The following is a 56,248-nucleotide window of genomic DNA, read 5'->3' as shown; positions in this document are numbered from 1 at the left end:
CGCGCAGCGAGTCGAGGTAGTCCTCGTACTCGGACTCGCTGACGACCTTCACGTTGAAGAGCATCATCGAGTGGTATTCACCGCACAGCTCAGCGCACTTGCCGGCGTACTCTCCCTCGCGGGTGGGCGTGAACGACCAGTAGTTGTCGCGGCCGATGTACAGGTCCTTCTTGTACAGGAAGTCGATGATCCAGAACGAGTGCGCGACATCGCGCGACTGCAGCTTGATCTTGACCTCTTTGTCGACCGGAAGGACGAGCGTGGGCAGCTCGCTGACGATGTCGCCCTTCTCGTCGGTCTGCGCCTGGACGCCCATCGTCCACACCGCGTCGGAGGTCTCCTCGCAGTCGTCGCCGTTGTACTGGAAGTCCCACGCCCACTGCTTGCCGATGGCGGTGATGCAGACGTCCGGGTCCTCGTACTGCGTCTCCAGGATGTTCTGATCGCGCGCGGTGAAAGCGAAGAAACCGACGATCAGGATGAGCGGGACGATCGTGTAGAAGATCTCGATCGGCATGTTGTAGCGCAGCTGAACCGGCAGGCCGGTCTGACCCCTGCGACGACGGTAGGCGATCGCAGCCCAGCCCAACAGGCCCCACGTGATCACGCCGACGCCGAGCAGCACGAGCCACGAGTTGACCCAGAGGCCCGAGACCATCGCGGTGTGGTTGGTGGCCTGGCTTCCGTCATCGAGGAATCCCGGCAGGTAGCCGTTCAACTCGGTCGGGGTGCATGCGGCCAGAGAGACAGCCGTGACGATCCCGAGCGGGATGACGGCCCAGCGGAGGCGGCGTTGGGAGCGCACGGTTCACCTTTCCGGGTCGCGACAAGATCTGCCGTCAGTCTAGGGCAATCCTCCCACCCGATTCAGGTCATCCCCCCAGGAAATTCTCACTGTCGTCGGAGACCCGTGCCCGCGGTCAGTGGAAACTGTCGCCGCAGGCGCAGCTGCCGGCGGCGTTCGGGTTGTCGATCGTGAACCCCTGCTCCGAGATCGTGTCCTTGAAGTCGATGGTCGCACCGTCGAGATAGGGCACCGACATGTCGTCGACGATGACCTCGACACCGTCGAAGTCGACCGTCTGGTCGCCGTCGAGGAGGCGCTCGTCGAAGTAGAGCTGGTAGATCAGGCCGCTGCATCCGCCCGGCTGCACCGCCACGCGCAGGCGCAGGTCGTCGCGGCCCTCCTGGTCGAGCAGGCTCCGCACCTTCGCGGCGGCAGCGGGAGTGAGCAGGACGCCGTGCGCGGATGTCTGCTCGGCGGCGAGGGCGGTGTCGGTCATGACTCTCCCGGGGTGTCGGGCCGTTATCAGACGGCGGGATGCCACGATTCTACGCCGTGCGAGCGCGAGGCGGCCGGAACGCCGACGTACGCCCGCCGTCGCGTGCACCGACGGGCAGCGAGCGATGAATCATGCATAACATGCATGATTCATATAGCCCCGCGCTGGTAGCGCGGGCCTGACCGAGGTATGACATGAGCCAGATCCCCGCCCTCACCGTCGCGGGCGCCATCAACATCGACCTCACCGCGCACACCGCGCGCGCTCCCGGACCCGGCGAGACCGTCGCCGACGGCATGCTCTCTCGCCACCCCGGCGGCAAGGGCGCCAATCAGGCGATCGCCGCCGCGCGCCTGGGCGCAGCCGTCCGCCTCATCGGCGCGGTCGGCGACGACGACGACGGGCGCGCGATGACCGCGAACCTCGCCGCGGCCGGCGTCGACGTCGGCGGGGTGCAGGTCACCGATCAGCCCACCGGCACGGCCCTCATCGTCGTCGACGACACCGGCGAGAACTCGATCGTGGTCTGCCCCGGGGCCAACAGTCGGATCGATGTCGAGCGGCTCCGCGTCGACCCGCACACCGCGGTGCTCGCTCAGCTGGAGATCCCGGTGGACGTCGTGGAGGCGGTCGTCGGCGCCACCGACGGGTTCGTCGCCGTCAACGCCTCGCCGGCGAGCAGGATGTCGCCGGCGCTGATCGCGCGCGGCGACCTGTTCATCGTCAACGAGCACGAGTTCGCGGCGCTCCCCGAGCTGCGCGATGCTCCGCTCACCGCCGTCACGCGCGGCGCGCGCGGCGCCGTGCTGCTGCGCCGGGGACGGACGATCGCCGAGGCGTCGGCCGTCGCGACGTCGATCGTCAGCACCGTCGGAGCCGGTGACGCGTTCGCGGCGGCGCTGACGATCGGACTGCTGCAGGGCGACGACGTGCAGGTCGCTCTGCAGCGCGCCTGCGCGGTCGGCGCCGCGGCCGTCGCGGATCCGCGTTCGCAGCCCGCCCTGTCTCGACTCGCCGACTACGCGGGTTCGCAGTGAACGTGGAGCCGCTGTCGATCGGTACCCTTCTGTGACCTCGGGGCCACGTGACAGAGCGTAGATTTTTGTTCGAATGTCGGAGGCCTCTGAGAGAATGAAGCATGTCATTCTTCACCGACCTGCAGGCACAGCTCGACGCGCTGCGTGCCCTGGTCGGCGATGACATCGAAGCCGTCGCCGTACCTGGCGCGGTCGCGCGGCTCGGTGACGACGAGGTCGTCGCCGTGATCGCGACGGCCTCCGCGCTCGCGCGCGGGTGCGAGTCGCTGCGGATCGCAGCATCCGGCGTCGCAGCCGCCCGCTCGACCCGCGAGGCGGGCCATAGCGGCCTCGCCCAGGTGCGCGGACACCGCTCCCCCGTCTCCCTGATCCAAGACCTCACGGGCTCCACACGCGCCGACGCGGCCAAGCACGTCCGGCTCGGAGAGTCGCTCGCCACCTCGCACGGCGACGACGAGAGCCGCCCGTGGCACGCACCGCTCAGCGACGCGCTGCTGGCCGGGTCGATCACGTCGGCTCAGCACGACGCGATCATCCGCGGGCTCGGTGAGCCGGCGCCGGACGACGCCGACGACCCGGCGTCCGTCGCGGAAGCCGCCCAGGTGTGGTCGCTCGCCGCGACCGAACTGATCGGGGAGGCGCCCGAGCGCACGGTGGAGGAGCTCGCGCGCACCGCACGGACGGTGCGCGACCACCTCGACCCCGAAGGCGCGCAACGCAGGTTCGACGAGCGGTTCGAGGGCAGGTCGTTCCGGATGTGGACCGATGCCGACGGCCGCAGGCGTGGCTCCATCAGCTTCGACGACGAGGCGTACGCGTGGCTCCAGTCAGCCATCGCCGCGGCGATGCGGCCCCGCCGCGGCGGCCCGCGCTTCGTCGACCCTCAGGAGAAGGCGGAGGCCGAGGAGCTCACGGCAGACCCCCGCCCGAACGACAGCTCACCTACGACCTCGTCATCGACATCCTCCGCGCCGGCATGCTCGCAGACGCCAAGACCGTCTTCGGCGCGAGACAGGCCGGGGTGCGCGTGCTCATCGCCGAATCCGCCCGTGCCGCACATGCGGCCGGAGCTCCTGCCGTCGGCGTCACCGAAGACGAACCGACCGCCCTGCCCGCGTGGCTCGTGGAGCAGCACGCCTGCGACACCGGGACGACGGAGCTCAGGATCGACCCGGACGGGAACCCGCTGTATCTGGGCCGGGAGGCACGCCTCTTCTCGCCGCGGCAGCGGATCGCGCTCGCGACCCGTGACGGCGGATGCCGGTTCAAAGGCTGCGACCGGCCCGCGTCGTACTGTGAGGCCCATCACATCGACCACCACGCCGAGGGTGGGAAACCCGATATCGACCGGGGCATTCTCCTCTGCCGCTTTCATCACATGGCGTTGCACCACGGAGGCTGGCGCATCACCCGCGACGGCCTCGGCGACTTCCTGCTGCATCCGCCCGACGGCAGCGCGGCGATCGTCCTGAAACCGAGACTCGCGTGCACGTACGCGTGGGCAGGCATCGATCCGCCGCCGAGACGATTCCGGTCCGTCGCGTGAGACCGCCGAGAATTGTGCCGAAGCTCCCCTGTGTTCAGACCGTGCGGGCGTCCAGGCTCTCCAGCAGCAGCGCCTCCGACACGAGAGCGTGCCGGAAGGTGTCCAGGTGCAGCGACTCGTTCGGGCTGTGCGCCATCGAATGCGGGTCCTCGACCCCGGTCACCAGGATCTGCGCGCCGGGGAACTCGCGGAGGAGATCGGCGATGAACGGGATCGAACCGCCGACCCCGATGTCCACCGGCGCGACGCCGTAGCCTGCCTCCAGCGCCGACCGGGCGCTCGCCACCGCCCACCCGTCGGCGTCCACGAGGAACGCATCGCCGCAGTCGACGTCGGAGAACTCCAGCTGCGCCCCGAACGGGGCGTGCGCGCGCAGGTGCGCCTCCACAGCGGCATAGGCCTCGCTCGCGGGCTGACCCGGTGCCACACGCACGCTCACGACGACCCGGACCTCGGGCGTGAGCGTGTTCGAGGCGTTCACGACGCTCGGCGCGTCGATGCCGGTCACCGTGATCGACGGCTTGTTCCAGATGCGGCTGAGGATCGTCCCCCGGCCGATCGGTCGTACGCCCTCCGGCAGCCCGGCCTCGTCGCGCAGCGTCTCCTCGGCGTAGTCCGGCGTGACGGCATCCCGCTCGGCGAGACCGTGCACGGCGACCGCCCCGTCGTCGTCCCACAGCGTCGCCAGAAGCCGCACCGTCGCCATCATCGCGTCGGGCACCGCGCCGCCGAACATGCCGGAGTGCGAGGCGTGGTCGAGCGTGCGCACCGTCATCGTGAACCGGGCGTTGCCGCGCAGCGACACCGTGAGGGCGGGCGTCGCGGCATCCCAGTTGCCCGAGTCCGCCACCACGATGACGTCCGCCCGGAGCGCATCGGCATTCTCGCTCAGGAAAGCGGCGAACGAGCGCGAACCGGCCTCCTCCTCGCCCTCGATGAACAGGTTCACCCCGAGGTCGAAATCGTGCCCGAGCACCTCGGTGAGCGCCCGCAGCGCCCCGACATGGGCCATGATGCCCGCCTTGTCGTCGGCCGCGCCGCGCCCGTACAGGCGCCCGCCACGCACCGTCGGCTCGAACGGCGGCGATTGCCACCGCGACTCGTCGCCCACCGGCTGCACGTCGTGGTGGGCGTACAGGAGGATCGTCGGCCTGCCGCGGCGGGCGGCGCGCGTGGCCAGCACCGCCGGCATCCCCCGCTCCCCCGTCCCGGGGACGACGGCGCTGCGCACCTCCACCCGGTCGAAGATCCCGAGCCCGTCCAGGAGCGACTTCACCGCGGCGGCGCTGCGCTCGACCGGCGCCCGGTCGAAACCCGCGAACGCGACCGAGGGGATGCGCACGAGCGCACCGAGATCGGCGAGCGCGGCGGGAACGGCGGCAAGCGCCGCCTCACGGACGGCGTCGGAACGGGACAGGTCGGAGGTCATGCGGGTAATCTTATGAGGCACCCCTCCCACCGAACCCGAGGACGATTCCGTGGCCAAGACGCCTTCCGCCTCCGCGCCTGACGCACCCGAGGCGCCCGCAGGACCCGGAAAGAACCGCCCGACGCCGTCGCGCGCCGAGCGCGAGGCCGCCCGCAAGCGCCCGCTCGTGGCCGACACGAAGGAGGCGCGCGCGCGCGCAAAGGCAGAGCTGGCCGCCAAGCGCGAACGGGCCCGTCAGGGGATGGCCGCCGGCGAGGAGCGCTATCTTCCGGCGCGCGACCGGGGTCCGCAGCGCCGCTTCGCGCGCGATTTCACGGATGCCGGGCTGCACCTCGGCGAGGCGATGATGCCCGCGATGGTCGTCGTGATCCTCCTGAGCCTCATCCCCATCACCGCGGTCTCCTACTGGGGCTTCGTCGCGCTCTGGGTCTACATCCTGTTCGTGGTCGGCGACATGGTCATCCTGAGCATCCGCGTGAAGCGGGCGGCCGCAGCCAAGTTCGGCAAGGAACGGATGGAGAAGGGCCTCGGCTGGTACGCGAGCATGCGCACGATCCAGATGCGCTTCATGCGGCTGCCCAAGCCCCAGGTCAAGCTCTTCCAGTACCCGTCCTGAGCGCGGACCGCGCGAGGGCGCGATTGATGCTGCGCGCCCAAAACGGGCCGCGGTAGAGGAACGCGGTGTACCCCTGCACGAGGTCCGCACCGGCGTCCAGCCGCTCCCGCACGTCGGCGGCGCTGTCGACGCCGCCGACCGAGACGACGCAGAACTCCGGCGGCACGACGGCGCGCACCAGGCGCAGCACCTCGAGCGAACGCGCCCGCAGCGGAGCCCCGGACAGGCCCCCGGCGCCGAGGGCCTCGACCGTCGCGGCATCCGTGACCAGCCCCGCGCGCGAGATCGTCGTGTTCGTCGCGATGAGGCCGGCCAGCCCCACATCCACGGCGAGGCGCGCGATGGCCTCCACCTCGTCGTCGGGGAGGTCGGGGGCGATCTTCACGAGCAGCGGTGTGGATGCCGCGGCCTCATGCACGGCGGCCAGCAGGGGCCTGAGCGTCTCCACGGCCTGCAGTCCGCGCAGGCCGGGAGTGTTCGGCGATGAGACGTTGACGACCAGGTAGTCTGCCACCGGCGCCACCAGTGCCGCGCTGGCGACATAGTCGGCCGTCGCCTGCTCGACGTCGACGACGCGGCTCTTGCCGATGTTCACGCCCAGCACGGGACGCGACCGACGTCGCCGCAGGGCGCGCAGCCGATCCGCGGCGGCTGCGGCGCCGTGGTTGTTGAAGCCCATGCGGTTCACGACCGCGCGGTCGGCGACGAGCCGGAACAGTCTCGGCCGGGGATTGCCCTCCTGCGGGATCGCGGTCACGGTTCCCACCTCGACGTGTCCGAACCCGAGCGCCCACAGTCCCGCGGCGCCCTGGGCGTCTTTGTCGAAGCCGGCGGCCACGCCGAACGGCGACGCGAAGCTCAGGCCCAGCGCCTCGGTGCGCAGCCGCGGCGAAGGCGCGGTGAGCCGGCGCACGAGCGGGCTCAGCGGTCGCGTGCCCAGCAGCCGGATGACCCGCATCGCGAAGTGATGCGCCGACTCCGGGTCCAGACGGGAGAGGACATGCCGGAACAGGAGCGCATACATCCCTCTCAGCGTATCGGCGCGCGTCACCGGTCGTGGTCGGAGCGCAGCTGCGCGATCGCGGCGTCGAAGTCCTCGAGCGAGTCGAACGCGCGATAGACGCTCGCGAACCGCAGGTAGGCGACCTCGTCGAGCTCGCGCAGCGGGCCGAGGATCGCCAGGCCGATCTCGTTCGTGTCCACCTGTGCCGCGCCGGTCTGGCGCACCGACTCCTCGACCGCCTGGGCGATGACGGCGAGGTCGCCCTCGGTGACCGGCCGGCCCTGGCATGCCTTGCGCACCCCGGACATGACCTTCTCACGGCTGAACGGCTCGATCACGCCCGACCGCTTGATGACGTTGAGGCTCGCCGTCTCGATCGTGGAGAACCGGCCGCCGCACTCGGGGCACTGTCGACGACGACGGATGCTGAGGCCGTCGTCGCTCGTGCGCGAGTCGATGACGCGGGAGTCGGGGTGACGGCAGAACGGGCAGTGCATGGCGGGGCCAGACTACCCCTCGAACCGCGCCGTCACGGCCTCGCCGTGCGCGGGGAGGGCCTCCGCCTCGGCGAGCGCGACGATCTCGTCGCGCACCGCGGCGAGCGCATCGCGGTCGTAGGAGATGACCTGCTGCGGGCGCAGGAACGTGGATGCCGACAACCCCGACGCGTAACGGGCCTGACCGCCGGTAGGGAGCACGTGGTTGCTGCCGGCGAGATAGTCGCCGAGGCTCACCGGCGAGCTCGCGCCGACGAAGACCGCGCCCGCGTTGACGAAGTCGTCCACGCGCGGGTCGTCGACGTGGAGCTCCAGGTGCTCGGGGGCGTAGGCGTTGCTGAACGCGGTCGCGGCGGCCAGGTCGTCCACCAGCACGACGGCGGACTGCGGACCGGTCAGCGCGGCACGGATGCGCTCGGCGTGACGGGTGCGCGCAGCGCGGGCGGCGACCTCGACGGCGACCGCCTCGGCGAGGGCGACAGACGGAGTGACCAGCACCGCGGCAGCCTGCTCGTCGTGCTCGGCCTGGCTGATCAGATCGGTGGCGACGAGGACCGGGTCGGCCGCGTCGTCGGCGACGACGAGGATCTCGGTGGCCCCCGCCTCCGAGTCGGTGCCGACCAGTCCGACCACGGCCCGCTTGGCGAGCGCGACGAAGTTGTTTCCGGGTCCGGACACCACGTCGACGGCGGCGAGCCCGAGGGACTCGACGCCGTGCGCGTAGGCGCCGATCGCACCGGCGCCGCCCATCGCGTAGACCTCGTCCACTCCCAGCAGCCGCGCGGCCGCGAGGATCACCGGGTGGACGCGCCCGCCGTGCTCCCGCTGCGGCGGAGAGGCGAGGGCGACCCGCTCGACGCCGGCGACCTGGGCCGGAACGACGTTCATGACCACGCTGGAGGGGTAGACGGCCTTGCCGCCGGGCACGTAGACGCCGGCACGGCGCACCGGACGCCAACGCTGCTCGACGCGCGCGCCGGGGGCGAGCTCGGTCACGCGAGGCGGCGGGATCTGGGCGGCCGAGGCGAGCCGGACGCGCCGGATCGCCTCTTCGAGCGCGGTGCGCACGACCGGGTCGAGCCGTGCCAGCGCCTCGTCGAGGTGCGCGGCCGGCACGCGGATGTCGTGCCCGGAGACGCCGTCGAAGCGCGCGGCCTGTTCGCGCAGCGCGTCCTCGCCGCGATCGCGGACGTCGGCGACGATCGCGGCCGCGGCCGCGTAGGCCTCCTCGCGTGCCGCCGAGGCGCGTGGCACGGCTGCGGCCAGCTCGGAGGAGGTGAGGGCGCGACCACGAAGATCGATCGTGCGAAGCATCCCTTCAGGATACCGTCGCGTCATCTCACGCAGTGAGGAACCGCAGCGTGGAGCCCCCGTCGGTCAGGTCGGCGAGCGCACCGTTGAGCACGCCGTTCTCGGGGTCGGCCAGGTGCGCGGCGAATGCCGTCTCGTCCCGGTACCGCTCGATCACGACGACGTGGTGCGGCAGGTCGCGATCGAGATAGACCTCGAAGCGCTCGGTGCCGTCCATCGCGAGGCAGTGGGCGGCGTAGGCGTCGAGCAGCTCGCGCACCCGAGCGACGGTGTGCTCGCGCGCGGGGATCGTCGCGATGAGGTCTACGGCCATGGGAGTCGTCCTTTCCGTCCCGGGCACTCAGCCGCGGGTCACACCCGACACGTCGTGGAGGTAGCCGACGCGTCCGTCCTCGTGGCGCACGACGAAGCTCGTGCCGCGGTCCTCGATCACGAGCGCCCAGGCGGTCGGGCCGATCCGGAACAGCGGCGCACCCGTCTCGTCGACGACGTCGCGCTCGACCGGGACGAGCGCCCAGAACGCCTGCACCGGCGACGGCGCGGGGGCGGCATCCGCCTCCGGCGCGGCGTCGGCGCTCTGCGCTGGGGCGGTCACGACGGGCGACGCCTCCGTTCGCGCCGCCGGAGGCCGCGACGACACCGGACGCGGTCGGCGGGCGCTGCGGTGGGCGACCGACTCCGGCCGGTGCTGGAAGTCCTCGCCGAGCACCGGGAGCGCCGGGGCGACGACGGTGAGGACGACGCCGCCGAGCATGAGCACGACCTCGGCCCACACGACCCACGTGGCGAAGAAGAGGCCGGAGTCGGCGAGCGAGACGAACGAGCTCCAGAGCATGCCGAGCCACGCCACGACAGCGACCGAGAAGGCCACCGAGGCGAACTGGTCCACGCCCAGCGACCCGACCCGGCGGATTCCCTCCGGCGACATGCGGCGCAGGGCCAGGAGGAACACCGCGACCGTCGGCACGCCGATCGTGAGCACCCAGTCGATGCCGTTGCCCCACACCGCAGGGCCCTGTCCGATGCCGCCGTAGACGGGGAGGAACGACACCGCGAACGCGAGCAGCCACACGCCCGCGAGCGCCACCTCACGGATCGAGAACGGCCCGATGCCGTACTGGGGCGGGATGCCGTCGACGGCATCCGCGGACTCCGTCGAGATCGCCGGCTCGTCCTCGGCCGGCTCGTGCTCGGCCGGCGGGGCAGCATCCGTCGGCGTGGTGCCGGCATCCGCCGGTTCCGTGCCGTCCTCGCTGGCGACGTCGACGCCGGGCTCGACCGTCGCGCTCTCTGACCGCTCCTCGGGGGTGATGTCGTCCTCGGTGCTCACGATGTCCTTTCCTCCGGCCGCGAAGCCGACTGCGATCCTAACCCGTCTAGCCGAGGCACTGGGGCCCCAGCAGCCCCTTGAGCTCGCCGTAGAGGTCGGCGGTCACGCTCACCGGCAGCGGCACCTCGAACACCTTGGCCGACGAGCCCTTGTGCAGCTTCAGCGTGACCTCGGTGTCGCCCCGATGACGGTTCAGGACCCGGGCGAGCTCGCCGATCGTCGACTCGGTGGCGCGATGGTCGGGCACGACGAGCACGAGGGGTCCCGACGCGTCCACGGCCCCGAGGTCGGGGACGAAGACGGTGTTCGCGTGCAGGTTCAGCCCGTCGTCGCGCCGCGACACCCGGCCGCGGATCACAAGGATCGCGTCCGGCTGGAGCAGCGACTGGAACTCGGTGTAGCTCTTGCCGAGGAACATGACGGTGACCTCGCCGTCGAAGTCCTCCACGGTGATCGAGCCGTACGGGTTGCCGCTGGCCTTGGCCACCCGGTGCTGCACGCTCGTGACGAGCCCGGCGACGGTCACCTGGTCGCCGTCCTGGACGTCGTCGGATGCCAGCAGGTCGTGGATCGAGGTGGAGGCGTGCTTCGCGAGCGCGATCTCCAGCCCCGCGAGAGGGTGATCGGACACGTAGAGACCGAGCATCTCGCGCTCGAAGGCCAGCTTGTCCTTCTTCGAGAACTCCGGGCGCTCGGGCACCTTCACGATCTGCTGCGGCTCGTCCCACAGGCTGTCGAAGTCGAAGCCGACCTCGCCGTTGGCCTCGCGGCGCTTGTCGAGCACGGCCTGCTCGGCGGCGTCCTCGTGGATCTCCATGAGCGCGCGGCGCGTCGAGCCGAGGGAGTCGAACGCGCCGGCCTTGATGAGCGACTCGATGGTGCGCTTGTTCGCCACGTGCACCGGAACCTTCGCGAGGAAGTCGTGGAACGACGTGAACGGCTCCGGCTCGCGCGCCGCGACGATCGCGTCGACGACGTTCGCGCCGACGTTGCGGACCGCGCCGAGCCCGAAGCGGATGTCCTCGCCCACGGCCGCGAAGAACCGGATCGACTCCCCCACGTCCGGCGGCAGCACCTTGATGCCCATGCGCCGGCACTCGTTGAGGTAGACCGCGAGCTTGTCCTTCGCGTCGCCGACGCTCGTCAGCAGCGCCGCCATGTACTCGGCCGGGTAGTGCGCCTTCAGGTACGCGGTCCAGTAGGAGATGAGCCCGTACGCCGCAGTGTGTGCCTTGTTGAACGCGTAGTCGGCGAACGACTCGAGCACCTTCCACAGGGCGTTCTGCGCGTCGGTGGAGTATCCGTTCGCCGTCATCCCCGCGAAGAAGTCGGCCTGCTGCTTGTCGAGCTCGGACTTCTTCTTCTTGCCCATCGCGCGCCGCAGGATGTCGGCCTGACCGAGCGAGAAGCCCGCGAGCTTCTGGGCGGCCTCCATCACCTGCTCCTGGTAGACGATGAGACCGTACGTGCCGCCGAGGATGTCGCGAAGGGGCTCTTCCAGCTCGGGGTGGATCGGGGTGATCGCCTGCTGGCCGTTCTTGCGGAGCGCATAGTTCGTGTGCGAGTCGACGCCCATGGGTCCCGGGCGGTACAGCGCCAGCACGGCCGAGATGTCCTCGAAGCCGTCCGGGCGCATCAGGCGCAGCAGCGACCGCATCGGGCCGCCGTCGAGCTGGAACACCCCGAGCGTGTCGCCGCGGGCGAGCAGCTCGTACGAGGCCGGGTCGTCGAGGCTCAGCTCCTCCAGCACGAGCTTCTCGCCGCGGTTGGCCTCGATATTGTCGAGCGCGTCGTCGATGATCGTGAGGTTGCGCAGCCCCAGGAAGTCCATCTTGATGAGCCCGAGCGCCTCGCACGCCGGATAGTCGAACTGCGTGACGATCTGACCGTCCTGCTCGCGGCGCATGATCGGGATGATGTCGATCAGCGGCTCCGACGACATGATGACGCCGGCGGCGTGCACGCCCCACTGGCGCTTCAGGTTCTCCAACCCCACCGCGGTGTCGAAGACGGTCTTGGCCTCGGCATCCGTCTCGATGAGCGTGCGGAACTCGCTCGCCTCCTTGTACCGCGAGTGCTCCGGGTCGAACATGCCGGTCAGCGGCATGTCCTTGCCCATCACCGCGGGCGGCATGGCCTTGGTGAGCCTCTCCCCCATGCTGAACGGGAAGCCGAGCACGCGCCCGGCGTCCTTGAGCGCCTGCTTCGCCTTGATCGTGCCGTACGTGACGATCTGGGCGACGCGCTCGTCGCCGTACTTCTCGGTGACGTACTGAATGACCTCGCCCCGGCGCCGGTCGTCGAAGTCGACGTCGAAGTCGGGCATGGACACCCGGTCGGGGTTGAGGAAGCGCTCGAAGATGAGACCGTGCTGAAGGGGGTCGAGGTCGGTGATCCTCATCGCGTAGGCGGCCATGGATCCGGCTCCCGACCCGCGTCCGGGTCCCACCCGGATGCCGTGGTCCTTGGCCCAGTTGATGAAGTCGGCGACGACCAGGAAGTAGCCCGGGAAGCCCATCTGCACGATGACGCCGGTCTCGTACTCGGCCTGCGCGCGTACCGCGTCGGGGATGCCGTGCGGGTAGCGCTCGTGGAGCCCGCGCTCGACCTCTTTGACGAACCAGGACTGCTCGGTCTCGCCGGCGGGCACGGGGTAGCGCGGCATGTAGTTGGCGCTCGTGTCGAACTCGACCCGGCAGCGCTCGGCGATCAGCAGCGTGGTGTCGCACGCCTCGGGGTGGTCGCGGAAGATCTGCCGCATCTCGGCGGGAGACTTGATGTAGTAGCCGTCGCCGTCGAACTTGAACCGCTTCGGGTCGTCGAGCGTCGAGCCGGACTGCACGCACAGCAGGGCCGCGTGGCTGGCCGCATCGTGCTGGTGCGTGTAGTGCGAGTCGTTGGTGGCGACCAGGGGGATGTCGAGGTCCCGGGCGATGGCCAGGAGGTCCGCCATGACCCGGCGCTCGATGCCGAGCCCGTGGTCCATGATCTCGGCGAAGTAGTTGTCCTTGCCGAAGATGTCCTGGAACTCGGCGGCCGCCGCGCGCGCCGCGTCGTACTGGCCCAGGCGCAGCCGGGTCTGAACCTCCCCGGACGGGCAGCCGGTCGTGGCGATGAGGCCGTTCGCGTAGCGCTGCAGCAGCTCGCGGTCCATGCGTGGCTTGAAGTAGTAGCCCTCCATGCTCGCCAGCGAGCTCAGCCGGAAGAGGTTGTGCATTCCGGCCGTCGACTCGCTCAGCAGCGTCATGTGCGTGTAGGCGCCCGAGCCCGAGACGTCGTCGTCGCTCTGCTCCGGGGTGCCCCAGCGCACGCGCGCCTTGTCGGAGCGGTGCGTGCCCGGGGTGACGTATGCCTCGATGCCGATGATCGGCGTGATCCCGGCATCCTTCGCGGTCTTGTAGAACTCGTACGCGGCGAACGTGTTGCCGTGATCGGTCACCGCGATCGCGGGCATGCCCAGGCGCACCGCCTCCTGGACCATCGGCCCGATGCGCGCCGCCCCGTCGAGCATCGAGTACTCGCTGTGCACGTGCAGGTGAACGAAGGAGTCGGATGCCACGGGTCGAGTCTACGAAGCGGCATCGACACCGCGATCCGCCGCGGCGGCCCTTCGCGCAGCCGTGTACCGAGATCACCTCACCTTCAGGTGGAAGGTGAGGTTTCGCTGCCGGCCCGACATGAGGAGAGTTCCTTCCGCGCAGGTAACGGACGTGTAACGCTCATGCGACGAGTGCGCGCGTCTTGCTTGCGACCACACCCGCGTATGCGCCAGTCTGGGGCCACTGCGGCCTTGGCCGCACTTCCGTCGAAAGGGATGCCATGGCAGGATCACCCGAGCTTCACAAAGGTCTCAGTCAACGACAGCTCTCCATGATCGCGATCGGCGGCGTCATCGGCGCCGGCCTGTTCGTCGGGTCCAGCAACGTCTTCCTCGACACCGGTCCGGGCGCCTTCATCACCTACGGCGTGACCGGCGTGCTCGTCATCCTGATCATGCGTATGCTCGGCGAGATGGCCACCGCCAACCCGTCGACGGGTTCGTTCGCCGACTACTCCCGCAAGGCGATCGGCGGTTGGGCGGGCTTCTCCGTCGCCTGGCTCTACTGGTACTTCTGGGTCATCGTGGTCGGCTTCGAGGCCGTCGCCGGCGGCGAGATCCTGCGGCACTGGTTCCCCGACGTGCCGCTGTGGGTGTTCTCACTGATCCTCATGGCGATGATGACGGCGACCAACCTGTTCTCGGTGGCCTCGTTCGGCGAGTTCGAGTTCTGGTTCGCCGGCATCAAGGTCGCCACGATCGTCGTCTTCCTGGCGCTGGGCACCCTGTTCGTGGTCGGCCTGTGGCCCGGCGCGCAGCTGGACTTCTCCAACCTCACCTCCCACGGCGGCTTCTTCCCGAACGGGGCCGGCGCGATCTTCAGCGGCGTCGTCGTGGTGGTGTTCTCGATGGTCGGCGCCGAGATCGCCACGATCGCCGCCGCCGAGTCGCCCGACCCGGCCAAGGCGATCAGCAAGGCGACCAACTCGGTGATCACGCGCATCGCGATCTTCTACGTCGGCTCGGCGCTGCTGCTGGCCCTCATCGTCCCGTGGGACGAGAACAAGGGCGGCTTCTCGCCCTTCGTGGCGGCGATGGAGCGGATGAACATCCCGTTCGCGGCCGACATCATGAATCTCGTGGTGCTCACCGCCGTGCTGTCCTGCCTCAATTCCGGGTTGTACACGGCCTCGCGCATGCTGTTCGTGCTCGCCGCCCGGCGCGAGGCGCCGGTCTCGCTGATCACGGTGAGCAAGGGCGGGGTTCCCCGCCGCGCGATCCTGGTCTCGTCGATCATCGGCTTCCTGTGCGTCATCGCGGCGGCGATCTCCCCCGACACGGTGTTCAGCTTCCTCCTGAACTCGTCGGGCGCCATCATCCTGTTCGTGTACCTGCTCATCGGCGTCTCGCAGATCGTGCTGCGCCGGCGCACCGACCCGTCGAAGTTCAAGATCAAGATGTGGGGCTTCCCGTTCCTGTCGATCCTCGCGACCGTCGGCATCCTCGCCGTGCTGGTCCAGATGGCGCTCAACCCCGACACGCTCATCCAGCTGCTGCTGAGCCTGGGCTCGTGGGCGATCGTGATCGTGGCCTTCTTCGTGACGAAGGCGCGCGGCGGCTCCATCGAGCCCGAGGCCCTGCAGCCGGAGGTCAACGAGAAGGCGAGCCGCGTGCTCGTCATGGCGAACGAGACCGTCGCCGCCGACGAGCTCATCGAGGAGCTTCGACGCATCGACCGCGCCGGCAAGGCCGAGTACTTCATCTGCGTGCCCGCCAACCCGGTCGACACCGGCCAGGCCGAGAAGAAGGGCGCTGTCTACATCTGGGAGGCGACGGTCAAAGCCGCCCAGGAGCGCCTGGACACGATGATGGGAACTCTCCGCTCCGAGAACCTCAAGGTCGAGGGCGCCCTGGGCGACTACCGGCCGTTGCGCGCGCTCGCCGACGCGGTCGAGTCGTTCCACCCCGACCAGCTCGTGATCTCCACGAAGCCGGAGAACGAGTCGGACTGGCTGCGCTATGACGTCGTGCAGCGGGCGCGCTCGACCTACGACATCCCGCTGACGCACGTCATCGCCGGCGAACCGGTCACCGCCGGCTGATCGACGGGAACCTGCTGTGACGATCCTCGTAGGATGCCGCGCCGACGAGAGCGGCATCGCCGCGCTCAGTCTCGCCGCGCTGCTGGCCCGCTCGGCCGACACCGATCTCGTGGTGTGCGCCGTCGTGTCCGATGCGTGGCCGGTCGATCCGACCAACCTCGACACCGAGTTCCTCGCCTACCTGGAGCGGGTCGCGCAACAGCACCTCGATCAGGCGAGGGCGCGACTCCCGGAGGACGTGCGGGCGACGTTCATCGCCCGCCACGCCAGGTCGGTTCCCAAAGGGCTCATGGATGCCGCCGACGAGTACGACGCCGACATGATCGTGGTCGGGTCATCGAGTTCGGCCGCGCACGGCCGGCTGTCGCTCGGCGCGACCGCGGAGCGCATCGCGCACGGCTCGGAGCGTCCCGTCGCCATGGCCCCGCGCGGCTTCCGGGCCGGTGCCCATGCGACCGTCCGCCGCGTGACGGTCGCCTACGGCGGCACGACCGGCGGCGACCAGCTCGTGCGCGCGGCGGCCCGTGTCGCAGGGCGCGTCGGGGCGGCGCTGCGATTGGCCGCCTTCGCCGTGCGACCGACCACGCTGTTCGCCGACGCCGTGGTCGCAGGCAAGGACGACCTCGTCGTGGAGCAGTGGGTACGGCGCACCACGGACGCGATCCAGACCGAGCTCGATGAGGTGCGGCACCTGCCGGAGGTGCCGAGCCGCATCGATGCCGTCCTCGGACAGGGCTATTCGTGGCCGGAGGCCATCGACGACGCGGGGTGGGCCGAAGGCGACGTGCTCGTCATCGGCTCGAGTCGCGGCGGCCCGGTCGCGCGGGTGTTCCTCGGCTCGCGGTCATCGAAGATCCTGCGCAACGCCCCGGTGCCCGTCGTCGTGGTGCCCGGCGCGGCGGCCGAGGCGCTCGCCGGCGACGACTGACCCGCGTTCTCGAGCGCGATGGCCTCATTCGCCGCGCAGCAGCTCCAGGGCGTGGGCGAGATCGGCCGGGTACTCCGACGCGAAGCTCGCCCACTCCCCCGTCGCGGGATGCGTGAACGACAGCTCGCGCGCGTGCAACCACTGGCGGGTCAGCCCGAGCCGGGCCGACAGCGTGGGATCCGCCCCGTAGAGCGGGTCGCCGACGCACGGATGCCGATGCGCAGCCAGGTGCACGCGGATCTGGTGGGTGCGCCCGGTCTCCAGGTGCACCTCCAGCAGCGAGGCGCCGCGGAACGCCTCCAGCGTCTCGTAGTGGGTGATCGCGTCCTTGCCGTCGGGGGTGACGGCGAACTTCCACGAGTGGGAGGGATGCCGTCCGATCGGCGCGTCGATCGTCCCCGTGAGCGGATCGGGGTGCCCCTGCACGACCGCGTGGTAGACCTTGTCGACCTCGCGCTCTTTGAACGCGCGCTTGAGCGCCGCGTAGGCGGTCTCGGTCTTGGCCACGACCATGAGCCCGCTGGTGCCGACGTCGAGCCGGTGGACGATGCCCTGCCGCTCGGGCGCGCCGCTCGTGGCGATGCGGTAGCCGCCCGCGGCGAGGGCCCCCACGACCGTGGGTCCCTCCCAGCCGAGGGACGGGTGCGCGGCGACGCCGGCCGGCTTGTCGACGACGACCAGCTCGTCGTCGTCGTGCACGATCCCGAGGTCGGGGACGGCGATCGGCACGACCCGCGGCTCCTCGCGGTCGTGCCACGAGACCTCCAGCCACGCCCCGGCGCGGAGCCGGTCGGACTTGCCGAGCGTCCTGCCGTCCTGCTGCACGCCGCCCGCGGCGGCCGCCTCGGCCGCGAGAGTGCGCGACAGTCCCAGGAGCTTGGCGAGCGCGGCATCCACCCGGACGCCGTCGAGACCGTCGGGGACCGGCAGGCTCCGGACCGGCACGTCAGGCCTCGGCCTTCGCCGTCCGACGCTCGCGCGTGCCGTCGAGCTGCAGTCCGCTCATGACGAGCAGCGCGACGGAGATCATCATCGTCACGATGAAGATGTCGGCGACGTTGTAGATGGCGGGCATCATCCAGGGCGTGTGGATGAAGTCCACGACATGCCCGACCGCGAAGCCCGGCTCGCGGAACAGCCGATCGGCGAGGTTTCCGAGCACGCCGCCCAGCAGCAGCCCCAGGACGACCGCCCACCAGCGCGAGCGCACGCGGCGGGCGGTGAGATATCCGATCGTGACGGCGACCACGCTGAGCACGATCGTGAAGATCCAGGTCACCCCCTCACCGAGCGAGAAGGCCGCTCCGGAGTTGCGGGTGAGGTAGAGCACGAGCACGTCGCCGAGCACCGGCACCGTCTCCTGGTAGGGCAGTCCTTCCAGGGCGAGGTGCTTGGTGAACTGGTCGGCGGCCAGCACCAGCGCCGCGAGCATCGCGACGATGGCGCCGGCCGCCGGCGCAGGCAGGGGCGTGCGATCGGCCAAAGACCGGGCCTAGTCGTCGTGCGACGACGCGTCGTCCGCCGATGAATCGTCGGAGGCATCGTCGTCCGCGTCGTCGTCTTCGCCGCTCGCGTCGAGGTCTTCGAGCTTGCTCTCGATGAAGCTGCGCAGCTGCGAGCGGTAGTCGCTCTCGAACTGCCGCAGCTCGTCGATCTGGGTCTGCAGGCTGCTGCGGTCGCCCTCGAGCCGCGAGAGCTCGGCGCGGCCGCGCTCCTCCGCCTCGGCGACGATCGAGCTCGCCTGCTCTCGCGCGTCGGCCAGCAGCGCGTCGGCCTCCGCCTTGAGCCGGTCGCGCTGGGCGACGCCCTCCGCGACGTGCTCGTCGTGCAGGCGCTGGGCCAGCTCGATGATGCCGGCCGCGGGTGCCGCGCCGTCTCCCGCGGGGGTCTCGGACTGCTCGGCGGCCGGCGCGGACTCCGCCTCGGCGAGCGCTGCCTTCAGCTGCGCGTTCTCCGTGATCGTCTTGCGCCACTCGAGCACGACCTCGTCGAGGAAGTCGTCCACCTCGTCGGGATCGAAGCCCCCCTTGTTGAAGCGAACCTGCTGGAACTGCTTGTTGACGACGTCATCGGGTGTCAAGGCCATTTCGTGTCCTCGTTTCGGGGTTCAGATCACAGGTGGGTCCCGGGTCTACCGGGTCGATCCGGGACGCACCCAGACAGCATAGTGCGCGGCACTGTGCCGCACCGATCAGGCCTGAGCGAGTGTGCGGGTCACCGACAGCAGCACGAAGCACAAGAGCATCGTCAGCGGGAAACCGAAGTCGATGCCGATCGCACCGAGGCGCAGCGGCGGGATGAGGCGCCGGAACAGCTTGATGGGAGGGTCGGTGACCGTGAAGACGATCTCCGCGAAGACGAGCCCCGCTCCGCGCGGGCGCCACTGCCGGTTGAACAGCGGGATGTACTCCATGATCAGCCGCGCGAGCAGCAGCAGCACGTAGAGCAGCAGCAGGGCGTTCGCGATCGAGGCGACGAACCGCAGAACCTCCACGACTACTGGGGGGACGCTGCCTCGGGGTCGGCCTGCGCGACGGCTCCGTCGCCCGACACCGCGACGTTCTCCGGCGAGAGCAGGAAGACCTTGCTCGTGACCCGCTCGATCCGCCCGTAGAGGCCGAGCGAGAGGCCGCTGGCGAAGTCGATCAGGCGGCGCGCGTCGGCGTCGCTCATCTGCGAGAGGTTGATGATGACCGGGATGCCTTCGCGGAAGTTCTCGGCGATCACCTGGGCGTCGCGGTACTGCTTCGGGTGGACGGTGAGGATCTCGTTGACGGCGCCGACGGCGGGCTGGCGCACGACCGCCGGGCGGTGCAGCGGCGTCACGGGAGCCGCCTTCTCCACGGCGTGCTCGCGACGGCCGGTGTCCGTGGGCTGGTCCTCATAGGGCTCTTCCTCGTCGGCGAGGCCCAGGTACACCATGGTCTTCTTGAGCGGGTTCGACATCGGGTCCTCCGTGTTGATTGTCTGTTCTGAGGTTAATCGTGGGGTGGTCGCGGACCGGTGATTGCGGTGCCGATCCGTAGGTGTGTCGCGCCGGCGGCGATGGCCTCGACGAAGTCTGCGGTCATCCCGGCCGAGATCCACGTGGCATCCGGCACCACGCCGCGCACGACGGCCGCGGTGTCGGCCAGCCGCGCGAAGGCCGCCGCCGGCTGCTCGTCGAGCGGAGCGACGGCCATGACCCCGCGCAGGCGCAGGGAGGGGCAGGAGGAGACGACGTGCTCGGCGAGCCGTGCCGCGCCCCCGGGCGCGACCCCGCCGCGCCGGGGGTCGTCGGTGAGGTTGACCTGCAGCAGGACGTCCAGCGCCGGCCCGTCCGAGTCGGCCGCATGCAGCGCGTCGGCGAGGCGCTCGCGGTCGACCGAGTGGACCACGGATGCCGCGGCCCGGATCGCGCGAGCCTTGTTGGTCTGCCCCTGGCCGATGAAGTGCCAGCGCAGGTCGTCGAGACCGGCCAGCGGCGCCGCCTTCGCGGTCAGCTCCTGCTGGCGGTTCTCGCCCACGTCGCGCACGCCCAGCTCGTACAGCTGCGCCACGAGCTCAGCGGGCTGGAACTTGGTCACGACGATGCGGGTGACCTCGCCGGGGGCTCGACCCGACGCCCGCATCGCCGAGGCGATGCGGGCGTCGACGTCGGCGAGCCGTCCCGCGAGATCCACGGTCCTACTTGAGGAAATCCGGGATGTCGAGGTCGTCGTCACCGAAGGCCGAGTCGAAGGAGTCGGTCGCCGAGGCCACCGACACCTTCTCGCGCACGGGCTCGGGCTGGCGGACGATCTCCGGCAGCGACGCGGGTACCGGCGGAAGGGCGGGGGTCGCGGCCGGGCGCGAGGCCGTGACCGGCTCGACCCGCAGCTGCGGCTCCCCTCCGTCGAACCCGGCTGCGATGACCGTGACGCGCACCTCGTCGCCGAGGGTGTCGTCGATGACCGTTCCGAAGATGATGTTCGCCTCCGGGTGCGCGGCCTCCTTGACCAGCTGCGCGGCGTCGTTGATCTCGAAGATGCCGAGGTTGGAGCCGCCCTGGATCGACAGCAGCACGCCGTGCGCACCCTCGATCGAGGCCTCCAGCAGTGGCGACTCGACGGCCAGCTCGGCAGCCTTGATCGCGCGATCGGCGCCGCGCGAGGAGCCGATGCCCATGAGCGCGGAGCCCGCCCCCTGCATGACCGACTTGACATCGGCGAAGTCGAGGTTGATGAGCCCCGGCGTCGTGATGAGGTCGGTGATGCCCTGGACACCGGCCAGGAGCACCTGGTCGGCGGTGGCGAAGGCCTCGACCATCGAGATGCCGCGATCGCTGATCTCCAGGAGGCGGTCGTTGGGCACCACGATGAGAGTGTCGACCTCTTCCTTCAGCTTCGCCACGCCCGCCTCGGCCTGGCTCTGCCGACGGCGGCCCTCGAACGAGAAGGGCTTGGTCACGACACCGATCGTGAGCGCTCCGATCGACTTCGCGATGCGGGCCACGACGGGCGCGCCGCCGGTGCCGGTGCCGCCGCCCTCGCCCGCGGTGACGAAGACCATGTCGGCGCCCGCGAGCGCCTCCTCGATCTCCTCCGCGTGGTCCTCGGCGGCGCGACGGCCCACCTCGGGGTCCGCACCCGCGCCGAGTCCGCGCGTGAGCTCGCGCCCGACGTCGAGCTTGACGTCCGCGTCGCTCATCAGCAGCGCCTGCGCGTCGGTGTTGATCGCGATGAACTCGACGCCGCGCAGCCCGAGCTCGATCATTCGATTGACGGCGTTCACGCCGCCACCACCCACGCCCACGACCTTGATCACCGCGAGGTAGTTCTGGTTCTGGCTCATGCCGGCCTCCGTCTTCGTCCCGAACCGTTGTTGTTGTCTCAACCTTTAACCTCATGTAGAAGTTTAAAGAATTGCCGAGTATGCATTTCCTGACATGAAAACTACGGGGATGCCGCCGCTCAGCCCGCAGCGTCGTGGGCGTGTCGCGGCATCCGTCTCGATGAGATCTGTGCGCCTGCGCCTCTGCGAATATCATGTGTACGCGGTCGTACCCTGACGGAGGCGCAGCATGAGCTACTCGCATGGCATCAGAGCACCGGGGGCGAAGATCGCGACTGTGCTCCTCGGCGTCATCATCATCGTGATGGCCGGCGTCGCCGTGGCCGGGATCCGCTTCGACATGGGATACCCCGTCGCCACCGTCCTTGGCGTGGTGCTGGTCGTCTTCACTGCCCGAGCGTTCCGAGGCTCCGGCGAGTCTGACGTCGCTCGCGAGTGGTGGCGGATGACCGCGAGCCCAAAGAGTGCGTATGTGCTCGCCGCACTCTTTCTGCTTCATGCGGCAGGCACCGCGATCGAACTGCTCGCCGGGCACGCACCACCGGTCGTCTGGCTCGGCGTCGCCATCGGCGCGGCCATCTCCGCTGCCTATGTCAACTCGGCGATACACCAGTCGCGACGCGCCTGAATCCACCGCGGGCGCATCTTTTCTTCGGCTCTCGCCTCGCTCGGCGCGATCCGCGGACACGTCCGCGTTACGATTCCGTCGCCACCGTCGCCGGCATCGACGACGAACCCGCCCTTGCCGACCAGATCCCGTCGATCCCGACTTGGCCCGTCGGCTCGCCGCGAGGGCCCCAGGCTGAGCCCAGATCCACCGTTTTCCTGACAGCCCGCGCTACGGGCGGAGCCTCGGCGGGCATGGTCCCAGTCAACGCCGCGAAGGGCGGGCCCACCTCAGCCTGCGACCTCGCAAGTCGCTAGGCGGTCGGAAAACACGAAGGGCCGCGATGTGATCGCGACCCTTCGGCGTCGCCGTGGTAGTTGGAGCTACGAACGGCTGATCATTCAGATCTATCGACTCAGGCACGGAGAGTTGAATCTGGGCCCAGGTATCGACAACGTCAGGCTACGACTTTCAGATCAGCCGGTCAAGTACCTGGGTAGCTCGCCGCATACTCGGTCATTCGCGAACCAGCGGATCAGAACCGGCGGGGCATCGAGGCAGTTGCCGGGTGTCGGACGAGAGCCTGTTGACACCCATCGCCACCCCCTGCATGATGTTCTCATGGGGTAAGTGCCCCTACTGATTCGCTGGGAACTCGAGCTTGGAGGCTCGCCTGGCAACCGGATCAGTACATTCAGATCAAAGACCCGGGAATCGGTGGAACTCTTGTATCGACCTTGACGCAGGAGCGATGCCCGGGTCTTCTGATCTCTTCTCGAAGAAGGACGAGAGATCATGAAGTTGAAATCGTTGCGCGGAATCGTTCCCGTGCTTCTCGGCGTGGCCCTTGTGCTCGCCTCCTCTGTATCGGTACAGGCTGCCGACAACCAGTTCCAGATTGCCTGGACGAAGATCGGGATCTATCCGCACTCGTCGCCGACGATGAGCACGAGTGCACGCTCCGGTCGCGCCGTTTCCGACGGCACCTGGATCACCGTGGCCTGTGAAACGACTGGGGAGACGGTGACCAGCGACGTGGCCACGAACAACATCTGGGAGCGCACCGCGGATGGGAGCTATTATCCCAACGTGTTCGTGAACACGCGATCCAACGGCTGGACGACGGGCATCCCGCGGTGCAGTGCGCTCGATCAGCCGCTCACGGCATCGCCCGCACCCGGCAACGGCCAGTCGGGAGGAGGAGCAGCGGCAGCTCAGTGGGCAGCGAACCACCACAACGAGACACAGCTGAGCTTCATGAGCGAATGCACCATCCTGGTCTCCCGCGCACTGTGGGCGGCTGGAGTCCCACAGACGAAGTCCTGGACCAACGCGACGAAGGATCGGAACCTTCAGGGAGGCTACTCCCTGTGGAACGGGATCACCGGCCGGGCCGTCCCCAGCAAGGCAGCGACGGTCGCAGAGACCTTTGTGCAGTACGCCGCGGACAGCGGGCTCGGAACGAAGACCGCCGTCGACTGGAACGACAACACCGCAGGCGGTGCCGCGCTGGGAGACGTCATCGCCTACGACTGGGAAGGCGACGGCCACATCGACCACCTTGCCCTCGTCACCTCGCTCAACGACCAAGGCTATCCCTCAGTGACCCAGCGGACCCCCGCGCAACTCAACCGCTATTGGTCCTGGAGCCTGGAGTCCAACGACTGGATCGCCTCACCGAACGTGCATCCAAACGCAAAGGTGTACCTCGTCAAGATCCACTACTAGTTCGCAATAGGGTAAGGCCCCGTGAACCCGCATCGGTTCCCGGGGCCTCGCTCTGTCAAGCTCCGTGATGCACGGCGGCAGACAGCCCAGTGGTGTTGCATGCGCCCCGGCTCGAAGTTCCCGCGTCCGGGACTCCCGGCCATGATCGTCGCGGAAGGGAGAATCGCGCGGATGATCGCGTGCTGACGATCCAGCGGATACGTTTCCCACCGGTCCCGTAGCACCGATCCCTGACCGACCAGCGACCCGAGCGTGTCCGACGACGCCAGCGACTCCAGGACCCGGGCGGCCTCCGCCGCCTCGCTTAGGACTGTACGACTTTCGGTGTAACTGGGCGTCAGCGCACCACGACGGCGTGCGGCGACGACACGTCGTACGCGCTGACCTCCGCCGGCGGACGCGCCTTCATGGCGGTCGCCAGCACCACCGCCTTCATGGCCGAGTCCTGCGCGTCGCCCCACACGACGTCGGTGCCCGTCGTCAGGGTCAGGGTGACATCGTTCGGCGTCGTCGCGGTGATCGTCGTCACCTGCGCGCGGATGTCCTCGGGGAGCGCCCGGAAGACCGTGCCCACGGCCTCGAACGTCTTCGAGCCGACACCGGCGGACAGCTCCAGCAGCGGGTGGCCCTCGGGCGGATCGGACGTCGTGGACAGTGCGACGCCCGCCGCGTCGACGAGGGTGTAGCCGGCATCCGTCGCGATCGACCCGATCGGCGTGCGCTCCACGATCCGCACGACCAGCTCGTGCGGCGGGCGCGCCTCGAGCGTGTACGACTCGATGAGCGGGAACGCCACGAGCTTCGCCTTGACGGCACTGGCGTCCACGAGCGGCAGCGGGGTGCCGACCTGCCCCGACAGTGCGGATGCCACGGCATCCGCATCCAGCGACGTTGCACCCACGACCCGCACCTTCTCGACCGCGAACAGCGGGCTGTAGGCCGCGCCGACGGTACCGAGCACGAGCAGGACGAGCGCCGCAGCGACGCCCAGCCAGATGCGCCGACGGCGGCGCTGGCGCGCGGTGAACCGGCGCACCTCGGCCCGAAGCGCACGGCGACGGGCCCGCGCGGCGGCCCACACCGCGCGCACGCCCACCGTCTCCGTGTCGGCATCAGGTGCAGGCTCGACCGCGGCGGCCGGGGCGGACTCGGCGGTCGCCGCACGCGTTCCGGAGCGGGCCTCGACGGTGTCCGTGCGCCGCAGATGCCACGGGCGCCCCAGCGGCACGGTCTCGATGTGGTCGGGGTCGTCGGGCACCGGGTCGGGCGCCCGCGGCGGCGCCTGCGGCTCCGGCGTCGGCCGCGCCGGGGGCTCCGACGGCAGCGGGCTGGGCCGCCGCATCGGCTAGCCCCTCGTCCCGGCGAGCGCGTTCAGCACCTGCGGGATGATGAGGTGCACGTTGCCGCAGCCGAGCGTGATGACGATGTCGCCCGCGCGCGCGACGGATGCCGTGTAGTCGGCCGCCTCCTGCCAGTCCGGCACGTAGTGCACGTGGTCGGGGTCGGCGAACGCGCTGCTGACGAGCTCACCGGTGACCCCTGGCACCGGATCCTCGCGCGCCCCGTACACGTCGAGCATCACGGTGTGGTCGGCGCAGGTCTCCAGCACCTCCGCGAACTCGCGGTACATCTCCTGCGTGCGCGAGTAGGTGTGCGGCTGCTGGATCGCGATGATCCGCCCGTCCCCCACGACGGTGCGCGCCGCCCGCAGCGCCGCCTCGACCTCGGTGGGGTGGTGCGCATAGTCGTCGTAGACCCGCACTCCGCGCTCGACGCCGTGCAGCTCGAACCGCCGCACGGTGCCGCCGAAGCCCTCGACGGCGCGCACGGCCGGCTCCAGGGCGAAGCCCAGGGTCAGAAGCACGGCCACGGCACCGGTGGCGTTGACCGCGTTGTGCGCGCCGGGCACGGACAGCTGCGCCGCGACGGACTGACCGCGGTGGGTGACGACGAAGGAGACCGGGCCGTCGGTGCGCACCTCGCTCAGGCGCACGTCCGCGGCATCCGCCGCGCCGAACGTCACGACGTGAGGGTGGGTGATCAACCCCGCGACCCGGCGCGCCCCGGCGTCGTCGGCCGAGATGACCACGGCCTCGCGCGCCTCGTTCGCGAAGGTCGCGAACGCGTCGTCGAACGCCTCGCGCGACCCCCAGAACTCGAGGTGGTCGGGGTCGACGTTGGTGATGAGCGCGACGGACGTGTCGTAGAGGAGGAACGTGCCGTCGGACTCGTCTGCCTCGATGACGACGAGCTCATCGGAGCCGGTGCCGCTGGAGACGCCGAGCTGGGCGACGACGCCCCCGTTGACGAAAGTGGGATCGGCGCCCAGCGCCTGCAGCGCCGTGACGATCATGCCGGTGGAGGTCGTCTTGCCGTGGGCGCCGGCGACCGAGACGAGGCGTCGGCCCCCGATGAGCCAGTGCAGCGCCTGCGAGCGGTGGATGACGTGGAGCCCCCGCTCCCTCGCGAGCACGAGCTCCGGGTTCTCCGGCCAGATCGCTCCGGTGTGCACGACGGTGTCTACATCGTCGGGGAGGTTCGCGGCGTCATGGCCGACGTGCACGCTCGCCCCGCGCGCGGCGAGCGCGCGCAGGGCCGCGCTGTCGGCGCGGTCGGAGCCGGACACGCGGATGCCGCGATCGAGGAACATCCCGGCCAGCCCCGACATGCCGGAGCCGCCGATGCCGATGAAGTGCGCGGCCTCGATGCGCTCAGGGATCGGCAGGCTCAAGTCGGGTCTGATCATGACCCGACAAGTCTAGGTCGCGGCATCCGGAAGAAGGCTCCACGGCGCGCGCCGCGGGGCGTCAGCGGGCGAGGGCGCCGTCGATCAGGGCGATGACGTTCTCGGTGCCGGAGCGCGATGCGGCGGATGCCGCCGCGGCGCGCATGCGGTCCAGGGCCGAGGCGTCCGTGAGCAGCGGCACGATCTCCGCACGGACACGGTCGGACGTGAACGCGGCATCCGGGATCAGCCGCGCCGCCCCGGCCGACACCGCGGAGCGGGCGTTGTCGGCCTGTTCTCCGTTGCCGACCGCGTAGGGCACGTAGACGGCGGGGATGCCGAGGGCTCCGATCTCGCTCACCGTCGCCGAGCCCGAGCGGCACACGATCGCATCGGCGAGCGCGTAGGCGAGGTCCATGCGGTCGATATAGCTCACGACCGCGTAATCGGGGTGGCCGGGGTCGTCCACCTCGTTGCGCGCCCCCACCGCGTGCAGCACCTGCCAGCCCGCGTCGACCACGTCGCGCCACGCACCGGCGAAGGCCTCGTTGAGCCGCCGCGCGCCGAGCGAGCCGCCGAAGACGAGGAGGACCGGCCGCGAGGCGTCGAGCCCGAAGCGGGCCGCGGCCTCGTCGCGCAGCGCTGTGCGGTCGAGCTCGATGATCTCGCGCCGCAGCGGCATGCCCACCACGCGGGCGCCGCGCAGCGGCGTGCCGGGAAAGGCCACTCCGGTGGCGGCGGCACGACGGGCGCCCAGCACGTTGGCCAGACCCGGCTTCGCGTTCGCCTCGTGCACGACGAACGGCACGTGCTCGCGCCGCGCGGCGGTGTAGGCCGGCGCGGCGGCGTAGCCGCCGAAGCCGACGACGACGTCGACGCCGTGGGCGCGCAGGTGCGCGCGCACCTGGGCGACGGCCCGCCGCCAGCGCGCCGGGAAGCGCAGCGCAGCACCGTCCGGCCGCCGCGGGAACGGCAGCTTGTCGACGATGAGCAGCTCGTAGCCGCGCTCGGGGACCAGGCGCGCCTCCAGCCCCTCGCGCGTGCCGAGCACGAGCACGCGCGCCTCAGGGTCGCGCGCGCGAAGCGCGTCGGCGACGACGAGCAGCGGGATGACATGCCCGGCGGTACCGCCGCCGGCCAGCAGGTAGGTCGTCACCCGCTCGACCCTACCCGCGTCGGGCGGTCGCGCGGGCACGGGTCTGCACCTGGTGCGACGGCAGCGTCCGCGCGAACGAGAGCAGCACGCCGCACGCGATCAGCACCGACAGCAGCGACGTACCGCCCTGCGACATGAACGGCAGCGGCACGCCCAGCACGGGGAACAGGCGCAGGACCACCCCGATGTTGATGAGTGCCTGGCCGACGATCCACACGGTGATGGCGCCCGCGACGATCCGCACGAAGGGGTCGAGGGTCTTGCGGATGATGTGGAAGGAGCCGACCGCGAACAGCGCGAACAGCACCAGCACGACGGCGCAGCCGATCAGACCCAGCTCCTCGCCGACGATCGCGAAGATGTAGTCGTGCGCGGCCGCCGGCAGCCAGTCGTACTTCTCCCGGGAGTTGCCGAGCCCCACGCCGAACACGCCTCCCCCGGCCAGGCCCCAGATGCCGTGCAGCGACTGGTAGCAGTCGTCGTAGTAGCACGCGGCGGTGTCGACGTCGAGGAAGCTCATGATCCGCCGCATCCGATTGGGACTGGTCACGGCCAGCACCGCCACCGAGCCCACGGCCAGGACGAGCGGCAGCACGAAGATGCGCAGCTTCACCCCGGAGAAGAACAGGGCGCCCAGGAGGATCAGCACGAGCACCATCGCGGTGCCGAGGTCCTTTCCGAGCACCACCGTGCCGATCACCACGGCGCCCACGGGCACGACCGGGATGAACACATGGCGCCACAGCCCGAGGAGGGTGTGCTTGCGGTACAGCACGTAGCCGAGCCACAGCGCGAGGGCTAGCTTGAGGAACTCCGACGGCTGCGCCTGGATGCCGGCGACGACGATCCAGTTGCGGTTGCCGTCGTTCTCCACGCCCAGCCCCGGCACGAACACGAGCAGCTGGAAGAGCACACCGAGGATGAGCGCGGGCCACGCGACCCGCTTCCAGAACAGAATCGGCAGGCGGCTGGCGATGAACATGAGCGGGATGCCGAGGATCGCGAACACCGACTGCTTGACGACGGTCTCGAAGGGGCTCACGCCCTTGGCCATGTCGGTGGCCATCGTCGCCGACAGCACCATGACCAGCCCGAACCCGGTCAGCAGCAGCGCCGTGGAGGCGATCAGGAGGAACTCGCTCGGCACCGGCGCCAGGGCCTTGCCGAGGAACACGCGCGCGGAGAAGGTCCGGCGCGCCGCCGGCTCAGCGGGAGGAGTCGCCGCCCGACTCGGGCCGCGCGTCGTGGTCGCCACCGGGCTCCTCTCCGATCCGTTCTCGCACCGCGTCCTGGAACCGGCGTCCGCGATCCGCGTACGAGGCGAACTGGTCGAACGATGCCGCTGCCGGGGCCAGCAGCACCACGTCTCCGTCGCGGGCGACACGGGCCGCCAGGTCGACGACGTCCGCCATGACATTCTCAGTGTGGGCGGCATCCACTTCGAACACGGGCACCGCCGGCGCGTGTCGCGCGAACGCCGAGACGACCTCGGTGCGCTCCACGCCGATGACGACGGCGGCCTTGACCTCGGCACCGCGTCCGGCGACGAGCTCTGCGATGTCGACGCCCTTGAGCAGGCCCCCCACGATCCACACGGCGCCCGGGTAGGCCGCCAGCGACGACGCGGCCGCGTGCGGGTTGGTCGCCTTGGAGTCGTCCACCCACGTGATCCCCCCGACGGTCGCGATGACCTCGATGCGATGCGGGTCGAGTCGGAAGCCGTCCACCGCATCGCGAATCGCCGCGGGCGGCACGTCCAGGGCCCGGGCGAGAGCGGCGGCCGCCAGGATGTTGGCGACGATGTGGGGCGCGGAAAGCCCCCGTGCGGCGAGGGCGGGCAGCGTCGTCAGCTCCAGCGCGCGCGTGCGGCGCTCGGCGAGGAAGGCACGGTCGACGAGGATGCCGTCCACGACCCCCAGCTCGCTCGGTCCGGGCGCGCCCAGGTCGAACCCGATGGCCCGGCAGCCCTCGACGACGTCGGCGTCCTCCACCATGCGCAGGGTCGCGGCATCCGCCTTGTTGTAGACGCACGCGACCCGCGTGTGCGCGTAGACGACGGCCTTGGCGTCGCGATAGGCGTCGGCCGAGCCGTGCCATTCGAGGTGGTCGTCGGCGAGGTTGAGGCACACGCTCGCGAACGGCGAGACCGGGTCGGCGGCGCCGAGCTGGAGCCCGAGGTACCACAGCTGATGACTGGAGAGCTCGACGACGAGCACGTCGAACCCGCCCGGGTCGCGCACCGCGTCGAGGATCGGCGTGCCGATGTTGCCGCACGGCGCCGCACGCAGCCCCCCGGCGACGATCATCGTGGCCGTCAGCCGTGTCGTGGTGGTCTTGCCGTTGGTGCCGGTGACGAAGACCCACTCGGCGGGCCGGCCGTCGGCGCGGAGCACCTTGTCGCGCACGCGCCAGGCCAGCTCGATGTCGCCCCAGACCGCGATGCCGTGCGCACGCGCCCAGGCGATCACGGCGTGGTGCGGCGCGAACCCGGGCGAGGCGACGATGACCTCGGGCGCGTGGTCGCGGACGGCCTCGGGCACCTCCGCGAGCGAGCCGGTCCACAGGCGCGCGCCGATCACGGGGAGCAGGTCCGCGTACTGCGGATCGGACTGCTCGGTCGCCACGAGCACGTCGGCACCCAGCTCGGCGAGGGTGTCGGCGACCGAGAAGCCGGTCACCGACAGCCCGAGCACGACCACGCGCAGCCCCCGCCAGGGCGCGTGCCAGCTCGTGAGAGCGTCCAGGCGCGCGTTCATATCAGGGCGAGCCAGGAGACGTAGAACAGGCCCACCCCGGTGACGGCGAGCATGCCGGCGACGATCCACAGGCGCACGACGATCGTGATCTCCGGCCACCCGCGCATCTCGAGATGGTGGTGGAAGGGGCTCATGAGGAACAGGCGTTTTCCCCCGGTGAGCTTGAAGTAGTACCGCTGCAGCACCACCGAGCCGGGGGCGATCACGAAGATGCCGGCGACGATGATCGCGAGGATCTCCGTGCGCGAGAGGACCGACATCGCCACGAGCACGCCGCCGATGGCCATCGATCCCACGTCGCCCATGAAGATCTTGGCCTTCGGCGCGTTCCACCACAGGAACCCGACGAGCGCACCGACGAAGGAGGCCGCGACGATCGTGAGGTCCATCGGCTCCGGAGTGTCGAAGCACGCGGCGTAATAGGCGGGCACGAGCGCGTCGCTCGTGCAGCGCTGCTGGAACTGCCAGAACGTGACGAGGCTGTAGGCCGACACGGTGAAGATCGCCGAGCCCGTGGCCAGACCGTCTAGGCCATCGGTGAGGTTGGTGGCGTTGGACCACGCGACGGAGAGGAACGACACCCAGACCAGGTACAGGATCCAGCCCACGACTGCCCCGAGCGCCATGAACGAGAGCACCGGGATGTCCCGGAAGAACGAGATGTAGGGCGAGGCGGGGGTCGTCTCGCGCTCGTTCGGGAACGACAGGGCAAGGATGCCGAAGGGCACCGCCACGAGCACCTGGCCGATCACCTTGCGCCAGCCGGACAGGCCGAGACTGCGCTGCGAGCGGACCTTCATGTAGTCGTCGATGAAACCGACCGCGCCCAGGCCCACCATCATCCAGAGGACGAGGAGCCCGGAGGACGACGGCGGCGCCCCGCCTCCTGCCGTGCCGGCGAAGTACCCCACGATCGTGCCGAGGATGAACACGATGCCACCCATCGTGGGCGTCCCCCGCTTGGCGTGGTGGGTCGGATTGGCCGGATCGTCGGGCGTGCGGATGACCTGACCCCAGCCCCACCGCTCGAAGAGGCGGATGAACAGCGGCGTGAGGAACAGCGTGAAGGCGAGCGAGATCGTGGCGGAGGCTAGGAGTGATCTCACGAGAACGATTCTCCCAGACGATCCCCGAGGAACCTGAGCCCGGCCGCGTTCGAGGACTTCACCAGCACCCGATCTCCATCGCGCAGCTCGCCGAGGAGATAGTCGAAGGCGGCGTCCTGATCCTCGAAGAAGACCGCCTCGCCGTCCCAGGAGCCCTCCCCCACGGCGGCGAGGAAGAGGCGCCGCGCCTCTGCCCCGACCACGACGATGCGCTCGATGCGCAGCCGCACGGCGAGCAGGCCCACCCGGTCGTGCTCCTCGCCGGCGTACTCGCCCAGCTCGCTCATCGCGCCGAGCACGGCGACCTTGCGCTGTCCGGGCCCGGTGATCTGGGCGAGCGTGCGCAGGGCGGCGGCCATGGAATCGGGGCTCGCGTTGTACGCGTCGTTGATGATCCGCACCCGCTCCGAGCCCATCGGCTGCATGCGCCACCGCTCGGCCAGCTCGACGGTCTCCAGCCTCGCGATCGCGTCTCGGGGCGAGACCCCGAGGGCGCGTGCGGCGGCGATCGCCGCCAGGGCGTTCATGACGTGGTGCTCGCCGAGCACGCGCAGGCGCAACGGCATCCGCTCGTCGCCGATCGCGACGACGCAGCGCGTGCCCGCGGCGGAGACCTCGACCTCCTCGGCGCGCACCTCGGCGCCCTCCCCGCGCCCGAACCAGTGCACCGCGACGCCGCGCTCGCGCGCCACCGCGGCCATCGTGACCACTCGGGGGTCGTCCGCGTTGAGCACGGCCACACCTCCGGCGCGCACCTGCTCGACGAGCTCGGTCTTGGCCTTGAGGGTCGCCTCGACGCCGCCGAACCCGCCCGCGTGGGCCATGCCCACCATGAGCACGACCCCCACGTCGGGGGCGACCAGGCCCGCGAGCCGGGCGATCTCCCCCGGCCCCGACGCACCGAACTCGCTCACGAGGTACGCGGTGCGCTCGGTCACGCGCAGCATCGTGAGCGGGGCGCCGACCTCGTTGTTGAACGAGCCGCGCGGGGAGACCGTCTCGCCCTCGTCCTGGAGGATCCGGGCGAGGAGGTTCTTGGTGGTCGTCTTGCCGTTGGAGCCGGTGATCCCGACGACCTGCAGCCGGCCGTGCGCACGCACATGCCCCACGACGGTGCGCGCGAGGTCGGACAGCGCCGCGACCGCGTCGGCGACGACGATCTGCGAGACGGATGCCTCCACCGGGCGCTCCACGATCGCCAGCACCGCCCCGGCGGCGACGGCCGCCTCGACGAACAGATGCCCGTCGGTCGTCTCACCGGGTTTGGCCACGAACACGTCCCCGGGGCCGATCTGGCGCGAGTCGGTGTCGACGAGGCCGTCGACCACGGTCCCGGCGGTGTCGCCGCCCGCCACGTGAAGCGTCCCCGAGAGGGCGGCGGCCACCTCGGCCAGGGTCATCCGGATCATCGTGCGGGTTCCTCGTGCGGTCGCTTTACTGGGTCAACGGGAGCAGTGGCGTGGTCGAGTCGGACGGCATGATGCGGTAGTGCTTGAGCACCTGCGTCATCGCCTTCTGGAACGCCGGCCGGTTCGCGGAGGACATCCGGATCTTCGTCGGCTCGTCGAAGGCGGTGAGCACGACGTACTGGGGGTCCTCGGCGGGGGCGTACCCGACCAGTGACGTGTAGTACAGGTTGTCCTTGTAGGTGCCGGTCTCGGGGTCGACCTTCTGGGCGGTGCCGGTCTTGCCCGCCATGCGGTAGCCGGGGATGGCGATGTCCTCGGCGAGCGTGCCCTGCGCGAAGACGTTCTCCAGCATGAGGCTCACATCGGCCGCGGTCTGCTCCTTGATGACCCGCTCCGGCTCGGGCAGATCCGGTGTGACCACGGTGCCGTCGGCCTTCGTGCACGACTCGACGATCGACAGCGGCATCCGCACCCCGCCGTTGGCGATGGTCTGGTAGACGCTCGCGACCTGGGGCGCGGTGACGGTGAAGGCCTGGCCGAACGTCGTGGTGTAGTAGGTCTGGTTGTCCCAGTCCGCCACCGGCAGGTAGGTGCCGTCGGGCTCGCCGGACCAGTCCAGGGCGGTGCCTGAGCCGACGCCGAACTTCTTCAGGTACTCCAGGCGCACCTCGGGCGAGACCTGCGTGCCGAACTTCGACAGCGCGACGTTGGAGGAGTTGACCAGGCCCCCGGTGAGGGTCATCGTCTCGGTGTCGTGCGGTTCGGAATCGGAGATGTCGGCGCCGTTGGGGAACACCTCATGGTCGGGGACGACCTCGGTGGACAGCGGCGTCAGTCCCGCCGCCTCGATCGCGGTGGCCGCGGTGACGGGCTTGAAGGTCGACCCCGGCTCGTAGGAGTAGCGGAAGAGCCGGCTGCCGCGGTCGTCGGCATCCACGGCGTCGAAGTCGTTCGGGTCGACGGTCGGGTACTCCGCCGCCGCGCGGATCTTGCCGGTGGCGACCTCGACGACCATGATCGCGCCGCTGGCCGCACCGAGGTCCTGGGTCTGCTCCGCGACGAGCTGCTGCATGTACCACTGCAGGTCGCGATCGAGCGTGAGCTGCAGCGTGCCGCCGTCGACGGCCGGCTGCGAGACCTCCGTCCCCGGGATGACGACGCCGTCCTTGCCGCGCTGATAGCGCACCTTTCCGTCGGTGCCGGCCAGGCATTCGTCCTGCAGCGCCTCGATGCCCTCCAGCGGGGTGCCGTCCGATCCGACGAAGCCGATCACGTTCCCGGCGACCGCCCCGTCGGGGTACGTACGGGCGGGGTGCGGCTCGAAGGACAGGAACGGCAGGTCGAGATCGGCGAGGTCGCGGTACTGCTGCGTCGTCAGCGAGCGCTTCAGGTACGCGAAGCGCGAGCCCTCGTCCTCGGCGCGGGCGTCCGCGACGATCTGCTGCACCTCCTCGGCGGTCTGACCGGTGATCGCGGCGATGCGTCCGGCCAGCTCCTCCCACGACACCCGGTCGTCGGGGTCGGTGCTGGTGGGGTCGGCACCGTCCTTCGCCACGCCCTTGACCGCGTTGAGCGGATCGAGAACGCCGTCGTAGAGCAGGATGCTGGTGGCCAGGGTCGCCCCGGTGGTGTCCACGATCTTCCCGCGGGTGCCGTAGAGCGTGCGGCCGCTCTCCATGCCGAGCGAGAAGGAGTCCTCGAGGTGCTCCTTGGCGTTGACGACCTGGATGTCGACCAGACGCACGACGAAGGCGGCGAGGATGGCGAGGACGACGGCGAGCGCGACGACGGTGCGGCGGCGCGGGCTCCGGGTGGCGCGGGTCGTCATGCTTTCAGTGTGTGGCGGGAGTCGGCAGACCGTCGGCGATCGCCGGGGGTGTCGGCGTATTGAGCAGCAGCTCGGTGTCCGCGGCCGCGCCGCGCCCGAGGCTGGCCTCCGGATCGGTCACCAGCGGCGTGTCGCCCACGAGCGCGTTCGGGACGGCCGCGCGGGAGAGCGCGTCGACGCTGGAGACGCCGGCGGCGGCCTGTCCGTCGCCGATGATGGCGCCGTCGCTCAGGCGCAGGTAGTTGGGCGACTCGGCCACGACCATGCCGAGGGCGGCGGCGTTCGCGGCGAGGAACTGCGGGGAGCTGAGCCCGGCGACGTCGTCGCGCAGCATCTGCGTCTGCCAGGTGAGCTCCCGCTGCTGCTCGGTGAGCGCCGCGACCTCGTAGGAGCTCTGGGTCGTGAGGATGGACAGGCCCATCTGCGCGCCCGCGATCGCGATCGCGGTCGCGACGGCGACGATGCCGTACAGCAGCCGCGGCCGGCGACCGGCGACCGGCCGCTCCAGCGCGCGCAGGCGGGGGCGCTGCCCGCGCCGCGGAGCGGGGAGGGCGGTCAGGGCGGTCAGGGCGGTCGCACTCATGCGGCATCCTTCACTCGTTCTGCGGCGCGCAGGCGCACCGGCGTGGCACGCGGGTTCTGCGCGCGCTCCTGGTCAGAGGCGAGCTGCGCACCCTTGACGAGCAGCCGGAATCGCGGGGCGTGCTCGGGCAGCTCTACCGGCAGCCCCGCCGGGGCGGTCGAGGCGGCGGCCCGTGCGAACACCCGCTTGACGATGCGGTCCTCCAGCGACTGGTAGGACAGCACGACGATGCGCCCGCCCACCCGCAACAGGTCGAGGGCGGCCGGAAGCGCGCGCTCAAGGGCTGCGAGCTCCTGGTTGACCTCGATGCGCAGCGCCTGGAAGACCCGCTTGGCCGGATGCCCCGACCGCTCGCGCAGGACGGCCGCCGGCGTGGCGGCCACGAGGACCTCCACGAGCTGCCCGGAGCGCTCGATCGGCGCCCGGCCGCGGGCCTGGACGATGGCGCGCGCGTAGCGGCCGGCGAGGCGCTCCTCGCCGTAGCGCTCGAAGATGCGCCGCAGGTCGCCCTCGCCGAAGGTCGCGATCACCTCGGCGGCAGTGCGACCGGCGCTCTGGTCCATGCGCATGTCCAGCGCGGCATCCTTCGCGTACGCGAACCCGCGCCCCGCCTCGTCCAGCTGCAGCGACGACACGCCCAGGTCGAACAGGATGCCGTCGACCCGGTCGATGCCTGCCGAGCGCACCGCGTCGGCGATGCCGTCGTAGACGGTGTGGACGAGCCTCACCCGGTCGCCGTAGGGCGCCAGTCGCTCGCCGGCGATGCGCAGCGCCTCGGGGTCGCGGTCCAGACCCACCAGGCGCAGCCGCGGAAAGCGCTCCAGGAGCGCCGCGGAGTGGCCGCCCATGCCCTCGGTGGCATCCACGACCGTCGCACCCTCGCTCCCGAGGGCCGGGGCGAGCAGCTCGACGCAGCGGTCGAGCAGGACGGGTGTGTGGATGTCGCGCAGGCTCATGATGCGGGGGCGGGACCCCCGACCCTGATCCCCATCCGCTCCGACCTGGTGCCGGGGAAGTGGCGTCAGGGCGTGCGGCTGGGAGTCACAGTCGGGGCTCAGAACAGGCCCGGGATCACCTCCTGCTCCAGCTCGGCGTAGGTCTCCTCGTTGCCTTCGGCGTAGGCGTTCCACGCGTCGGCGTTCCAGATCTCGGCGTGCGCGCCGACGCCGGTGACCACGAGGTCGCGGTCGAGGGAGGCGTAGGCGCGCAGGGCCGGCGGGATGGTGATGCGGTTCTGGCCGTCCGGCTTCTCCGCACTGGCGCCGGAGAGGAACATCCGGAGGAAGTCGCGCGCCTGCTTGTTCGTCAGCGGGGTCTCGCGGATGCGCTCGTGGATGCGCTCGAACTCGTCGGCGGCGAACACGTAGAGGCAGCGGTCCTGACCGCGCGTGACGACGACGCCGGAGCCGAGGTCGTCGCGGAACTTGGCGGGGAGGATGACGCGGCCCTTGTCGTCGAGCTTCGGAGTGTGAGTGCCCAGGAGCATCGGTCCTGCACCCCCCTCCGGCCGGCGTCGTCACGTTCCCTCCACTTTACTCCACTTTCCCCCACTTCACCATGCACACACGGAACCGGGACAAAGAAGAAGAGCACCGACCCGTGCGGGTCGGTGCTCTGTCGACTGGTTGCGTCAGTGGCCGTCGTGGCGGCGGTCCCAGCGATCGTTCATGCGGTCCATGAACGACGACGCCGGCGCCTCGGAGGGGGCCTTCGGCTTCTTGGTGCCGCCCTCGCGGCGAGGACGCGCCACGGCGCCGCGCGCGGGCGTCACCGCCAGCACGACTCCGCCGACCATGGCCAGGAACCCGATCACGCCGATCGCGATGATCCCGGTGGACACCCCGGCGATGATGCCGCCGAGACCCAGCAGCACCAGCAGTGCGCCGTAGACGATGTTGCGGTAGCTGAGGGCCTGACCTTCGCGGGGCGCACTGACGACGTCTGCGTCGGTGTGCATGAGATGGCGCTCCATCTCGTCCAGCAGACGCTGCTCCTGCTCTGACAGTGGCATGCATCCCCCTCGTGGGTCTTCTCCGTGCTTACGATTCTACGCGTCCGCGCGAGAACTAGGCTAGGCCTGTGACACCCTCCGCGGACCCGATCGAGGCGGTTTCTCAGCGAGTGGAGAGGTTCGCAGCAGCTCGCCGCGCCGACGCGGTCGGCCTCGGCGCGCAGGCGCGCTCGTTCGTCGACGCGGCGGCGGTCGCCCTCACCGGCGGCAAGCGCCTGAGAGCCCGCTTCTGCGTGACCGGATGGCAGGCGGTCGCCGAGGTCTCCGGCATCCCGCCGACCCCGCCGACGGATGCCGTGATCGCCGCCGCGGCGGCCCTGGAGGTCTTCCACGCCGCCGCGCTCGTGCACGACGACGTGATCGACAACTCGGACGTGCGACGCGGCCTGCCCGCCGCGCACCGGCGCTGGGAGAGCGACCACCGGCGCGACGGGTGGGCAGGGGATGCCTCGGGCTTCGGCCGGTCGGCCGCGATCCTGCTCGGCGACCTCCTCGTGGCCTGGAGCGACGACCTCCTCGAGGAGGGGCTGCGCGCAGCGCCGCACGCCGACGCCGCGCGCACGGCCTACGGGCTCATGCGCCGCGACGTGACGATCGGGCAGTTCCTCGACATCGCGGAGGAGTCCGCCTACGTCACCGCGCCGGATGCCGAGCACGCCGAACGCGCGCTGCGGGTCGCCTCGCTCAAGTCGGCCCGCTACAGCGTGGAGCAGCCGCTCCTGATCGGGGCCGCCCTCGCCGGCGCCGATGAGACCCAGCGCGATGCGCTCTCGCGCTTCGGCCACCCCATCGGCCTCGCCTTCCAGCTGCGCGACGATGTGCTCGGCGTCTTCGGCGACAGCGCCGTGACCGGCAAGCCCGCAGGAGGCGACCTGCGCGAGGGCAAGCGGACGCTCCTGATCGCCTACGCGCGGGAACGGCTCGACCCGGACGGACGACGGGCGTTCGACGCGGCGCTGGGCGATGCGCGCCTCGACGACGCGGCGATCGCGACGCTCCAGCGCACGATCCTCGACACGGGCGCGCTCGCCCGGGTCGAGGAGCAGATCGCCGGCTACGCGCGCGCGGCCGACACCGCGCTGAGCTCGGCCCCGCTCGGGGCCACCGCGGTGGAGACCCTCCGGCGCCTCGCGCACGCCGCCGTCGCCCGCACGGCGTGAGGCCGGTCAGCCGAGGGAGCGGGCGACCCGCCGCACCTCGCTCTTGCGTCCGGCGCGCAGCGCCTCGATGGGGGCGGCGCCGATCGAGTCGTCCGGAGCGAGCAGCCAGTCGATCGCCTCGTCGTCGGTGAACCCCGCGTCGTGCAGCGCGAACAGCGTTCCGCGCAGCGAGGGCAGCGGGGCGCCGTCGACGAGGAACACGGCCGGCACGCGCACCGCGCCGTCTCGCCGCGAGCCGACCAGCTGACGGTCCTCGAGCAGCTGTCGCACCCGGCCGGTCGAGGTCCCGATCAGGGCGGCGACCTCGGGGAGGGCGAGCCAGTCGGTCGATGATGCGGGGGCGGATTCACCGGTCACGGCTCCACTATGCCACCGACGCGCACACCGGCGGCCCCGCCCGCACGGGTGCGCCGCTGCCCCGGCTCGCAGCATCCGCTCCGTAGAATCTCAGGGTGAGCACGAGCCAGCAGACGGACCCGCTGATCGGCCGACTGGTCGACGGCCGGTACCGGGTGCGCGGCCGCATCGCTCGCGGCGGCATGGCGACGGTGTACGTGGCGACCGATCTGCGCCTGGAGCGCCGCGTCGCGCTCAAGGTCATGCACGGCCATCTCTCCGACGACTCCGTCTTCCAGAGCCGGTTCGTGCAGGAGGCGCGTGCGGCGGCCAGGCTCGCCGACCCGCACGTGGTCAACGTGTTCGACCAGGGGCAGGACGGCGAGATGGCCTATCTCGTCATGGAGTACCTCCCCGGCATCACGCTGCGCGAGCTCCTGCGCGATCAACGACGACTCACCGTCCCGCAGACGATCACCATCATGCACGCGGTGCTCTCCGGGCTCGCCGCGGCCCATCGCGCCGGCATCGTGCACCGCGATGTCAAGCCGGAGAACGTGCTGCTGGCCGAGGACGGCCGCATCAAGATCGGCGACTTCGGCCTGGCCCGCGCGACCAGCGCCAACACCGCGACGGGCCAGCTGCTGCTCGGCACGATCGCATACCTCGCGCCCGAGCTGGTCACCCGCGGCACCGCCGACGCGCGCAGCGACATCTACGCTCTCGGCATCATGCTGTACGAGATGCTCGTCGGCGAGCAGCCCTATCAGGGCGAGCAGCCCATGCAGATCGCCTACCAGCACGCCACCGACTCGGTGCCGCGGCCCAGCGCCAAGAACCCGGGAGTGCCCGAGCCGCTCGACGAGCTGGTGCTGTGGGCGACCGAGCGCGAGCCGGACCAGCGCCCGGCCGACGCGCGGGCGATGCTGGAACGGCTCCGCGAGATCGAGAAGGAGCTCGGGGTCTTCCCCCAGGTCGTGCGGACGACGCCGGTCACGGCCGCCGTCGGCGACGACGCGATCGACTCCGGGGAGCTCACCAAGGTCATGCCCGGCACCTTCACGGCACCGACGGCCGTCCAGGACCTCGACAACGCGACGCGCCTGCGGCAGGTGACCAGGCGCAACGTCGGCAAGGGCGCGTGGCTCGTCGTGCTCGTCGTGCTGCTGGCCGCCCTCGCCGGCGGCGTGGGATGGTGGTTCGGCTCCGGACCTGGTTCGCAGATCGCCGTTCCTCAGGTCGCCGGGAAGGACTTCGCGACCGCGCAGGCGATGCTCGCCGAGGTGGAGCTGGAGGCGGTGGAGACGGGTGAGAACAGCCTCGATGTGCCCGCCGGCACCGTGGTGCGCACCGACCCGGAGTCCGGTACGAGAGTGGATGCCGGCACCGAGGTGACCGTCTACGTCTCGCTCGGCCCCGCCGAGGTCTCCCTCCCCGGGCTGAACGGCATGCCCGAGACCGACGCCCGCGAACTGTTGGAATCGAACAAGCTCATCGTGGCCGACTCCGTGCACGAGTTCGACGACGACATCGCGCGCGACGCCGTGATCTGGGCATCCGTCGCCCCGGCCGCCGGCGGCGACGAGATCGACTGCACCGGCGAGTGCGTCGTGCACCAGGGCGACACTGTGACACTGGCGGTGTCTCTCGGCGCACTGCCCGATGTGGCGGGCCGTACGCCCGAGGATGCGACCGAGGCGCTCGAGAGCGCCGGCCTGGTCGTGAACCCCGAGAACCAAGAGGTGTACAGCGACGAGGTCGACGCCGGCCGCGTGATCGGCCTGGCCGACCGCCCCGAGGGCGGGCGCTGGCGGACCAACGACACCGTGCAGCTCATCGTGTCGAAGGGCCCGGAGCCGATCGCGGTGCCCGACGTCGTCGGCGAAACGATCACGAACGCGGTCGCCGCCCTGAGCGACGCCGGGTTCGAGGTCAAGACGGTGGCCCCCGAGATCCTCTGGGACCTCTTCACCGTCTCCAGCACCGACCCCTCTGCGGGGTCGATGCAGCCCAAAGGATCCACGGTCACGCTGCGCGTGACCGGCTGACCGCTGACCCGCTTCCCGGCCGCCCCCTCGCGAGACCTCCCGTCTGCACCGCTTCTGCTCCGAAACCGTTGCAATCCAGCGGTCTCGCGAAACGCTCCCGCGCCCGGCGGTCTCGCGAAACCTCCCGTCTGCAACGCTTCGCCGCCGAGAACGGTGCAGATGAGAGGTTTCGCGAGACAAGGCATCGTCACGAAGTCCGCGCGGCGGTGTGGACGGACGGGGCGGGGATCAGAACCGATACCCGGCCCTTGCCAGCGCACGACGGACGCGAATCGCCAGGGCCGCGCACTCGTCGTCGAACTCGTTGGCTCCGACGGCGATGACCGAGTAACCGGCATCCTCGAACAGCTGCCGACGATTCAGGTCCTCGAGCCACTGCGCACGCGAGGTGCGGTGCTGGTCGCCCTGATACTCGATCGCGAGCCGAGCCTGCGGATAGCCCAGGTCCGCATGGCGCAGCCCCGCCGCTGTCATGACCGGCATCTGTACGTCGGGCTCGGGCAGACCGCGCGCCACCAGCGCCAGCCGCAGCCGCGACTCGCGCGGCGAGTGCACCGGCGCTCGCACGCGATCGAGTGCCCACTGGAGCGCCTTCGCCCCCCTCTTGCCACGATGACGACGCAGGGCGAGCGCGAGATCGTCGATCGTGCATAGCGGATGCCGGCCGCCCTGCCGTCGCGGTCCCGTCAGCGCGAAATCGCCGACGGCGACGAGCCATTCCGGCGACAAGCTGCGTTTCATGCCCGTATCGGCATGCATCCCGGTCGAGCCGGGAACCGCGAGCTGACACCACACGTCCGCGGGCCCGGCGACGGCGAGGAGGCCGAGGAGCCGGCCGCTCGTCGCACGGTCCTCGGTCTCCCAGCCGACGATCCCCGGCCGGCGGATCGGCTCGGCGCCCGGCAGCGTCAGCACGTGCAGCGGCTCGCTCGGCGTCTCCTCGAAGGGAAGCGGCATCTCGTGGAGTCGCGCGGCGGTCAGGTGGCTGAACATGCGGCGTTCGCCGAGGAGCGGCATCGCTCGCTCGCACCGCGCGCGGACATCGTCGGCTCCGCCGACCGCCGGAGCGTAGAGCCCCTGATGCGGATGGGCGACGTCGGCGGCGCGGAGCCGCCGCCACGTGATCCCAGCGGCGACGGCCTCGGGTCGCCGAAAAGGGCCGAAGCGGAGAGGGTCGGGCAACGGTCGCGGCATCCCCCGATCATCGCGTGATCGGCGCTGCCTGCGCCCACACTCTCCACAGGCCCCACGAGACCTCTCGTTTGCAACGTTCTTCGGCGAAATACGTTGCAAACGGGAGGTTTCGCGACGGCGCGGGAGCGACAGCAGGCGCGGGAGCGACAGCAGGTGCGGGAGCGACAGCGGGTGAGACAGCGACAGCGGGTGCGGCGGGCCGACGAAGGCCGCGGTCAGCGCTTCTCGAGCTCCTCGGCCACGAGGAAGGCCAGCTCCAGGCTCTGCCGGTGGTTCAGGCGCGGGTCGCACAGCGACTCGTACCGCGAGGCGAGTGCTTCGTCGTCGATCATCTCGGCCCCGCCGAGGCACTCGGTGACGTCGTCGCCGGTCAGCTCGACGTGGATGCCGCCGGGGAACGTGCCCACCGCGCGGTGCGCGTCGAAGAACCCACGCACCTCGTCGATCACGTCGTCGAATCGGCGCGTCTTGTAGCCGGTCGCCGAGGTGATCCCGTTGCCGTGCATGGGGTCGGTCACCCACAGCGGCGTCGCCCCGGCGTCGCGCACCGCCTGCAGCAGCGGCGGCAGCGCGTCGCGGATCGTGCCGGCGCCCATGCGCGTGATGAAGGTGAGCCGCCCGGGCTCGCGCTCCGGGTCGAGCCGGTCGATGAGCGCCAGCACCGTCTCGGGCGTCGTGGCGGGCCCGAGCTTCACGCCGATGGGATTGCGGATGCGGGAGAAGTAGTCCACGTGCGCGCCGTCGAGGTCGCGCGTGCGCTCGCCGATCCACAAGAAGTGCGCCGACGTGTTGTACGGGGTCCCGGTGCGCGAGTCGATGCGCGTCATGGGTCGCTCGTAGTCCATCAGCAGACCCTCGTGCCCGGTGTAGAACTCGACCCGGCGCAGCTCGTCGAAGTCCGCGCCGGCGGCCTCCATGAACTTGATCGCGCGGTCGATCTCGGTCGCGAGCCGCTCGTAGCGCTGGTTGGCGGGGTTCTGCGCGAAGCCCTTGTTCCACGAGTGCACCTCGCGGAGGTCCGCGAATCCGCCCTGGGTGAAGGCGCGGATGAGGTTCAGCGTCGACGCGGCGGTGTGGTATCCCTTCAGCAGCCGGCTCGGGTCGGCCCGGCGCGAACCCTCGGTGAAGTCGTAGCCGTTGACGATGTCGCCGCGGTAGGCCGGCAGGGTGACCTCCCCCCGCGTCTCGGTGTCGCTGGAGCGCGGCTTGGCGAACTGGCCGGCCATGCGGCCCATCTTCACCACCGGCATCGACGCGCCGTAGGTCAGCACCACGGCCATCTGGAGAACGGTCTTGATCCGGTTGCGGATCTGCACCGCGGTGGCCCCCGCGAACGTCTCCGCGCAGTCGCCGCCCTGAAGCAGGAACGCCTTGCCGTCGGCGGCGCGGGCCAGGCGCCCGCGCAGCAGGTCGACCTCGCCGGCGAACACCAGCGGCGGGAGTCCGGAGATCTCCGCGGATGCCGCGGCGACGGCATCCGGGTCGGTCCACATCGGCTGCTGCTTGATCGGGAGTGTCCGCCAGTGATCGAGGGCGTCGGGCAGGGAGGGCATCCGTTCAGTCTAGCGGCGCCGCATCGCGCACCGGCACGGCACCAGGGGTCACCGCGACAGCTCCGCGGGCCGCTCCTTGACCGTGGAGGCGTAGACGTCGCGGTACTCCTGCGCGCCCAGCCGCTGCAGGGCGACCATGATCTCGTCGGTCACCGAGCGGAGGATGTAGCGGTCGCCCTCCATGCCCTGGAAGCGCGAGAAGTCCAGCGGCTCGCCGATGATCATGCCGACCCGGCCGATCCGCGGGATCGTGCGCCCGATCGGCATGACCGCGCCGGTGTCCACCATCGCGACCGGGATGACCGGCACGCGCGCCTCCAGCGCCATGCGGGCGATGCCGGTACGTCCGCGGTAGAGCCGGCCGTCGGGGCTGCGAGTGCCCTCCGGGTAGATGCCGAGGAGGTCGCCCCGGCCGAGCACCTGCAGGCCGGTGTTGAGGGATGCCTCGGACGCCTTGCCGCCGGTGCGATCGATCGGCAGCTGCCCGGTGGCCTTCATGAACACCCTGGTCGCCCAGCCCTTGACGCCCCTGCCGGTGAAGTAGTCGCTCTTGGCCAGGAAGGTCACCGGCCGGTCGATCATGAGCGGCAGGAAGATCGAGTCGCTCACGGAGAGGTGGTTGCTGGCGAGGATCGCCGCGCCGGTCGCCGGGATGTTCGGGCGCCCGACGATCCAGGGCCGGAAGATCGCCTTGACGATCGGCCCGATCGCGACGTACTTCATGAACCAGTAGAACATTCTCGCGCTCCTGAAGTCCGCCGCGAACGCGCTCGGCCGGCCGGTCCGGCATGCGCTCGTGGAACACAATGCCATGGGGAGGGCAAACGCACCAACGGATAGACTCGAGCCAGTCCTCGACCCCGGATCGGTACCGAAGGAGTTGCCGTGGCACAGTTCGAAGTCCCCGCGGTGGTCGCACCAGACCCGCAGGCCAACGTGACCGACCTGCTCGTGGAGCGCGTCAAGGCCACCCCCTCGCTGGCGCTGTTCGCCGTTCCCGACGGCGACGGATGGCGCGACGTGTCGGCCGCCGCCTTCCAGCGCGAGGTCATCGCGCTGGCCAAGGGCTTCGTCGCCGTCGGCATCGAGCCGGGCGACAAGGTGGGCTTCCTCGCTCGCACCACCTACGAGTGGACACTGGTCGACTTCGCGCTGTTCTTCGCCGGCGCGGTGATGGTGCCGATCTACGAGACCAGCTCCCCGGCGCAGATCCAGTGGATCCTCGCCGACTCCGGTGCGGTCGCTCTCCTGGTGGAGAAGACAGAGCACGCCGAGCGGGTCGCCCAGGTGCGCGACGACGTCCCGCTCGTGCGCGAGGTGTGGACGATGGCCGACGGCGCCCTGGACGATCTCCAGGCCCGAGGCGCCGACGTCCCCGACGAGGAGATCGAGCGCCGCCGCAACCTCGCCGTCGGCAGCGACATCGCCACGCTCATCTACACGTCGGGGTCGACCGGCCGTCCCAAAGGGTGCGTGCTCACGCACTCCAACTTCGTCGAGCTCTCCCGCAACGCCGCCAAGGCGCTCCACGAGGTGCTGTCCACGCCGGGGGCCTCCACACTGCTGTTCATCACGACGGCGCACGTGTTCGCGCGCTTCATCTCCATCCTCACGATCCACTCCGGCGTCAAGACCGGCCACCAGCCCGACACGAGCCAGTTGCTGCCGGCGCTCGGCTCGTTCCAGCCGACCTTCCTGCTGGCGGTGCCGCGGGTGTTCGAGAAGGTCTACAACTCCGCCGAGCAGAAGGCCGAGGCCGGCGGCAAGGGCAAGATCTTCCGCACCGCCGCGCGCGTCGCGATCGAGCACTCGCAGCGCACGCAGAACGGCGAGCGCATTCCGCTGCGCACGCGCCTGCTGTTCGCGCTGTTCGACCGGCTCGTCTACGCGAAGCTGCGCGCGGCGATGGGCGGCCGCGTCGTCTACGCCGTGTCGGGCTCGGCACCGCTCGGACCGCGGCTCGGGCACTTCTTCCACAGTCTCGGCGTGGTCATCCTGGAAGGCTACGGGCTCACCGAGACCACCGCGCCGGCCACGGTGAACCTGGCCACGAAGTCGAAGATCGGCACCGTCGGTCCCGCCCTCCCCGGCGTGGGCGTGCGCCTGGCCGCGGACGGCGAGATCGAGGTGCGCGGCATCAACGTGTTCAAGGAGTACTGGCGCAACCCCGAGGCGACCGCCGAGGCGTTCGACGGCGACTGGTTCCGTACCGGCGACCTCGGCTCGTTCGATGACGAAGGATTCCTCACGGTCACGGGCCGCAAGAAGGAGATCATCGTCACCGCGGGCGGCAAGAACGTCTCCCCGGCCGCCCTGGAGGACCCGATCCGCGCGAACCCGATCGTCGGGCAGGTGGTCGTGGTGGGCGACCAGAAGCCCTTCATCGCGGCACTGGTCACCCTCGACCCCGACATGCTGCCGACCTGGCTGGCCAACAACGATCTGCCCGGCGACCTGTCGCTGGCCGAGGCGGCCAAGAACGAGAAGGTGCGCGCCGAGGTGCAGCGCGCGATCGACGAGGCGAACACGAACGTCTCGCGCGCCGAGTCCATCCGCAAGTTCACGATCCTCGACACCCAGTGGACCGAGGCGAGCGGTCACCTCACGCCCAAGCTGAGCATCAAGCGCAACGTGATCCTCACCGACTTCGCCGACGCGATCGACGAGCTATACAACATCCCCACCTCCACGACGACCGCGCCGTTGGGCTGAGGCTCCGACTCAGAACCAGTCGCTCTCGCGGATCTCACGCATCGCGGCCCGCCTGCTCTCGGCGGGCAGCCGGTCGAGGTACAGCGTGCCGTCCAGGTGGTCGGTCTCATGCTGCAGCGCCTGGGCGAGCAGGCCCTCGCCCTCCAGGACGACCTCCGCCCCGTCGAGGTCGATGCCGGCGACCTTCGCGTACGGGTGACGGTGCGCCTCGTGCCAGAGCCCGGGGACGGACAGGCACCCCTCCCCCACCAGCTCGGGCTCGCCGGACGCCTCGACCAGCACCGGGTTGAGGACGTAGCCGATGTCGCCGTCGATGTTGTAGCTGAAGGCGCGCAGACCCACGCCGATCTGCGGGGCGGCCACCCCTGCCCGCCCGGGCAGGGCGACCGAGTCCAGGAGATCCCGCACGAGTGCCCGGATGCCGTCGTCGATGACCTCGATCGGCGCGCACGGGGTGCGCAGGACGGGATCTCCGAACAGCCGGATCGTGCGGACCGCCATCGTCAGAGCCCCGGGGCCTGCGGCCCGTCGATGATGCCCGCGGCGAGCTCGCGCGCCGTCGGCGGCGCGGGTGGCTGCTCGTCGCGGAGCACGTGGTCGTCGCGCACGACCTCGTCGACGGCGAGGTGGTCGTCGTCGATGAAGACCGGCAGCGAGATCTCGATCTGCTGCGTCTGGCCGCCGATGATCTCGATCGCGGCGGTGTCTATGCTGACGGCGGCATCGAGCACGGCGAGCTCGTGCTCGTGCGGCGCGGGTTCTGGGGTCACCAGGTGAAGGGTTTCAAGCGTCATGACGTTCACTCCAGGGTTCGGGTTCCCGGGCGTTGGCGTTTCCAACCGCCTCAGGTTACTTCCCCGGACGGATGACGGGCAAAAGGTCGCCGCGACCTTCTCGCCGCAGAGGGGGCGAGGCGGCAGAGTTCTTTCTCAGCTTCAGGGACGGTAACGTTGACAACCGTGCACGTACTCTCGGTCAGCTCTCTGAAGGGCGGCGTCGGCAAGACGACGGTGACGCTCGGTCTCGCCTCGGCTGCGTTCGCCCGCGGTATTCGCACACTAGTGGTGGATCTCGACCCGCAGTCCGACGTCTCGACCGGCATGGACATCCAGGTGGCCGGGCGGCTCAACGTCGCCGACGTGCTCGCCAACCCGAAGGAAAAGGTGGTCCGTCAGGCGATCACCTCCAGCGGCTGGGCGAAGGTGCACGCCGGCACGATCGACGTCATGATCGGGAGCCCCTCGGCGATCAACTTCGACGGCCCGCACCCGAGCGTGCGCGACGTGTGGAAGCTCGAGGAGGCCCTTGCGACGATCGAGGCCGATTACGACCTCGTCGTGATCGACTGCGCGCCGTCGCTGAACGCCCTGACCCGCACCGCGTGGGCCGCCAGCGACCGGGTCATCGTCGTGACCGAGCCGGGCCTGTTCTCCGTCGCCGCCGCCGACCGCGCGCTGCGGGCGATCGAGGAGATCCGCCGTGGCCTGTCCCCCCGGCTGCAGCCGCTGGGCATCGTCGTCAACCGCGTGCGCCCGCAGTCGATCGAGCACCAGTTCCGCATCAAGGAGCTGCGCGACATGTTCGGTCCGCTCGTGCTGTCGCCGCAGCTGCCCGAGCGCACGTCGCTCCAGCAGGCGCAGGGCGCGGCCAAGCCCCTGCACATCTGGCCGGGCGACTCCGCGCAGGAGCTGGCGGCGGACTTCGACGCGCTCCTGGACCGCGTCATGCGCACCGGGCGCATCCCCGAGCCCGAGGCGCGCGCGTAAGAGGTCGCGCCGATAGGGCTGTGATGGTGTGGCGTTGATGTGACGCGGGCACGAGGCCTGTTAATCACGGTTGTGTGAAGAACTCATGCATCAACAGGACGCCTCGTGCCCGCGGTTCCATCATCGATCATTGAGCCGCTGTGGCACCAGTTCGAAGCGCTGATCCCGCCGGTCATCGATGAGCACCCGCTCGGATGCCACCGGCCGCGGGTGGCGGACCGGGTCGTGTTCGACAAGCTGGTCCAGGTGCTCGTGCTCGGCGTCGCGTACGTCAAGATAGCCGACAGCACCTGCTCAGCGACCACGATCCGCCGCCGCCGTGACGACTGGATCCGGTACGGGATCTTCGACGAACTGGAGCAGATCTGCCTGAACGCGTATGACAAGATGATCGGCCTTCACCTGGAAGACCTGTCCGTGGACGGGTGCATCGTGAAAGCTCCCTGCGGCGGCGAGGCGGCCGGCAGATCCCCCGTAGATCGCGGGAAGCAAGGCACGAAACGCTCCCTCATGGTCGAGGGCAGAGGTATCCCGATCGGGTGTGTGACCGCGGGAGCCAACTGCCACGACTCGCCCCTGCTGGCCCCGACCCTGGACAGGCTGGCCCGGTTCGGTTTCGACCTGCCCGAGCGGATCACCGTGCACCTGGATGCCGGCTACGACTCCGGCAAGACCCGGGACCTACTGGACACACTCGGCTGCGACTACGTGATCAGCAAGAAGGGCACGCCCCTGCAGACCGGCGCCCGATGGGTCGTGGAACGCACGAACTCCTGGCACACTCGCGGGTTCCGGAAACTCCAGATCTGCACCGAGGTCCGCGCCCGCGTAATCGCCGCGTTCATCGCCCTCGCCAACGCCGTCATCACCACCCGACGCCTGATCCGCGAAGCCTGGACCCGCTACCGCTGGGACACCCGACCCACCCGACGACCATGACCTACCGGCGCGACCTGTAAGACGGATCAGGCCGAGCGCGCCGACCGGCGTGCGGCGAGCTCGTCGACCGGGTCGGGCGCCTGCGGGTCGAACTCCAGCAGGGTGGACTCCACCTCGTGCAGCACCTTGCCGACCGCGATCCCGAACACGCCCTGGCCGCGGCTGACGAGGTCGATGACCTCGTCGTTCGAGGTGCACAGGTACACCGAGGCGCCGTCGCTCATGAGGGTCGTGCCGGCGAGGTCGCTGATGCCGGCGGCGCGCAGCTGCTCCACCGCGGCGCGGATCTGCTGCAGCGAGATGCCGGTGTCCAGCAGACGCTTGACGAGCTTGAGCACGAGGATGTCACGGAAGCCGTACAGCCGCTGCGAGCCGGAGCCGGTCGCCCCGCGCACGGTGGGCTGGACGAGCTCGGTGCGCGCCCAGTAGTCGAGCTGGCGGTAGGTGATGCCGGCTGCGCGCGCGGCGATGGCGCCGCGGTAGCCGACCTCGTCGTCGAGCGGCGGCAGTCCGTCGGTGAACAGCAGTTCGGGGACGAAGGGCTGCCCGCCCGGCGCGTCATGCGCGGTCATCTTCGCCTCCTGCGGTCTGTTCGGGTCCCTCCACGCTAGATCAGGGACGGCGGCGCGGCAACGACATCCGCCTCCCGCACCCGGCGTGTCGCACGCTCAGCTGGTCAGCCGGTCCAGCGCCGACCGCACGAACGCGGCCCGCAGCTCGTCGAGGCGTCGCGTCAGCTCGGGCGCCAGCTCGTTCGCGCGCGCCCGGGACGCGGCATCCGCACGGCGCATGAGCGGGGCGAGGGCGGACTCGACCAGCGCGACGTCGCGTTCGGCGCTCTGTCGCACCGCACGCACGTGCCGGGGCTGGATGCCGTGGGCCTCCAGTGCGACGAGGGCGCGCAGGAGGCCCACGGCGCGCTCGTCGTAGCTCTCCGCGGCCGGGATCAGGCCCGCGCTCACGGCGTCGGCCAGAAGCGCCGGGGTGGCGCCGGTCGCCGACAGCACCTCGCCGCGCCGGTAGCGGCGCGCCGTGGCGACGATCGAGGGCGGGACGGATGCCGCGGCGGCGGCATCGGTCCCGTGCTCGTCGAGGTACTCCCGGATGCGTGCGAGCGGCAGGTAGTGGTCCCGTTGCAGCGACAGCGCCACCCGCAGCCGCTCGACATCGGCCGCGGAGAACTTGCGGTAGCCCGACTCGGTGCGCATGGGCGTGACGATCCCCTGCACCTCCAGGAAGCGCAGCTTGCTCGAGGTCAGGGTGGGGAACTCGGGCGTCAGGCGGGCCAGGACCTGACCGATGCTGAGGCGGGCCGCAGCCGTCGTACGGCCGCGGGCGGAGGCCGCGGGGCTCACGCTCCGTCCGCCCGGCGTCGGTCCAGGGGCGAGACGAAGAAGTTGAGCCGGAACTTGCCGATGCGAAGCTCGGCGCCATCGGTGAGCACCGCTCGGTCGGCACGCTCGCCGTTGAGGTAGGTGCCGTTGAGTGAACGCTGGTCGACGATCTCGAAGACCGTGCCGGTGCGGGTGATCTCGGCGTGCCGGCGAGACACCGTGACGTCGTCGAAGAAGATGTCGGCCTCGGGGTGACGGCCCACGGTCGTCACGTCGGCGTCGAGCAGGTAGCGGGCCCCCGCGGTCGGTCCCGACCGCACCAGCAGCAGCGCCGACCGCGACGGCAGCGCGCCGATCGCGTCCCACTCGACCTCGCTCAGCTCGCTGCCGAACGGCACGAACGACAGGTCGGAGTCGTGACCGTAGGTCTGTGTCGCGTCGGCCACGCCGTCGGCGGCGTCACGCCGGATGTCGTCGGCGGGGTGGGCGTTGTCCTGCACGGCATCCTCCTTCACCCCCAGCCTAACGGATCCGGTCGCCCTCCCGAATGCCCGATCCGCCCTTGCGGGGGGACGTTTGTTTCCCCGTGTGTCATCGGTCGGGACACCCCCGGGCCGGTCGTCCTAACCTGGCCCCACCGGCCGCACCGCCGGCGACGACCACCGACAGGAGCCACCCGTGTCCACGCAGCGCGACAGCCTCACGCCCGTTCCGGCGCGACAGGCCGCGCTGTGCATGTGCGCGAACGGCGCCGCGTGCACCTCGTTCGCCCCCGGGCACGCGCTGCACCTCATCCAGGCCAGGCTCGTCGCGGCGACGCCGCGGGAGTGGCAGGATGCCATCGTCCAGGCGTGCGACGAGCGGGACGGGGTCGTCGTGCTGCGCACGCTCGACGACGGCGCTCTGCTCACGGTGTGGAACGCGGAGGGAGCCGCCGCGACGGTGCGCGCCGGCGACCCGGTGTCGCTGCACGCGCGATATCACGTGCTCGCGGTCGGTCGCCAGACGCGCTTCAACGTCGCCGTCGCGGCCTGACGGCGACGACGCGGGTCACATCATCGCGGCGCGCATCGCCGTGCAGGCCTCCATGCACGCCTTGCACGCGTCGGCGCACATGCTGCAGACCGGGCTCGCGTCGGCGTTCATCATGCACGAGTCCATGCACATGGCGCACATCGCGATGCAGGCGTCGAGCATCGACATCATCGCGGCGGGCGTCATGCCCTGCATCCGCATCATCGCCCGCATCATGGTGTTGCACATGTCCGCGCAGTTCATGCACGCGGGTGCACAGTCCATGCCCTGCATCGAGCACACCATGCAGGCCTGCTCGCACGCCGAGCACGCGTCCATGCAGGACTGCATCATGGCCATGTCCAGCTCGGCCATGCCCGGCATCATCATGTCTTTGGACATCATGTCCATCATCATCGAGTCCATCTCGGCTCCTCCTGTCGGCGGCGGATCTCGCCCCTGACTCCGACGCTACTGCGCGAAAGCCCTCCCGTCACGTGGGTACGCTGAGGCCATGACCGCGCAGCCCGGACCGACCCCCGTCCTCGCCCGACTCGCCGCCGCCGCGCTCGCCGCGCTCGCGCTGACCCTGGCCGTCGCCGCGCCCGCCGCCGCGCACGACGAGCTGACCGGTTCCGACCCGGCCGCCGACTCCACCGTCGCGGAGGCGCCCACGGAGCTGACGCTCACCTTCAGCGGCGCGCTCATGGACGAGCCCGGCGCCACCGAGCTTGTCGTGACGGATGCCGCGGGCACCGCCATCGCGGCGGGTGACCCCGTGGTGGACGGCACGAGCGTGCGCCAGCAGCTGAGCGCTGCGGAGCCGGGCGCCGTCACGGTGGTCTGGAAGACGGTCTCCAGCGACGGGCATCCGATCTCCGGGGAGTACTCGTTCACCGTGGGCGCGGACGCGGCATCGCCGTCGGCGCAGCCGTCGGAGTCCGCGCAGGCGTCGGCCGAGGAGACGACAGCCGAGGAGACGGCCGCCGTGCCGGCGACCGCCGAGCCCGATGAGCAGCCGGGCCCGATGCCGTGGTGGGTGCCGCTGATCATCGTGGCCGTCGCGGTGTCCGGTGCGCTGCTGTATCTGGCGGTATCTCGTGTCCGGCGGCATTCGGAGCACTAGGCTGTCGCCATGGCCCACTACGACGTCGTCATCCTCGGTGCCGGTCCCGGCGGCTATGTCGCCGCAGTGCGCAGTGCGCAGCTCGGACTGTCCACCGCCATCATCGAGCAGAAGTACTGGGGAGGCGTCTGTCTGAACGTCGGCTGCATCCCCTCCAAGGCTCTGCTGAAGAACGCCGACCTGGCGCACACCTTCACCCACAAGGCCGAGCTGTTCGGCATCTCCGGCGACGTGCATTTCGACTTCGGAGCGGCGTGGGACCGCAGCCGCAAGGTCGCGGACACCCACGTCAAGGGCATCCACTTCCTCATGAAGAAGAACAAGGTGACCGAGTACGAGGGTCGCGGCACGTTCCTGAACGCGAACACCATCTCGGTGCAGAAGGCCGACGGCACCACCGAGCAGGTCACCTTCGACAACGCGATCATCGCGACCGGCTCGAAGGTGCGGCTGCTGCCCGGCGTGCAGCTGAGCCCGAACATCGTGACGTTCGAGGAGCAGATCCTCACCCGCGAGCGGCCCGACTCGATCGTGATCGTCGGTGCCGGGGCCATCGGCATGGAGTTCGGCTTCGTGCTGGCCAACTACGGCACCAAGGTCACCATCATCGAGTTCCTCGACCGAGCCCTGCCCAACGAGGACGTCGAGGTCTCCAAGGAGATCGCCAAGCAGTACAAGAAGTACGGCGTCGACATCCTCACCTCCACCAAGGTCGAGTCGATCACCGACAACGGCTCGTCGGTGACGGTCGCCTACAGCGACAACGCGACCGGCGCACAGGGCTCGATCCAGGCCGACAAGGTACTCATGTCGATCGGCTTCGCCCCGAACGTCGAGGGCTACGGCCTGGAGTCCACCGGTGTGCAGCTCACCGACCGCGGCGCGATCTCGATCGACGACTACATGCGCACGAACGTGCCGAACATCTTCGCGATCGGCGACGTGACCGCGAAGCTCCAGCTCGCGCACGTGGCCGAGGCCCAGGCCGTGGTCGCCGCCGAGACCATCGCCGGCGCCGAGACGATGACCCTCGGCGACTACCGCATGATGCCGCGCGCGACCTTCTGCTCGCCGCAGGTCGCCTCGTTCGGGCTCACCGAGCAGCAGGCCCGTGACGCCGGCTACGACGTCAAGGTCGCGAAGTTCCCGTTCAGCGCGAACGGCAAGGCCAATGGCCTGGGCGAGCCGGTCGGCTTCGTCAAGCTCATCGCAGATGCCGAGCACCTCGAACTCCTCGGCGGGCACCTCATCGGCCCGGACGTCTCGGAGCTGCTCCCCGAGCTCACCCTCGCGCAGAAGTGGGACCTCACCGCGCTGGAGGCGGCGCGCAACGTCCACACGCACCCGACGCTGTCCGAGGCTCTGCAGGAGGCGTTCCACGGCCTGGCCGGCCACATGATCAACATGTGATCGACCCCGATCCGACGAGGGGGATGCCACGACGGCATCCCCCTCGTCACGGGTCAAGGACCGGTGAGCGTGCGCACGAGCTTGGAGGCCCAGACCGCCGGACGCCCGCCCGCGGTGTGCACGAGCGCGGCGGCCCGCGCGAAGAAGTCTGCGTGGTCGGCGGGAGCGGCGGGTCCGAGTTCCAGCTCCCACTCCCGCCACGACTGCTCCACCCCGCGGCGCAGGTCGACGCAGGCGACACGGTCGTCGGCGAACTCCGCGACGAGCCCGCCGTCGGCGTCGCGGAGCGCATAGGCGACGCGCGTTACGCGGATGCGCGCGACGTCGGCCAGCGCCGCGTCGGTCACGCCGCGGACGACCGCGAGCGCCTCGGCGGGCGGGTCGTCGCCGGTGCCCAGCGGCCAGTGCAGCTCGGTGCGACCGCCGTCGGCGCCCTTGGGCCCCTTGATGTGCCAGCCCTCGTCGGGGCCGCCGGTGCGGCGCCGGAACGCGTAGCCTGCCCGCCCGAAGGCGTGGTCGGCGGTGTCGAGGTAGCGCGCGTCGAGGTCGCGCCGCTCCCCCGCCCCGACCGAGACCACCCCGGGCAGGGCGGTCCAGTCCGGCGGTGCGGTGTCTTCGTCGACGTCGTAGGAGAGCTCGATCTCGCGCGAGCGCGCGGCGCCCGCCGCGGCCGGCTCAGGCATCCCGTCCGTCGGGGTCGGGGTTGATGTCCTCGGTGGCCTCGACGAAGACGAACAGCCCTTCGGTGGGGCCGTCCGACGGACCGGTGTGCTGGTCGGCACCGTGTCGCCGGTACACCAGCTGGCCCTCGCCGAAGGGGACGATGAGCGCGTCGTCGACGCTCGTCTGCAGCGGAAGGATCTGCCCGTCGAGCGGTCCTCCGCGAAGTCGTGCGATCGCCATGGTGACCTCCTCCGGCCCAGCCTACTGCGGCGCGCCGTCAGCGCGGCGGGTCGTCGCGCGCCGGGTCGTAGCCGCGCAGCACGCCGTCGGGCGAGGCGAGCTTGGCCACGATGGTGCAGTCCTTGCCGCCGAGACCCTCGGCCACCAACTGGTCGAGCTGGGCGAGCGCCAGCTCGGCCGCGGGGATCCGCACGCCGGTGCCGTGCGCGGCGTGAACCGCCAAGGAGCAGTCCTTGCGCGCGAGGTCGACCGAGAACGTCGCGTCGAAGTTGCGGTTCGCCGCGGCCGTCTCCACGACCCCGGGCACCGGGTACCAGAGCCGCTGCGCCCACGACGACGCGGACGACACGCTCGCCACCTTGTAGAAGACCCGGTGGTCGAGACCCAGCTGCTCGGCCAACTGCGAGCCTTCGGACAGGGCCATCACCTCGACCAGCAGCATCATGTTGTTCACGAGCTTGGCCGCGATGCCGCTCCCCGGCCCGCCGCACGCGATCACGGCGCCGGCCATCGGCGCGACGAGCTCTCGCGCGCGCTCGACGTCGTCTTCCCGGCCCCCGAGCATGAAGGTGAGGGTGTGCGCCGCCGCTCCCGCGGTGCCGCCCGAGATCGGGGCGTCGACGAACGAGAGCCCGTGGGCGGATGCCTCGGCGTGGCACCAGCGCGACGTGTCGATGTCGACGGTGGAGGTGTCCAGCAGCAGGGTCGCGGCATCCGCGTGCGGGAAGACGGCGTCGGCGTAGACGCTGCGCACGTGCTCGGGCTTGGGCAGGGACGTGAAGCACGCGTCGGCGCCGACGAGCGCCTCGGCGACCGAGCCTGCGACCTCGACGCCGTGCGATGCCGCGGCTTCCGCGGCGGCGGGGTTCAGATCGACGCCGCGCACGGTGTGGCCCGCGGCGACGAGGTTGGCGGTCATCGGGCCGCCCATGTGGCCGAGCCCGATCCAGACGATCGTGGACATGTACGGTCCTCCTCGTGAGAGCCGGGACCGGCCGCAGACGGATGCCGCGCCCGTCCCTGTCGCCAGGATAGATCGACCGCCGTCGGGCCTCAACGGTGCGCTTTCCCAGTCGAAGTCTTCTCATCTCATGCTGCGATTGCTTGTACATAGTTTCGATTTCTGCTAGGATCGAGGGAGAGATTCGGAGTAGGTGGGTGTGGTGTTCTGGCCACGCAGGGGGTGGGGGTCGGCGGTTGCCGGCACGGAGTGACGTGGGAGTGAGTGGGCGCGGTGACGCGCGAGGGTCTCGCTCGTTCGTCTTTCTCTTCGTGATCGGATCGTCTGATGTCCTCGACCACACCGCCTGCCGGGCCCCTTGAGCCTGCCGGGCGTCCGGGCGACGGCGACCGGGCGGCCGATGTGTGCGATGCCGCCGGTGTGCGGGCGGTGCTGCTCCGCTCGGAGCAGG

The 56,248-nt window shown here is 70.5% G+C and carries 57 protein-coding genes (1 of these 57 cut by a window edge); 15 read left to right on the top strand and 42 right to left on the bottom strand.

Going from position 1 to position 56,248, the window contains the following annotated elements; all coding sequences use genetic code 11:
* Positions 1–805 carry the 5' portion of a cytochrome c oxidase subunit II gene (gene coxB / locus QM641_RS04360; protein ID WP_415113825.1) on the bottom strand. 95 nt of this gene lie to the left of the window's left edge, so only the first 805 of its 900 coding nucleotides appear in the window; the start codon lies at positions 803–805; its stop codon lies beyond the left edge, outside the window.
* A 115-nt stretch (positions 806–920) separates the two neighbouring features.
* Positions 921–1,283, bottom strand: coding sequence for an iron-sulfur cluster insertion protein ErpA (erpA, locus tag QM641_RS04355; RefSeq protein WP_415113823.1), 363 nt, complete (start codon positions 1,281–1,283; stop codon positions 921–923).
* 194 nt (positions 1,284–1,477) lie between these two features.
* Between erpA and QM641_RS04350 the strand changes: the two genes are divergently transcribed.
* Entirely contained in the window at positions 1,478–2,320 is an 843-nt protein-coding gene (locus QM641_RS04350) for a PfkB family carbohydrate kinase (protein ID WP_415113821.1), read from the top strand.
* A 104-nt stretch (positions 2,321–2,424) separates the two neighbouring features.
* Here the strand turns inward: QM641_RS04350 and QM641_RS04345 are convergent, their stop codons facing one another.
* Positions 2,425–3,015: a hypothetical protein gene (locus tag QM641_RS04345; RefSeq protein WP_415113819.1), complete on the bottom strand. Its 591-nt coding sequence runs from the start codon at positions 3,013–3,015 to the stop codon at positions 2,425–2,427.
* Between the two features lie 281 nt (positions 3,016–3,296).
* Between QM641_RS04345 and QM641_RS04340 the strand changes: the two genes are divergently transcribed.
* Positions 3,297–3,866, top strand: coding sequence for an HNH endonuclease signature motif containing protein (locus QM641_RS04340; protein ID WP_415113817.1), 570 nt, complete (start codon positions 3,297–3,299; stop codon positions 3,864–3,866).
* Between the two features lie 34 nt (positions 3,867–3,900).
* Here QM641_RS04340 and QM641_RS04335 read toward each other — a convergent pair whose 3' ends face one another.
* Positions 3,901–5,295 (bottom strand): M20/M25/M40 family metallo-hydrolase, encoded by a 1,395-nt coding sequence (locus QM641_RS04335; protein ID WP_415113815.1) that lies wholly within the window; start codon positions 5,293–5,295, stop codon positions 3,901–3,903.
* A 49-nt stretch (positions 5,296–5,344) separates the two neighbouring features.
* On the opposite strand from QM641_RS04335, the gene QM641_RS04330 reads away from it, so the two are divergent.
* Entirely contained in the window at positions 5,345–5,911 is a 567-nt protein-coding gene (locus QM641_RS04330) for a DUF3043 domain-containing protein (RefSeq protein ID WP_415113813.1), read from the top strand.
* Here the strand turns inward: QM641_RS04330 and QM641_RS04325 are convergent.
* From QM641_RS04325 to dnaE, 6 genes are read right to left on the bottom strand one after another with little or no spacing between them, the layout of a single operon-like run.
* On the bottom strand, positions 5,886–6,935 hold the full coding sequence (locus QM641_RS04325) for a quinone-dependent dihydroorotate dehydrogenase (RefSeq protein ID WP_415113811.1): 1,050 nt from the start codon (positions 6,933–6,935) through the stop codon (positions 5,886–5,888). The genes QM641_RS04330 and QM641_RS04325 overlap by 26 nt on opposite strands.
* A 23-nt stretch (positions 6,936–6,958) precedes the next feature.
* The gene (gene nrdR / locus QM641_RS04320) at positions 6,959–7,411 is read right to left on the bottom strand and encodes a transcriptional regulator NrdR (protein ID WP_415113809.1); all 453 of its coding nucleotides are present in this window, start codon (positions 7,409–7,411) and stop codon (positions 6,959–6,961) included.
* A 12-nt stretch (positions 7,412–7,423) separates the two neighbouring features.
* Positions 7,424–8,725 (bottom strand): histidinol dehydrogenase, encoded by a 1,302-nt coding sequence (hisD, locus tag QM641_RS04315; RefSeq protein ID WP_415113807.1) that lies wholly within the window; start codon positions 8,723–8,725, stop codon positions 7,424–7,426.
* Between the two features lie 25 nt (positions 8,726–8,750).
* Complete coding sequence (locus QM641_RS04310; protein ID WP_415113805.1) at positions 8,751–9,035, bottom strand: putative quinol monooxygenase; 285 nt, start codon at positions 9,033–9,035, stop codon at positions 8,751–8,753.
* Positions 9,036–9,062: 27 nt separating this feature from the next.
* Positions 9,063–10,052: a hypothetical protein gene (locus QM641_RS04305; protein WP_415113803.1), complete on the bottom strand. Its 990-nt coding sequence runs from the start codon at positions 10,050–10,052 to the stop codon at positions 9,063–9,065.
* A gap of 46 nt (positions 10,053–10,098) precedes the next feature.
* Positions 10,099–13,611, bottom strand: coding sequence for a DNA polymerase III subunit alpha (gene dnaE / locus QM641_RS04300; RefSeq protein WP_415113801.1), 3,513 nt, complete (start codon positions 13,609–13,611; stop codon positions 10,099–10,101).
* A gap of 260 nt (positions 13,612–13,871) precedes the next feature.
* On the opposite strand from dnaE, the gene QM641_RS04295 reads away from it, so the two are divergent.
* Together QM641_RS04295 and QM641_RS04290 are read left to right on the top strand one after the other, a co-directional pair.
* Positions 13,872–15,692 carry an amino acid permease gene (locus QM641_RS04295; protein ID WP_415113799.1) on the top strand — a complete coding sequence of 607 codons (1,821 nt, stop codon included), beginning with the start codon at positions 13,872–13,874 and terminating at the stop codon, positions 15,690–15,692.
* Positions 15,693–15,708: 16 nt separating this feature from the next.
* The gene (locus tag QM641_RS04290) at positions 15,709–16,620 is read left to right on the top strand and encodes a universal stress protein (protein ID WP_415113797.1); all 912 of its coding nucleotides are present in this window, start codon (positions 15,709–15,711) and stop codon (positions 16,618–16,620) included.
* Positions 16,621–16,644: 24 nt separating this feature from the next.
* On the opposite strand, the gene QM641_RS04285 is transcribed toward QM641_RS04290, so the two are convergent.
* The 7 genes from QM641_RS04285 to ftsZ all read right to left on the bottom strand — a co-directional run bounded on the left by QM641_RS04285 (position 16,645) and on the right by ftsZ (position 21,432).
* Positions 16,645–17,565 carry an RluA family pseudouridine synthase gene (locus QM641_RS04285; protein WP_415113795.1) on the bottom strand — a complete coding sequence of 307 codons (921 nt, stop codon included), beginning with the start codon at positions 17,563–17,565 and terminating at the stop codon, positions 16,645–16,647.
* Between the two features lies 1 nt (position 17,566).
* Positions 17,567–18,052 (bottom strand): signal peptidase II, encoded by a 486-nt coding sequence (lspA, locus tag QM641_RS04280; RefSeq protein WP_415113837.1) that lies wholly within the window; start codon positions 18,050–18,052, stop codon positions 17,567–17,569.
* A 60-nt stretch (positions 18,053–18,112) separates the two neighbouring features.
* Complete coding sequence (locus QM641_RS04275; protein ID WP_415113793.1) at positions 18,113–18,706, bottom strand: DivIVA domain-containing protein; 594 nt, start codon at positions 18,704–18,706, stop codon at positions 18,113–18,115.
* 105 nt (positions 18,707–18,811) lie between these two features.
* A complete protein-coding gene (locus QM641_RS04270) occupies positions 18,812–19,114 on the bottom strand; it encodes a YggT family protein (protein WP_415113791.1) in 303 nt (100 codons plus the stop codon).
* Between the two features lie 2 nt (positions 19,115–19,116).
* Positions 19,117–19,566, bottom strand: coding sequence for a cell division protein SepF (locus QM641_RS04265; RefSeq protein ID WP_415113789.1), 450 nt, complete (start codon positions 19,564–19,566; stop codon positions 19,117–19,119).
* 32 nt (positions 19,567–19,598) lie between these two features.
* On the bottom strand, positions 19,599–20,282 hold the full coding sequence (locus QM641_RS04260) for a YggS family pyridoxal phosphate-dependent enzyme (RefSeq protein ID WP_415113787.1): 684 nt from the start codon (positions 20,280–20,282) through the stop codon (positions 19,599–19,601).
* 4 nt (positions 20,283–20,286) lie between these two features.
* Positions 20,287–21,432, bottom strand: coding sequence for a cell division protein FtsZ (ftsZ, locus tag QM641_RS04255; RefSeq protein WP_415113785.1), 1,146 nt, complete (start codon positions 21,430–21,432; stop codon positions 20,287–20,289).
* 277 nt (positions 21,433–21,709) lie between these two features.
* Between ftsZ and QM641_RS04250 the strand changes: the two genes are divergently transcribed.
* Positions 21,710–22,060 carry a hypothetical protein gene (locus QM641_RS04250; RefSeq protein ID WP_415113783.1) on the top strand — a complete coding sequence of 117 codons (351 nt, stop codon included), beginning with the start codon at positions 21,710–21,712 and terminating at the stop codon, positions 22,058–22,060.
* Between the two features lie 774 nt (positions 22,061–22,834).
* On the top strand, positions 22,835–23,767 hold the full coding sequence (locus QM641_RS04245) for an amidase domain-containing protein (RefSeq protein WP_415113781.1): 933 nt from the start codon (positions 22,835–22,837) through the stop codon (positions 23,765–23,767).
* A gap of 337 nt (positions 23,768–24,104) precedes the next feature.
* Here QM641_RS04245 and QM641_RS04240 read toward each other — a convergent pair whose 3' ends face one another.
* The 12 genes from QM641_RS04240 to QM641_RS04185 form a co-directional block, all read right to left on the bottom strand.
* Positions 24,105–25,109: an FtsQ-type POTRA domain-containing protein gene (locus QM641_RS04240; protein ID WP_415113779.1), complete on the bottom strand. Its 1,005-nt coding sequence runs from the start codon at positions 25,107–25,109 to the stop codon at positions 24,105–24,107.
* A 3-nt stretch (positions 25,110–25,112) separates the two neighbouring features.
* Positions 25,113–26,513 (bottom strand): UDP-N-acetylmuramate--L-alanine ligase, encoded by a 1,401-nt coding sequence (murC, locus tag QM641_RS04235; protein ID WP_415113777.1) that lies wholly within the window; start codon positions 26,511–26,513, stop codon positions 25,113–25,115.
* Between the two features lie 61 nt (positions 26,514–26,574).
* On the bottom strand, positions 26,575–27,648 hold the full coding sequence (locus tag QM641_RS04230) for a UDP-N-acetylglucosamine--N-acetylmuramyl-(pentapeptide) pyrophosphoryl-undecaprenol N-acetylglucosamine transferase (protein ID WP_415113775.1): 1,074 nt from the start codon (positions 27,646–27,648) through the stop codon (positions 26,575–26,577).
* A gap of 10 nt (positions 27,649–27,658) precedes the next feature.
* A complete protein-coding gene (ftsW, locus tag QM641_RS04225) occupies positions 27,659–28,903 on the bottom strand; it encodes a putative lipid II flippase FtsW (protein WP_415113773.1) in 1,245 nt (414 codons plus the stop codon).
* Positions 28,854–30,404, bottom strand: coding sequence for a UDP-N-acetylmuramoyl-L-alanine--D-glutamate ligase (gene murD, locus QM641_RS04220; RefSeq protein ID WP_415113771.1), 1,551 nt, complete (start codon positions 30,402–30,404; stop codon positions 28,854–28,856). Before murD ends, ftsW begins: the two co-directional genes overlap by 50 nt.
* Positions 30,401–31,510: a phospho-N-acetylmuramoyl-pentapeptide-transferase gene (gene mraY / locus QM641_RS04215; RefSeq protein ID WP_415113769.1), complete on the bottom strand. Its 1,110-nt coding sequence runs from the start codon at positions 31,508–31,510 to the stop codon at positions 30,401–30,403. The genes murD and mraY overlap by 4 nt, the downstream gene beginning before the upstream one ends.
* On the bottom strand, positions 31,507–32,919 hold the full coding sequence (locus QM641_RS04210; RefSeq protein WP_415113767.1) for a UDP-N-acetylmuramoyl-tripeptide--D-alanyl-D-alanine ligase: 1,413 nt from the start codon (positions 32,917–32,919) through the stop codon (positions 31,507–31,509). Before QM641_RS04210 ends, mraY begins: the two co-directional genes overlap by 4 nt.
* A gap of 25 nt (positions 32,920–32,944) precedes the next feature.
* Complete coding sequence (locus QM641_RS04205) at positions 32,945–34,747, bottom strand: peptidoglycan D,D-transpeptidase FtsI family protein (RefSeq protein ID WP_415113765.1); 1,803 nt, start codon at positions 34,745–34,747, stop codon at positions 32,945–32,947.
* 4 nt (positions 34,748–34,751) lie between these two features.
* Positions 34,752–35,330 (bottom strand): hypothetical protein, encoded by a 579-nt coding sequence (locus tag QM641_RS04200; RefSeq protein ID WP_415113763.1) that lies wholly within the window; start codon positions 35,328–35,330, stop codon positions 34,752–34,754.
* Complete coding sequence (rsmH, locus tag QM641_RS04195; protein WP_415113761.1) at positions 35,327–36,286, bottom strand: 16S rRNA (cytosine(1402)-N(4))-methyltransferase RsmH; 960 nt, start codon at positions 36,284–36,286, stop codon at positions 35,327–35,329. Before rsmH ends, QM641_RS04200 begins: the two co-directional genes overlap by 4 nt.
* A gap of 98 nt (positions 36,287–36,384) precedes the next feature.
* Positions 36,385–36,816 (bottom strand): division/cell wall cluster transcriptional repressor MraZ, encoded by a 432-nt coding sequence (mraZ, locus tag QM641_RS04190; protein WP_415113759.1) that lies wholly within the window; start codon positions 36,814–36,816, stop codon positions 36,385–36,387.
* Positions 36,817–36,960: 144 nt separating this feature from the next.
* A complete protein-coding gene (locus tag QM641_RS04185; protein ID WP_415113757.1) occupies positions 36,961–37,341 on the bottom strand; it encodes a DUF3040 domain-containing protein in 381 nt (126 codons plus the stop codon).
* Positions 37,342–37,409: 68 nt separating this feature from the next.
* Here QM641_RS04185 and QM641_RS04180 point away from each other — a divergent pair, with 68 nt between their 5' ends.
* Complete coding sequence (locus tag QM641_RS04180) at positions 37,410–38,501, top strand: polyprenyl synthetase family protein (RefSeq protein WP_415113755.1); 1,092 nt, start codon at positions 37,410–37,412, stop codon at positions 38,499–38,501.
* 6 nt (positions 38,502–38,507) lie between these two features.
* Here the strand turns inward: QM641_RS04180 and QM641_RS04175 are convergent, their stop codons facing one another.
* Positions 38,508–38,858 (bottom strand): Rv2175c family DNA-binding protein, encoded by a 351-nt coding sequence (locus tag QM641_RS04175; RefSeq protein WP_415113753.1) that lies wholly within the window; start codon positions 38,856–38,858, stop codon positions 38,508–38,510.
* Between the two features lie 95 nt (positions 38,859–38,953).
* Here QM641_RS04175 and pknB point away from each other — a divergent pair, with 95 nt between their 5' ends.
* Positions 38,954–40,885 (top strand): Stk1 family PASTA domain-containing Ser/Thr kinase, encoded by a 1,932-nt coding sequence (gene pknB, locus QM641_RS04170; protein ID WP_415113751.1) that lies wholly within the window; start codon positions 38,954–38,956, stop codon positions 40,883–40,885.
* A gap of 228 nt (positions 40,886–41,113) precedes the next feature.
* Here the strand turns inward: pknB and QM641_RS04165 are convergent, their stop codons facing one another.
* From QM641_RS04165 to QM641_RS04155, 3 genes are all read right to left on the bottom strand, one after another.
* Complete coding sequence (locus QM641_RS04165) at positions 41,114–42,079, bottom strand: hypothetical protein (protein ID WP_415113749.1); 966 nt, start codon at positions 42,077–42,079, stop codon at positions 41,114–41,116.
* A 215-nt stretch (positions 42,080–42,294) separates the two neighbouring features.
* Positions 42,295–43,632: a class II 3-deoxy-7-phosphoheptulonate synthase gene (locus QM641_RS04160; protein ID WP_415113747.1), complete on the bottom strand. Its 1,338-nt coding sequence runs from the start codon at positions 43,630–43,632 to the stop codon at positions 42,295–42,297.
* A 48-nt stretch (positions 43,633–43,680) separates the two neighbouring features.
* Positions 43,681–44,370: a lysophospholipid acyltransferase family protein gene (locus QM641_RS04155; protein ID WP_415113745.1), complete on the bottom strand. Its 690-nt coding sequence runs from the start codon at positions 44,368–44,370 to the stop codon at positions 43,681–43,683.
* Positions 44,371–44,517: 147 nt separating this feature from the next.
* On the opposite strand from QM641_RS04155, the gene QM641_RS04150 reads away from it, so the two are divergent.
* Positions 44,518–46,344, top strand: a complete 1,827-nt coding sequence (locus QM641_RS04150; protein ID WP_415113743.1) for an AMP-dependent synthetase/ligase — start codon at positions 44,518–44,520, stop codon at positions 46,342–46,344.
* Positions 46,345–46,353: 9 nt separating this feature from the next.
* Here the strand turns inward: QM641_RS04150 and QM641_RS04145 are convergent, their stop codons facing one another.
* Both QM641_RS04145 and QM641_RS04140 read right to left on the bottom strand, forming a co-directional pair.
* The gene (locus QM641_RS04145; protein ID WP_415113741.1) at positions 46,354–46,845 is read right to left on the bottom strand and encodes a peptide deformylase; all 492 of its coding nucleotides are present in this window, start codon (positions 46,843–46,845) and stop codon (positions 46,354–46,356) included.
* A 2-nt stretch (positions 46,846–46,847) separates the two neighbouring features.
* Positions 46,848–47,114 (bottom strand): hypothetical protein, encoded by a 267-nt coding sequence (locus tag QM641_RS04140; RefSeq protein ID WP_415113739.1) that lies wholly within the window; start codon positions 47,112–47,114, stop codon positions 46,848–46,850.
* Positions 47,115–47,303: 189 nt separating this feature from the next.
* On the opposite strand from QM641_RS04140, the gene QM641_RS04135 reads away from it, so the two are divergent.
* On the top strand, positions 47,304–48,110 hold the full coding sequence (locus tag QM641_RS04135) for a ParA family protein (protein ID WP_415113737.1): 807 nt from the start codon (positions 47,304–47,306) through the stop codon (positions 48,108–48,110).
* 105 nt (positions 48,111–48,215) lie between these two features.
* Complete coding sequence (locus QM641_RS04130) at positions 48,216–49,049, top strand: IS5 family transposase (RefSeq protein ID WP_415113735.1); 834 nt, start codon at positions 48,216–48,218, stop codon at positions 49,047–49,049.
* Positions 49,050–49,075: 26 nt separating this feature from the next.
* Here QM641_RS04130 and QM641_RS04125 read toward each other — a convergent pair whose 3' ends face one another.
* The 3 genes from QM641_RS04125 to QM641_RS04115 form a co-directional block, all read right to left on the bottom strand.
* Positions 49,076–49,621, bottom strand: a complete 546-nt coding sequence (locus QM641_RS04125) for a MerR family transcriptional regulator (RefSeq protein WP_415113733.1) — start codon at positions 49,619–49,621, stop codon at positions 49,076–49,078.
* Positions 49,622–49,717: 96 nt separating this feature from the next.
* Entirely contained in the window at positions 49,718–50,404 is a 687-nt protein-coding gene (locus QM641_RS04120; protein ID WP_415113731.1) for a MerR family transcriptional regulator, read from the bottom strand.
* Positions 50,401–50,883, bottom strand: coding sequence for an FHA domain-containing protein (locus QM641_RS04115; RefSeq protein WP_415113835.1), 483 nt, complete (start codon positions 50,881–50,883; stop codon positions 50,401–50,403). The genes QM641_RS04120 and QM641_RS04115 overlap by 4 nt, the downstream gene beginning before the upstream one ends.
* Before the next feature lie 178 nt (positions 50,884–51,061).
* On the opposite strand from QM641_RS04115, the gene QM641_RS04110 reads away from it, so the two are divergent.
* A complete protein-coding gene (locus QM641_RS04110) occupies positions 51,062–51,418 on the top strand; it encodes a hypothetical protein (RefSeq protein WP_415113729.1) in 357 nt (118 codons plus the stop codon).
* Positions 51,419–51,433: 15 nt separating this feature from the next.
* Here the strand turns inward: QM641_RS04110 and QM641_RS04105 are convergent, their stop codons facing one another.
* Positions 51,434–51,823: a hypothetical protein gene (locus QM641_RS04105; protein WP_415113727.1), complete on the bottom strand. Its 390-nt coding sequence runs from the start codon at positions 51,821–51,823 to the stop codon at positions 51,434–51,436.
* Between the two features lie 88 nt (positions 51,824–51,911).
* Here QM641_RS04105 and QM641_RS04100 point away from each other — a divergent pair, with 88 nt between their 5' ends.
* On the top strand, positions 51,912–52,523 hold the full coding sequence (locus QM641_RS04100; RefSeq protein ID WP_415113725.1) for a copper resistance CopC family protein: 612 nt from the start codon (positions 51,912–51,914) through the stop codon (positions 52,521–52,523).
* Between the two features lie 9 nt (positions 52,524–52,532).
* Complete coding sequence (gene lpdA / locus QM641_RS04095; protein ID WP_415113723.1) at positions 52,533–53,933, top strand: dihydrolipoyl dehydrogenase; 1,401 nt, start codon at positions 52,533–52,535, stop codon at positions 53,931–53,933.
* A 53-nt stretch (positions 53,934–53,986) separates the two neighbouring features.
* Here the strand turns inward: lpdA and QM641_RS04090 are convergent, their stop codons facing one another.
* Genes QM641_RS04090 through QM641_RS04080 form a run of 3 tightly spaced genes read right to left on the bottom strand, consistent with a single transcriptional unit; the run spans position 53,987 to position 55,800 of the window.
* A complete protein-coding gene (locus QM641_RS04090; RefSeq protein WP_415113721.1) occupies positions 53,987–54,616 on the bottom strand; it encodes a CYTH domain-containing protein in 630 nt (209 codons plus the stop codon).
* Positions 54,609–54,836, bottom strand: coding sequence for a response regulator (locus tag QM641_RS04085; protein ID WP_415113719.1), 228 nt, complete (start codon positions 54,834–54,836; stop codon positions 54,609–54,611). Before QM641_RS04085 ends, QM641_RS04090 begins: the two co-directional genes overlap by 8 nt.
* A 37-nt stretch (positions 54,837–54,873) precedes the next feature.
* A complete protein-coding gene (locus tag QM641_RS04080) occupies positions 54,874–55,800 on the bottom strand; it encodes an NAD(P)-dependent oxidoreductase (protein WP_415113717.1) in 927 nt (308 codons plus the stop codon).
* Positions 55,801–56,248: the final 448 nt, after the last annotated feature.

It is taken from the genome of Microbacterium sp., assembly GCF_047605725.1.
GTDB lineage: Bacteria > Actinomycetota > Actinomycetes > Actinomycetales > Microbacteriaceae > Microbacterium.
The sequence above is the reverse complement of the archived record's forward strand: the minus strand, read 5'-3'. Positions and strand labels throughout refer to the sequence as shown.

What these genes read in the sequence shown, in the direction of transcription:
- QM641_RS04145 (WP_415113741.1), bottom strand. Translation starts at nt 46,845, where the DNA reads ATGGCGGTCCGCACGATCCGGCTGTTCGGAGATCCCGTCCTGCGCACC.
- QM641_RS04240 (WP_415113779.1), bottom strand. Translation starts at nt 25,109, where the DNA reads ATGCGGCGGCCCAGCCCGCTGCCGTCGGAGCCCCCGGCGCGGCCGACG.
- murD (WP_415113771.1), bottom strand. Translation starts at nt 30,404, where the DNA reads ATGAACGCGCGCCTGGACGCTCTCACGAGCTGGCACGCGCCCTGGCGG.
- QM641_RS04165 (WP_415113749.1), bottom strand. Translation starts at nt 42,079, where the DNA reads ATGCCGCGACCGTTGCCCGACCCTCTCCGCTTCGGCCCTTTTCGGCGA.
- QM641_RS04335 (WP_415113815.1), bottom strand. Translation starts at nt 5,295, where the DNA reads ATGACCTCCGACCTGTCCCGTTCCGACGCCGTCCGTGAGGCGGCGCTT.
- QM641_RS04080 (WP_415113717.1), bottom strand. Translation starts at nt 55,800, where the DNA reads ATGTCCACGATCGTCTGGATCGGGCTCGGCCACATGGGCGGCCCGATG.
- QM641_RS04085 (WP_415113719.1), bottom strand. Translation starts at nt 54,836, where the DNA reads ATGGCGATCGCACGACTTCGCGGAGGACCGCTCGACGGGCAGATCCTT.
- QM641_RS04185 (WP_415113757.1), bottom strand. Translation starts at nt 37,341, where the DNA reads ATGCCACTGTCAGAGCAGGAGCAGCGTCTGCTGGACGAGATGGAGCGC.
- QM641_RS04090 (WP_415113721.1), bottom strand. Translation starts at nt 54,616, where the DNA reads ATGCCTGAGCCGGCCGCGGCGGGCGCCGCGCGCTCGCGCGAGATCGAG.
- QM641_RS04245 (WP_415113781.1), top strand. Translation starts at nt 22,835, where the DNA reads ATGAAGTTGAAATCGTTGCGCGGAATCGTTCCCGTGCTTCTCGGCGTG.
- QM641_RS04205 (WP_415113765.1), bottom strand. Translation starts at nt 34,747, where the DNA reads ATGACGACCCGCGCCACCCGGAGCCCGCGCCGCCGCACCGTCGTCGCG.
- QM641_RS04265 (WP_415113789.1), bottom strand. Translation starts at nt 19,566, where the DNA reads ATGTCGAACCCGCTCAAGAAGACCATGGTGTACCTGGGCCTCGCCGAC.
- QM641_RS04105 (WP_415113727.1), bottom strand. Translation starts at nt 51,823, where the DNA reads ATGGACTCGATGATGATGGACATGATGTCCAAAGACATGATGATGCCG.
- erpA (WP_415113823.1), bottom strand. Translation starts at nt 1,283, where the DNA reads ATGACCGACACCGCCCTCGCCGCCGAGCAGACATCCGCGCACGGCGTC.
- QM641_RS04295 (WP_415113799.1), top strand. Translation starts at nt 13,872, where the DNA reads ATGGCAGGATCACCCGAGCTTCACAAAGGTCTCAGTCAACGACAGCTC.
- QM641_RS04160 (WP_415113747.1), bottom strand. Translation starts at nt 43,632, where the DNA reads ATGCCCTCCCTGCCCGACGCCCTCGATCACTGGCGGACACTCCCGATC.
- QM641_RS04350 (WP_415113821.1), top strand. Translation starts at nt 1,478, where the DNA reads ATGAGCCAGATCCCCGCCCTCACCGTCGCGGGCGCCATCAACATCGAC.
- hisD (WP_415113807.1), bottom strand. Translation starts at nt 8,725, where the DNA reads ATGCTTCGCACGATCGATCTTCGTGGTCGCGCCCTCACCTCCTCCGAG.
- murC (WP_415113777.1), bottom strand. Translation starts at nt 26,513, where the DNA reads ATGATCAGACCCGACTTGAGCCTGCCGATCCCTGAGCGCATCGAGGCC.
- nrdR (WP_415113809.1), bottom strand. Translation starts at nt 7,411, where the DNA reads ATGCACTGCCCGTTCTGCCGTCACCCCGACTCCCGCGTCATCGACTCG.
- QM641_RS04325 (WP_415113811.1), bottom strand. Translation starts at nt 6,935, where the DNA reads ATGTATGCGCTCCTGTTCCGGCATGTCCTCTCCCGTCTGGACCCGGAG.
- QM641_RS04340 (WP_415113817.1), top strand. Translation starts at nt 3,297, where the DNA reads ATGCTCGCAGACGCCAAGACCGTCTTCGGCGCGAGACAGGCCGGGGTG.
- QM641_RS04155 (WP_415113745.1), bottom strand. Translation starts at nt 44,370, where the DNA reads ATGTTCTACTGGTTCATGAAGTACGTCGCGATCGGGCCGATCGTCAAG.
- QM641_RS04210 (WP_415113767.1), bottom strand. Translation starts at nt 32,919, where the DNA reads ATGATCCGGATGACCCTGGCCGAGGTGGCCGCCGCCCTCTCGGGGACG.
- QM641_RS04310 (WP_415113805.1), bottom strand. Translation starts at nt 9,035, where the DNA reads ATGGCCGTAGACCTCATCGCGACGATCCCCGCGCGCGAGCACACCGTC.
- QM641_RS04125 (WP_415113733.1), bottom strand. Translation starts at nt 49,621, where the DNA reads ATGACCGCGCATGACGCGCCGGGCGGGCAGCCCTTCGTCCCCGAACTG.
- lspA (WP_415113837.1), bottom strand. Translation starts at nt 18,052, where the DNA reads ATGCTCGCGGCGCTGGTGCTGGCCGCCGACCAGTTCACCAAGCACCTC.
- QM641_RS04275 (WP_415113793.1), bottom strand. Translation starts at nt 18,706, where the DNA reads ATGGCCTTGACACCCGATGACGTCGTCAACAAGCAGTTCCAGCAGGTT.
- lpdA (WP_415113723.1), top strand. Translation starts at nt 52,533, where the DNA reads ATGGCCCACTACGACGTCGTCATCCTCGGTGCCGGTCCCGGCGGCTAT.
- QM641_RS04200 (WP_415113763.1), bottom strand. Translation starts at nt 35,330, where the DNA reads ATGAGTGCGACCGCCCTGACCGCCCTGACCGCCCTCCCCGCTCCGCGG.
- rsmH (WP_415113761.1), bottom strand. Translation starts at nt 36,286, where the DNA reads ATGAGCCTGCGCGACATCCACACACCCGTCCTGCTCGACCGCTGCGTC.
- mraZ (WP_415113759.1), bottom strand. Translation starts at nt 36,816, where the DNA reads ATGCTCCTGGGCACTCACACTCCGAAGCTCGACGACAAGGGCCGCGTC.
- ftsZ (WP_415113785.1), bottom strand. Translation starts at nt 21,432, where the DNA reads ATGAGCCAGAACCAGAACTACCTCGCGGTGATCAAGGTCGTGGGCGTG.
- QM641_RS04100 (WP_415113725.1), top strand. Translation starts at nt 51,912, where the DNA reads ATGACCGCGCAGCCCGGACCGACCCCCGTCCTCGCCCGACTCGCCGCC.